Here is a 57,671-nt window from a genome sequence, read left to right as displayed (position 1 = left end):
CACCCTATTTCGGCCTTATCCAACTTTAATATTAAGAATATTTTCGAGCGTATTATCGAACTGCTTCCCGAAGCACCCGCCTATTATCCTAAAGATCAGCTGACCGATAAGCCCGAACGTTTTTTTGTAAACGAGACCATTCGAGAGAAAATCTTGATGCACTACAAAAAAGAAATTCCCTATTCCGTAGAAATCGAGACCGAAGAGTTTTTTGAGGATGAAGATATCATCAGGATGCGCTCGGTTATTATGGTAGAACGAGATTCTCAAAAAGGTATTATTATTGGTCACAAGGGCAGTGCCTTGAAAAGGGTAGGCGTAGAGTCACGTAAAGACCTAGAGAAGTTCTTCGGTAAGCAGGTGCATTTGGAATTGTATGTCAAGGTCAATAAAAACTGGCGTAACGATGCCCGACAGTTGAAACGCTTTGGATACAATAACTAAACCTTCTTAACCCTTTGCTAGCGTTCTTTTAAAGATTGCTTGTTCTTAAGCTAACTTTTAAGTGACCTTGAACCTTCATCTTTGGCGATTAATAACCAAACTTGAAGATGAAAAATTTTAAAAGTATTCCGCTTATTCTTATCGCATTGGGTAGTTTTTCCTGTGAAAAACTGGAAGACCTTGTGGGGCATCCCGATGAAGCCCCCGTAGTAGATACCTCAGAACTTACCTTTACTAAAATTGGTGGCTTCGTGAACGGGTCTGGAGATGAAGGCTTTGCCGAAATCAGTGCCTTCGATGCCAAGACCGGCAAACTGTTCGTTGTAAACCCTGTGGAAAGTGAGGTTTCCGTTTGGGATATTTCCAATCCTTCGGCGCCCTCCAAACAGGCTGCCATTGCCTTAACGGGAACGCCGAATAGCGTTGCGGTCCACAAAGGTCTGTTGGCCATTGCCCTAGAAAACGAGAATAAACAGGCAAACGGAAGCATTGAGGTATATGAAACTTCTACCATGACCTTGGCCAATTCGTATCCTGCAGGTGCTTTGCCCGACATGGTAAGCTTTAGCCCCAATGGTAAATACATTATCTCGGCAAATGAAGGGGAGCCCAATGACGATTATACAGTGGATCCGGAAGGCTCGGTTACTGTAATCGACAGGCTAAAAAACGAGGTGCGTACCTTGTCTTTTACGGGTTTCAATGGTCAGGCTATTGGCAATGATTTTAGGGTTTTCGGCCCCGGTGCCAGTTTGGCCCAAGATGTGGAGCCTGAATACGTGGCCGTTTCCGATGATAATAAATACGCATACATCAGTTTACAGGAAAACAATGGCATGGCGGTAGTGGACCTATCGGCTATGGCGATTACGGATGTTTTTGGTTTAGGGGTAAAGGATCACTCCCTTGTCGAAAATTCTATGGATGCCAGCAATAAAGACGACAAGGCTGGAAACTTTAAAACATGGCCTGTTCTTGGCTTTTATATGCCCGATGCCATAACCTATGCCCAAATAGGAGGGGTGGGCTATATCATTTCGGCCAATGAAGGTGATTCACGAGACTATGATGGCTATTCGGAGGAAGAAAGGGTAAAAGACCTTGATTTAGATGCTACGGCTTTCCCTAATGCGGAAGAACTACAGGCCGATGAAAACCTCGGAAGGTTAAAGATCACTACGGCCAACGGCGATACCGATGGCGATGGCGATTATGACAAAATTTATTCTTATGGTGCGCGTTCATTTACCATTTGGAGTCCACAAGGACAAATCGTTTACGATAGTGGTGATGAAATCGGCAGGAAAACATTTGAATTGGCTCCTTCTTTGTTCAATAACGATGAGGGTAAGACCGATGGCAGAAGTGATGATAAGGGTGCGGAACCTGAATCGGTGACTACGCTGAAAATCGGGGAGTCTACCCTGTTGTTCGTAGGGCTTGAAAGAACCGGAGGCGCTATGGTATATGATATTACCCAGCCTTCTGCTCCCGAGTTTTTACAGTGGGTTTTCAATACACAGGATATTGCGCCCGAAGGCCTCTTGGCCATACCTGCGCAAGAATCGCCAAACGGTGAAAATTTATTGGTCATTACCAATGAGGTGTCTAATACCGTTTCGATCTATGAAATAAAATAAAGGCTTTAACCGGCTAAAACATAGTAGAATCCCCGAACTTCATTTTGAGATTTGGGGATTCTGTTTTTAATTTACTTACGATTAGTTGATTAGAATTACGATACCATCGGGATTAATACTATTTTTGCAGCAAATTTGAGGAAGTATGAGTGCTATTGTAGCCATTGTAGGAAGACCGAATGTAGGGAAGTCTACGTTTTTTAATCGTTTGATCCAACGGAGGGAAGCTATTGTTGATGCCGTAAGCGGAGTTACCCGTGACCGCCATTATGGAAAAAGTGATTGGAACGGTAAAGAGTTTTCTATTATAGATACCGGTGGTTATGTTCAGGGTAGTGACGATGTTTTTGAGCAAGAAATTGATAAGCAGGTAGAATTGGCCATTGATGAAGCTGATGCCATTATTTTTATGGTAGATGTGGAAAGTGGTATAACGGGCATGGATGAAGACGTTGCCAAGCTACTCCGTAGGGTGAAAAAACCCGTTTTTTTGGCGGTCAATAAAGTAGACAATGCCAAACGGGCCGAAGATGCAGTAGAGTTTTATGCCTTGGGCCTAGGGGATTATTTTACCCTTTCCAGCGTTAACGGTAGTGGTACGGGAGATTTGCTCGATGCCTTGGTTGAAGTACTTCCTGAAAAGGAAAAAGAGGAAGCCGACCTTCCGAGGTTTGCCGTGGTAGGAAGACCTAATGCAGGGAAATCTTCCTTCATAAACGCCTTGATCGGTGAAGACCGTTATATCGTTACCAATATTGCCGGTACTACTAGGGATAGTATCGATACCAGGTACAACCGTTTCGGGTTTGAGTTCAATCTTGTCGATACGGCGGGTATACGAAGAAAATCAAAGGTAAAGGAAGATTTGGAATTCTATTCCGTGATGCGTTCGGTACGGGCCATTGAACACTGTGATGTTTGTTTGGTAATGTTCGATGCCACTCGTGGTTTTGATGGCCAGGTCGAAAATATCTTCTGGTTGGCCCAACGGAACAACAAGGGTATCGTGATTTTGGTAAATAAGTGGGACCTGATCGAGGAGAAGGAAACCAATACCATGAAACAGTATACGGAGCGGATCAAAAAAGCGATGGAGCCTTTTGTAGATGTACCTATTCTCTTTATATCCGCGCTAACCAAGCAACGTATTTACAAGGCTATAGAAACGGCCGTAGAGGTGTATAAGAACCGCTCTAAGAAGATAAAGACCAGAAAGCTTAACGATGTCATGTTGCCGATTATAGAGCGTACTCCGCCACCGGCCTACAAAGACAAATATGTAAAGATCAAGTACATCACCCAGTTGCCGACGAACTATCCCCAATTTGCCTTTTTCTGTAATCTTCCGCAATACGTGAGGGAACCCTATAAGCGGTTTTTGGAAAACAAATTAAGGGAGAACTTTGATTTTAACGGGGTACCCGTAACTATCTACATGAGGAAAAAGTAAGGGTTAAGGGGCGTGCTGTAGGGGATTGTGTTGTTGTTTACGTAAAATCCTATAAAACCCAAGCATAAACTTATGTTAAATTGTAACTAATTTTTTAGTTCAATGATTAGATTTGGAGCAAGCCATTTGCCAATCCAATAACTAATCCGTTTATGCAGAAAGTGTTACCAGCTTTTCTTGTGTTCGCATTTTTCTGTGTGAGTACCTATTCCCAAGAATTCAAAATCACCGGTAAAGTAGTTGACGCTGTTTCTGAACAGCCCTTGGAAGCTACCACCATCTATGCCGAGTCGCCAAAGGATAGTGCCTTGGTCGCTTATACCATTTCGGACGAAATCGGAAGTTTTACGCTCGAAGATCGCTCGGGGGTAAAGGAAGTGAATCTGTTCTTTTCCTATAATGGGTACAAGACCAAGGTTATGAAGGTTGAACTGAAAGATCATGTAAAGCTTGGGACCTTACTGTTGGAAGAACAGGCCGAAGAACTCAAAGGGGTGTCCGTTGTGGGCGATAGGGTGCCTATCACCATTAAAAAGGATACCTTGGAGTTTAATGCCGATTCGTTTAAGACCCGGCCCGACGCCACCGTAGAGGAACTATTGAAAAAGCTGCCGGGCGTGGAAGTCGATGGTGACGGAAAGATTATGGTAAACGGAAAAGAGGTGAGCCAAGTGCTGGTAAACGGTCAGGTCTTCTTTAGCAACGACCCGAAAATGGCGACCAAGAGCCTGCCCAAGGATATTATTAGCAAAATACAGATAACCGATACCAAAACGAAAGCCCAAGAGTTTACCGGCGAAAGTGGTGACGGGTCTTCTAAGACCATAAACCTGATGATCAAGGAAGATATGAACAAGGGGATCTTGAGCCGGTTGACGGCAGGTTATGGTACTGACGAAAGGTATCAGGCCAACGCGCTATTCAATTATTTTAACGGTGATGAACGCTTTAGTTTGGTGGCGGCCTCCAATAATATAAATTCGGCAGGTTTTTCGTTTGACGAGATTTATGATATGATCGGTCGTACACGGGGTGGGGGTTTTAGTGTGAATAGAGATGGCGGATTTTCTATAGCTGGATTAAATTTTGGTTTCGGGGAAGGAATCACAACTTCGAACACCTTGGGCGCCAGTTACGCCAATTCTAAAAAAGGAGAGTACGAGATTACCGGAAATTACTTTTTTGCATCGTCCGATAGTTACAATGATGAGCGTATGTCACGTGAAAATATTCTGCCTAGCGGAAGTTTTTTTACGGATCGTGAGTCGAGTTTTGAGGGGAATACGGTGTCGAATAGAGGAGGAGCGAACCTTATTTTTGACATCGATAAAACACTTCGTGTAACTTTATCCCCTTCTATGAGCGTAAACCGGACTAGTTCAGTTAACGCATCCAGTACGCGATCATCTACCGAAAATAATGGGCTCTTGAATGAAAATGAAAACCTGACCAGTGAAGACGGGGTAAACAGGAATTTTTCGAACCGCTTCGATATTACCAAAAAGTTAGATACCCTTGGTACCTACGTACGTCTGTTTTTCAATAACGGTAATGAACAAAACAACAACGAATCTAGATTGAATACGGTCAGTCGTATTTTTGGGGAGAATGCCAGAACCGATGAACGCAATCAGAATACGGAATTCGAGGCTAAAAATGATAGTTATGAAGTTGGGTTTGATTACAGACAGGCCCTAGCCAAAAAATTATTTCTTGAATTGGGCTATGAGCAGAAGGAAGATAAGAACAGCAACATACGTTCGGTATTCGATTTAAATGAGGTTGCGGGTACGTATTCAGATTTTAATTCGGCACTTAGCTCCGATTTTCTATTCAAGACTTCACGCAAGACGCCATCCATAGGAATCAAGAAGGATACTGAGAAATTACGGTTGGGTCTTGATATGGAATACCAATTTTCCGATTTGGATAATACTGAAGTTTTGCGCTCAACATCTTTTTCTAAATCATACAAGAATATTTTGTTTAGGGGCTATGTCAACTATAACCTTGATAAAAGCAAGCGAATAGGGGTTCATTATAATTCTGGTGTCGACCTACCCAGAATAAATCAATTGCAACCTGTTGCCAATGTAAGCAACCCTTTGAATGTGGTGACCGGTAATCCTGATTTGGAGCCCTCCATTTCACGAAACTTGTATTTTAATTATAACAATTTTAATTGGAAAGAACGAACGGGCTTGTTCGTGTATGTTGGACTGAATTATCAAGATAACCTCATATCGTCCGTAACAGAAACCGATGAAGATTTACTTCGTCGTACGACCTATACCAATGTAGATGGTAACTACAATCACTACGGAGGGCTAGGCTATTCAAAGGAAATTAAGAAAGACAGCACCTTTAAGGTAAAGTTTAATTTTAGGCCTTATTTCAACCTTCAAAAGAACGTCGGTTTTGTTAACGGCCAGCGCCTAGAGGCCAAAAGAAATAGTTTTAGTCCACGCATCACCACCACCCTTAATTTTAAGGAGTTCTTGGAGATAGAGCCTGGGTATTCCATCAACCTAAATTCAACCAAATATAATCTTGATAGCTATGATGATATCAACTTTACATCTCATAACGCCGAGCTGAAAACTACCTTATATTGGCCTAAGAACGTAATTTGGGGGAATGATATCCGATATAATTACAATGGTAGTGTGGGCAATAATTTTGATAAGGACGCCGTCTTTTGGAATATGAGCTTAGGTGTGCAAATGTTTAAAAAGAGTGCAACCTTAAAGTTGTTGGCCTATGACCTTTTAAATCAAAATATAAATACAAAACGGATTACGGGACAAGACTTTATTCAAGATGAACAGGGTACGGTCTTGACCCGTTATTTCATGATGAGCCTAACCTATAAATTTGACCAGTTTGGGGGTAAAAAATCAAAAGAGGGCAATAGGTTTATGTTTTAAGGCCTCCAACTACCATTAGCACTGCCACCACCAAAACGGCCACCGCCAAAACCACCTGTAAATCCAGGGCGTCGGTCCATTTTGGCGTATTCACGCTCCAATTCCCCATCGACGTCTTCTAGCTTCGATTTTAATTCGTTTCTTTCCTTTTTGCAGATTTCATACTGTGCGAGAGTGGCCTTGTGTATGGCCTTCGTAGCTATGTTGACGTATTTGGAAGATAGGTTGGCGGCAAGAATGACTACGTCTTTTCCGGTAGTTACAAGGTTGGTTACATCGCTTTTCTTAAAATTTATTGCCCAAGCCTTTTCTTCTTCGTCGTAATAAACAATAAAATTTTTGACGTAATTTTTGACGGCACGTTCTAATTTCTCTTTATTGTTGACCAACTCCAATTGTTGTTCTTCTGAAAGTGTTTTGAATTTTTGAATAATATTTAAGACCAATCCCTTTATGGCTTCGTTACGGGTAAGGTTCATCGCCAAATTGGTTCGTCTATTTAAATTTCTTAATTCTTCCTCTTTCGTTTTTAACTGAAACTCAAGGGCCGATTTCTTTTGTTTCAGTCTTTCGATTTCAGGGTTTGTGGGGTGTAACTGGCCAATGAACATTTGGTCCGGGTCAATTGCAAATTCCGTGTCGAAATTTACCGTTTGCGCTATTTTGTTGCCGTCTTCAAATTTTTTGATGGTGCTTTTGATAGCGACTTTAAGCTTCGACTCGAGTTGGTCGAAATTTTTGTTTCGTAACGAAGCCTTGAAACATTTGGAAATATCGGCAACTACTTTCTTTTTAAAGGCACTTTCCTTTTGAAGCGTTCGGAACTTTAAACTTTTGTTCATAGATGAATCTTTTAGCTGCCATCGATTTAAAGTACGCTTTAAGGAATAGCGGTCTATGGAATTTCCTACTAATATAATATATTCGGGCCAATCGTGAAGGCTAAAAAGAAATAGATTGTTACCAACCGCCCGAGGCGCCGCCGCCGCCGCCCATGCCACCGCCGAAGCCGCCGCTGAAACCACCGCCTCCACCAAAGCCTCCGCCAAAACCGCCTCCGAAGCCTCCTGAGCCTCCGCTACGGCCCATATTGCTTAAGATGATAATGTCCCAAAGGTCTAGGCCCTTATTGCGTTTGCCGCCGTCACCTCCGTTGCTGCCGCCACCTTTGTTGCGACGGGAGAGTATGATAAGAATGATGATAAAGATGATAAAGGGAAAAAACGGGGCTAGGGGAGATGCCACGCCATCGTTAAATGAGCGCTCTTCGTTAAACTCGCCCTGAAGTACCTGAAAAATGGCATCGCAGCCACTGTTCAGGCCTTCGTAATAATTGTTTTGCTTAAAATGGGGTATAATAACGGTTTCAATAATGCGTCTTGACATCGCATCGGTCAAGGTGGCTTCGACGCCATAACCGGTATTAATACTGATTTTACGGTCATTTTTGGCTAAGACAATTAAAATTCCATTGTCTTTTCCCTTTTGGCCAATCCCCCATTCGGTGAGCCAATTTGCTCCAAGGTAGTTGATCTGTTCCCCTTTCGTAGAATTGATAATGGCCACTACGATTTGGGTGGAAGTACTATCGGAATAGCGAATGAGCTTTTCTTCCAGATTTTTTTTCTGGCTTGTGCTTAAAAGATCAATGTAGTCGTACACACTGGTTTCCTTTTCTGGTTTTTCGGGAATTTCGAACTGGGCGAAAGAACCTAGGCCCCAGAAAAGAAAGAGTACAAGTAAACTAGTTTTTAGATATTTCATTGCTCAGCTCATTTACATCGCCATGTTGCCATGGGAAATGACTTTCCAATTCCTTTCCGGCTTTCAATATCCCCTCGATAAGGCCTTGTTTGAACCTTCCTTTTTTAAAATGCGATGCAATGGTGTCTCTAGTGGAATCCCAGAAATTTTCAGGGACCACTTTATCGATGCCTCGATCGCCATAAATAGCAAACTTCCTATCGTTTACGGCCACATAGATCAGAACCCCATTTTCTTCTTTGGTGTTGTCCATTTTTAGTAAATGAAATACTTCTTTGGCTCGGTCGAGTAGGTCGATTTTTGTATGTGCCTCTAAATGTACCCGTATTTCACCAGACGTATTTTTTTCGGCATTGACAATGGCCTGAACAATTTCTTGCTCTTCTTCGGCCGTTAAAAAGTTTTCTACTCGAGACATAATCCGCGGCTATTTGAAATCAAAACTTGTGTCAGGTGCCTTTTCCGCCCCGGCCTCAGATCGAAAATAGGAAAGCTCTTCAAAATTGAACAATTTTGCCAAAATAGAATTTGGGAAGGTTTTTACATGCAGGTTATAGGGCTCGACCGAAGCATTAAAGCGATCGCGCGCTACATTGATGCGGTTTTCCGTACCTTCCAATTGGGACTGTAGTTCCAGAAAGTTTTTGTTGGCTTTTAGATCAGGATATCGTTCTACGGTAACCAATAGGCTTTTTAGTGCCCCGCTTAGGCCTCCTTGCACCTTGTTGAACTCCGCCAATTGTTCTGGAGTGATATTGCTAGGGTCTATGGAAATTGAAGTGGCTTTTGAGCGGGCCTCGATCACGTCTTTTAATGTGCCCCTCTCAAAATCGGCCGCGCCTTGTACTGTTTTTACCAAGTTACCGATAAGATCATTTCTGCGTTGATAGGCACTTTCTACATTCGCCCAAGTTTTGGTCGACGCTTCCTTGAGTTCTATGGCTGTATTGTTGAAACTTACGCCCCATCCATAGAGTGCGATTGCGATCACTCCCAATACAATAAGTGCTATTAATCCTTTTTTCATTTTTAAAAATATTAGGTTATAGTTAATGTGCTGTAAAAAGAAAAACAGTTCGTTTAAGATGTTAGACCCCTAATTTGTAAAAAAGTTACAATTGGTCTTTGATCTTCGTCAATTCGGTCTTGATACGCTCGAGCTTATCTATGATATCAAAGTTGTTGAGCGTTTTTTGGCGATTTTCCTTAAGGTGGGTTTTGGCGCCTTCAAGGGTAAATCCGCGCTCTTTTACCAAGTGGTAAATGAGTTTGAGGTTGTTGATGTCCTGTGGGGTGAACTTACGGTTGCCCTTCGCGTTCTTTTTAGGTTTGAGGGCGTCGAATTCCTTTTCCCAAAAACGGATAAGGGAAGTGTTCACGCCAAAGGCCTTGGCGACTTCACCAATGCCATAGTACCTTTTTTCGGGGAGATCTACTTGCATTAGTCCAAAGATTGGTTTTCTTGTGCTGCGTATTTTAGCATATTCTCGAATTCTTCTGCGGTCAGACTACCGTAATAGAAGTTAATGGGGTTGATGCGTTCTTCATCTTTCCAGACTTCATAGTGCAAATGCGGGGCTTCCGAGCGGCCTGTATTTCCTACAAAACCAATGAGGTCGCCTCTTTTTACTTTTTGCCCTTTTTTAACGTTGTATTCGCTAAGGTGCCCATACAGGGTTTTGTATCCGTAGCCATGGTCTATGCGAATGTGTTTGCCGTAACCTGACGAGCCGTTATCGGCGCGGATGACCCTACCGTCTCCCGGAGCGTAAACCGGAGTGCCTTTTGGGGCCGAAAAATCCATGCCGCGATGCATTTTTCGAGCTTTTGTAAAGGGGTCCGAACGCCAGCCGTAACCCGAGGCCATTCGTTTAAGGTCTTCGTTTTTCACCGGTTGAATGGCCGGTATGGCCATCAAGAATTTTTCTTTTTCTTCGGCCAATTTGGTTATCTCATCCAAAGATTTTGATTGTATGGCCATTTGCTTTTTGATAATATCAAGTCGTTTCGTCGTGGCAATGACCATTTCCGAATTGTTGAAGCCTTCAAGCGATTTGTAACGGTTGACACCACCGAAACCGGCCCTTCGCTGTTCTTCGGGTATGGGGTTGGCCTCAAAATAGAGACGGTAGATATTGTTGTCGCGTTCTTCTATATTGGCCAAGACTTCCTCTATCTGACCCATTTTTCGATTTAAAAGCTCAAACTGGAGTTCGTAATTCTTTACTTCCCGCTGTAGTGAAAGCTCGCGCGGGGTGTTGATCAAATTGGTGTTCATCAAGAAAACCAAGCACAGCAGGCCAAAAAGAAAAGAGCCAATAAAGAACAGGGCGATATTACGATAACGCCTAGACTTTTTGGGCTCTATCTTGCGATATGAAAGCGTATCGGGATCGTAATAATACTTTACCTTAGACATGTACCTATTTTATCCTATTTTTGTGACGTTTTAGCGGGATAAACAAATATAGAAATACTTTCCTTTAAAACGTCAAATTTTGTAAAACCTTATAATTTTCTATGACTTCCAAGGAAATCCGATCGCAATTCTTAAACTTTTTTAAAGAAAAAGGACATAAAATAGTTCCGTCTGCCCCGATGGTCATCAAAGACGACCCTACACTCATGTTCACCAATGCGGGCATGAACCAGTTCAAAGAGTTCTTTTTGGGGAATAGCGTGGCCAAAAATCCAAGGGCGGTCGATTCCCAAAAGTGCTTACGTGTAAGCGGAAAACACAATGACCTTGAGGAAGTGGGTAAGGATACCTATCACCATACCATGTTCGAAATGTTGGGTAACTGGAGCTTTGGCGACTATTTCAAGAAGGAAGCTATCGAATGGGCATGGGAGTTGCTTACCGAGGTATTGAAAATAGATAAAGATTGTCTCTATGTTTCGGTCTTTGAGGGAAGCAAGGATGCCGATAGACTCGATTTGGATACGGAGGCATTCGATCTTTGGAAGGCCATAGTACCAGAAGACCGCATTATTCTAGGCAATAAAAAAGATAACTTTTGGGAGATGGGGGATCAAGGGCCATGTGGACCTTGTTCCGAAATTCACGTAGATATCCGCTCGGCCGAAGAAAAGGCCAAAATTTCCGGGGCTTCGTTGGTAAACGCCGATCACCCGCAAGTCGTAGAAATATGGAATTTGGTGTTCATGCAGTACAACCGAAAGGCCGATGGTTCATTGGAGCCCTTGCCGGCAAAACATGTCGATACCGGAATGGGATTCGAACGCTTGTGTATGGTCATGCAAGGTGTTCAGTCTAACTACGATACCGATGTCTTTAAACCGATCATTCGTGAGATAGAAACCATTACCCATAGCAAATATGGCAAAGACGAGGAAATCGATATCGCTGTCCGGGTTATTGCAGATCATATTCGTGCCGTGTCCTTCTCTATCGCTGACGGACAGTTGCCAAGCAATACCGGTGCCGGTTATGTGATAAGACGTATTTTAAGAAGGGCCGTTCGCTACGGATTTACCTTTTTGAATACCAAGGAACCCTTTATGTACCGTTTGGTCAATGTACTGACGGAAAATATGGGCGAGGCTTTTCCTGAATTGAAAGAGCAACGCCAACTGATAGAAAACGTTATCAAGGAAGAAGAGTATTCTTTCTTAAAGACCCTAGAACAAGGGCTTGTGCTTTTGGATCAGGTTATTTTGAATGTCAAGGGCAAGGAAGTTGACGGAAGAAAGGCTTTTGAACTCTATGATACCTACGGTTTTCCAATCGATTTGACCGCCCTGATCCTTTCTGAAAAAGGTTTGACCTTAGATGAAAAGGGTTTTGAACTCGCTATGCAAGAGCAGAAAAACCGTTCAAAATCCGCCTCGGAAATCTCCAAGGATGATTGGGAAGTGCTCTCCGCTGATTTAGAGCAGGAATTTGTGGGTTACGATATGCTTGAAGCCAACGTAAAGCTGGTGAAGTACAGAAAGGTGACCTCTAAAAAAGCGGGCGAGCAATATCAATTGGTATTCAACCTAACCCCCTTCTACCCTGAAGGCGGCGGACAAGTTGGCGATAAAGGCTACTTGGAGATGCCGAATGGGGATGTGGTCTACATTCTAGATACCAAAAAAGAGAACAACGAGATTATCCATTTTACCAAAAACCTTCCTGCCGACCTAAACGGAACCTTTAGGGCCGTCGTCGATAAGAAGCAGCGCGAGCGCACGCAGGCCAACCACACGGCTACACATTTATTGCACCAGGCCTTGCGTGAGGTTCTCGGTAAACATGTCGAGCAAAAAGGGTCTGCGGTGCATTCAAAATACCTTCGTTTTGATTTTTCGCATTTTTCAAAGGTAACACCTGAGGAACTGCGTGAAGTAGAGAGTTTTGTAAACGCCCGTATTGCCGGACAATTGCCTTTTGAGGAGCAACGTAACATTCCGGTCGAAAAAGCGCTCGAAGAAGGGGCGATGGCCCTTTTTGGGGAAAAGTACGGCGATACCGTTCGCACGGTCCGCTTTGGTCGGTCTATAGAACTTTGTGGAGGGACCCATGTAAAGAATACCGGCGATATCTGGCATTTTAAAATAAAGTCAGAGGGCGCGGTGGCTTCGGGAATCAGAAGAATTGAGGCCATTACCTCCGATGCCGTAAAAGATTTCTATGCCGAGAACGATAGGGTTCTTTTAGATATCAAAGGCTTGTTGAACAATGCCCAAGACCCTGTTAAGGCTGTGTCAACCTTGCAGGAAGAAAATGCAAAGTTGAAAAAAGAAGTGGAGGCACTTTTAAAAGATAAGGCGAAAAACCTAAAAGTAGAGCTGAAAAATGAACTCCAAGAAGTGAACGGGGTTCAGTTTTTAGCCAAGAAAATAGATTTGGATGCTGCGGGAATTAAAGACCTTTCTTTTGAAATGGGACAGAACCAAGATAACCTCTTCCTTCTTTTTGCTACGGAACAAAATGGAAAAGCATTATTGTCTTGTTACATTTCTAAAGAGCTGGTAGGGGCAAAAGATTTGAATGCCGGAACCATTGTGAGGGAATTGGGGAAATTCATTCAAGGTGGCGGCGGTGGCCAACCCTTCTTTGCTACCGCAGGGGGTAAAAAGCCCGAAGGAATCGATGAGGCCTTGGCCAAGGCTGAAGATTATATAAAGTAAATTATAACAACGCTTCGCTTATTTAGGCGAGGCGTTTTTCTTTTTATTTGGTGTTGGAACGGAAACTTAAGTGTATCGAATGGGGATGTGGCTTATGGCGAAAATGAAGTAACTTACAGGGGATTTTAAGTTTAAACAGTCATAAATAATATAGATAAGATTAGCCGTCCGACTACCATACCTGAAGTGCTCCGTCAATTGGATATTATAATTGATACCGCCATTGCGGCCAACAGCCACATGGGCTTATTCGCCTATGTCTACAGAAGGACTACGGCCCAAATACTAAAAGAGGTCGAGCTCGGAAATTTCGAGGATAATGACCGAATGGTGAAATTCGATGTCGAATTCGCCAATTTCTATCTCGACGCCTACCACGCTTATTCAAATGGCCTCGAGGTAAGCAGGTCGTGGGATTTTGCCTTTAAAAACGCAAAAGAGCCCTTGACCATTCTACAGCACGTTATGCTCGGAATCAATACCCATATCAATCTTGATCTGGCCATGGCGGTAAGTACCGTTATGAGGGAAAGGGAGTTGGCGGAAATAGAAAACGACTATAACACCGTAAACCGTATTCTTTCCGATATTGTCAATGAAATGCAAGATAGGCTTGGCCGTGTGTCCCCTTTACTTTTTATGTTGGATTGGGCAGGGAAAAATTCAGACGAGAAGATTATCGATTTTAGTATGGCCAAGGCCAGGGAGGTATCGTGGGGCAATGCGAATTTACTCTGGGGCTTGGGAGTGGAACATCAAGGGGAAGCGATTAAAAATATTGATGGGGTAGTGCTGAAATTGAGTGAATTCATTAAGACGCCCCGATCTAAGATTATCGATTTTTTGCTCAGTCTCATAGGCCGGTTCGAAGAAAGGAATATCGCTAAGGTCATCGCAACATTACGGGAAGACTGAATCGATACGGCCCTTATTTATTTAAAAAAGACAGATAAAAAACAAACAACACGTATATCCCTTATCCCGAAAGAAGCCATCGAAGCCTTACAACACATACTAAACCAGATATTGCCTTTTGAAGAGCACGATTGGAAGGCGATAGAGCCTTATCTGTCGACAGTTGGCTTTGATGAAGGGGAGCGGTTGCTCCACCCTCCGCAAATATGTGGTTTCATTGCTTTTATCAAGTCGGGTTCCATACGGTCTTACCACACCAATGACCAATTGGTGGAGACCAATCTTTTGCTAAGGTCCGATAACGAATTCATTACGGATTACGAGAGTTTTATACGCGAAGAACCAGCGACCTTGTCTATTCAGGGCCTTGAAAAAGGTGAGGCCATTTTTTTGGATAGGACAGGGCTCAATGCCCTCTACGAAACTTCTTTTTATTGGAATAAATTCGGGAGGATCATAAGTGAGCAAATATTCGTCAACAGTAAACGTAGAACCGAACAACTGTTGTTTTTAAATCCAAGGGAGCGATACCTGCTTTTGATGAAAGAACATCCTGATTACTTTCAAAAGTATTCCCTAAAGCATATCGCGAGTTATTTGGGCATTACCCCACAGTCATTGAGTAGGATCAGAAATCAGCTTTCAAGGCATTAATTACCCAAAGTTAAGTCTTGCTTCCATTGTTTTATAGGAAATTTGCCCGATCAATAAAACAAAGAAACGAGTATTTAAAAGCGTAAACGTATGGTTGTTATGGTGTTGTCATTAATTCTATTCTTGATTTTTATCGTACTTGGAGGCTTACATTTCTATTGGCTTTTTGGAGGCGATTGGGCGGTAGGGAAAGTAATCCCTACAAAAGGCAATGGGGAATGCCTGCCTAAGATTCCCCCAATAGCGACCCTAGTCGTCGGGGTCGTCTTGGTTTCGTTTGCTTCGGTTTATCTGATGAAATCAGGGCTCGTAACTATTCAAGGGTTGAATGGGGTGATAAATTATGGATATTGGTTTATTCCTTCTATTTTTATTTTACGGGCCATAGGTGATTTTAATTATGTGGGCTTTTTTAAGAAAGTAAAACATACCACCTTCGCGAAGGCGGACTCAAAAGTTTTTATTCCATTATGTTTGGCCATTGGTATAATGGGAATACTGATTCAATTAATGGATTGAAAACAATAGGGAGGCGTAGAAATAAGGTGAGCTGCTATTTTTGGATGCAAGCCGGAAAATAAATGATAATGAAACTCCAAACACAAATACCTTTACAAAAGGCCGAAAAGCAAATCGATTATGAAAGTCGCTTGGTTTTTCTGGGTTCTTGTTTTTCGGAAAATATCGGGGAAAAGTTCACCTACTTTAAGTTTCGGTCGCTCAGGAATCCCTTCGGCATTTTATTTCATCCCTTGGCTATTGAAAATTTGGTGTCCCGGGCCCTTCGGAGGAAGCGGTATACCCAAGAGGATGTATTTTACCATAACGAACGTTGGCAGTGTTACGACGCCCATTCCGATTTGAGCGCCCTTTCCCAAGAAACCCTATTGGGGTTGCTCAATGATGGGCTGGAAAAAACGGCCGAACACCTGGCGACCGCTACCCATATCGGTATTACCCTGGGAACGGCATGGGTGTATCGCCACTTAGAAACCGATACGGTAGTGGCCAACTGCCATAAAGTCCCACAGAAGCAATTCTCAAAGGAGCTGTTGGGCATTGCAGAGATGAAGGCGGCACTGAATGCCATTATGGCCTCCGTTCGTTCGATAAACCCGAAGGTGCAGTTTGTTTTAACCGTATCGCCCGTACGGCATCTAAAGGACGGTTTTGTGGAGAATCAAAGAAGTAAGGCACATTTGATTTCGGTGGTCCACGCGGTTTTGCAAGAAGGGGCGTCTTACTTTCCTTCGTACGAAATCCAGATGGATGAGCTTAGGGATTACCGCTTCTATAAAGAAGATATGGTGCATCCCAACCCATTGGCGGTTGATTATATTTGGGAGAGGTTTAAATCGGTGTGGATTTCGGAGGAAGCTCAAGAATCAATGCAGCAGGTCGATGCCATTCAAAAGGGATTGCGCCACAGGCCCTTTCATCCGGAATCGGAACAGCATAAAAAGTTTTTAAAATCCTTGGGACTTAAAATCAACGACATTCAAAAGCAGTTTCCTTTCATGGATTTTTCCGGTCAAGGTTCTGGGGGTTAGAATGCTTTTTCCGTTTCGTTAATTTCAATTTGTATTGTAACTTCAACTTATGAAAAAAGTATTTGTAGGGGTTATTGTCACCTTGGCGGTAGTTTTGGTGTTCCGTTCATGTGCCGATGAAAGGGAGGAGAAAAGCATCCTTCAAGAAAATAGCATGCTCATCCAAACACAAATAGACAACGTCAGTAAATTGATCGTTACCGAAGGCCATTTTGCCGAAGTCTACAATTACAAAGATTCCAAGATGCTTTTCGGTCCCTTTATCTCCGCGGAAAAGAAAGCCTTGGTAGTGGTCAATGCCGATGTTACCATAGCTTATGACCTGAATCAAATAGACTTTGAAGTCGATGAGGACAATAAGGTGTTGCGTATCAAAAGCATACCTGAGCCCGAGGTAAAGATCAATCCCGACTTTGAATATTATGATGTGAGCTCAGACTACTTGAATATGTTCGAGGCCAGCGATTATAATAAGATCAAGAAAAACGTAAAGGCTTCGTTGATGAAAAAAGTGGAAGCCTCATCATTAAAAACGAATGCCCAGAATCGCCTGATTAGCGAACTTCAGAAGTTTTACATCCTAACCAATTCCATGGGGTGGCAGTTGGTCTACAAAGATGAGGTCGTAGACCAAGACCTAAGCGATTTTTTTCTTAAGGATTGATACCTCTTCGGCTATTTTACAAAATTTTGTGCCCAACTAATGTATTGGTCCCAATCGTAATCGGTAACATCGTGTTTTCCCGATCGTATATGGTAGGCTAGGGTTTCTTGAATAGGCCGGTCTACAAGGGGGCTATCGCTTTTAGATATCCCTTTTTTGCCATATAGGGCGTATACTGACGTGGCGTACTGTGCCGAAAGGAATTCGCCCTTGGGGTCGGCCCATTCGTCCTCGGCGGCACTTGCCACATATAAAGGCCTTGGGGCGATCAATGCCAATAATTGGTGCTGGTCTACGGGCAATATTTCTTCTTTGTTACTGTATTTCTTGAAGCTTTCCGAAAACCAATGCGGAAAGGAATTGTTAATGTGGCCTATGGTTTCCCCATATTTGCGTTTAGATAAGGCGGCGCCACCGCATCCGGAATTGTTACTGATCACTCCGTCAAAGCGAGGATCCGATGCCCCGGCCCATAGAGCGGCCTTGCCCAGTCTTGAATGGCCAAAAACAATAACTTTGGAAATGTTGGTGTCGTTTTCGAGGTAATCCATGGCACGGCTAAGGCCAAAGGCCCATGCGGCAATGCTTCCCCATTCGTTTGTTTTAGGTCTGTTTTGCCCTTCCCTATAGAAGAGGCTGTGCAATCCATCGGAAAAATCGTTTTTATCAGGGTCGATTTCACCGTAGTAGACCGTCGCTAATCCAAATCCGTTGTCGAGTATTTTGTCAACGGCCCATCGGTCCTTTCTTGAGCCCCTAGAGGCTTCGGTGGCCTTGTTGTTCTTGATGTTCAAGGCAATGTCGTTCGCGTTCCAAGCTTCGGTTATGAAGACCTTGGGGTCGTCGGTCACCGTGTGGTTGCCGTGAAAATTATAGCCCAAAAATACGGGGGCGTTTTCGTTTCCCTTAGGGAGATAAAGGAGTATGTTGAAATTGAGCGAACGGTTGTTCTTTTTTAGACCAACGGCAATTTGTTTGCGCTGGGCTTTGCCGCCCAAGGCGTTGTTGTCTTCCTCTATGACTTCGAACGAATACTCATCGAGCATGGTGGGCACCTTGCCATAAATCTGTTTTTCGAAAAATTGATAGATCTCCAGTTTTCGTTTTTTCTCCCATTGGTCCCTATCGGTAATGGCTTCGCCACTAAAGGTCATTAACGGGTCCGGTACGGTAAACTTGGGAACCTTGGTTTCGTCATAATTTGCTTCGGGTTGTGCCACGAATATCGATGGAATTAATGCAAAAAATAGAATGATGAATGGTTTCACAGTGGTTTGGTTTGGGGTCGATCGGCAAATGCGCCAATCGTTATTTTAATTTTTCGGTTTCAAATTTATGATTTACCAAATTAAGTCCATCATCTATCAGATGGCCTGCCTTCGGATTGTTCAATTTAACTGTTTCTAGGTGTGCGGCTATTTCTTGGGCAAAATCATTGTCGCCGTTCTCTTTGGCGAGTTCATATAGCTCCACGGGTAGCAGCCAATCGTTAGGGTAATCGTCCCTGATGGCTTCAAAAACCTTATGTCTTGAGATGGTGGTGTTCTTACCTTCCCTAAAATGACGTATCTGTTCGTAATACTGCCCTAATTTGCTTTGGGCGGAATCGGCCTTGACCTTTATGGTGCTCGATGATATTTTGTGGGTAACCAGATCAAAGCTGTTGAGGTCGGCCGGGCCGTTAAAGGCGGAAACAATTTCTCGACCTACGGCCATATTGTACAGTTCGTCATTGCTTTCGAACAGTACTTTGTCCTTATGGCTTACTCGGCAGTTTTTAAAGGTAACCAGAATAATTTCGCCCTGTAGGTTTCGGGTACCTGTAATGATTTCTCCCGCTACCTTAATGTGTCCTTCGAATTCTAGGGAAACTTGCTGGCCTTCAAAAATGTTATAGGCCTTTAAATCTAAGGGGCTCATGTCTTCAATGGCCAGGTTGATGCCTTTGAGTTTGCCTATGGGCGATCCAAAACCGGTGGCGTGCTGTTTGGTGCTGTGTCCGACCAACTCTTTTTCCCGGAAGGAAAGGGCGGTAGGTCCTAAGGTCTGAAAGAATGCCGGCTTGCCTTCGTGTTCAATTACCCTATCGAAATTTCCCGATATCTGCAATCCGGTGCTGAGTTCAATAGTGCCCAGTTCTTTCGATTCAATAAGTTTTTGTATCCCTTTTAATCCTCCACGTCTTAGGGCCATGGTGTTGGCGAACTCTTCCAATACCTGGCTCAGGTAAGCGAAATCAGGTGTAACGAAAAGTTGTGGTTGAGGTTGCGTAATATCGAAGGAAGTATATGCCGCATCTATGGAATAGGGTATTTTCTTTACTTTGTCGGTCATGCACCAAGCACTTTCCCCAATCGAGGAAAGAAGTCCGGCACCGTATATTTTCGGGTTTTCGGGTGTTCCAATAAGGCCGTATTCCACGGTCCACCAGTGCAGATTGCGAATAAGTGCGATTTCGCTGGGTTCGCCCATGTTATTTTGCAGGTCTTCAATATGTTTTTCGGCCTTGTCGATCTCTTCCTGGGGTGTGCCGGGTGCTTCCTTAATGATGGAAAGGTGGCGTACCGCTTCGTAGAGTTCGTAATCTTTTGCATTGGAAATCGCCTTGCAGCCAATTTCGCCAAATCGACGAAGGTATTCGGCGTACTCGGGGTTGGCGATAATGGGGGCGTGGCCTGCACCCTCGTGAATAATGTCGGGGGCGGGAGTGTACTCTATATGGTCTAGTTGGCGTATATCGGAGGCAATGACCAAAACGTTATAGGCTTGAAATTCCATAAAGGCCGAAGGGGGAATAAACCCGTCAACGGCTACGGCCGCCCAACCGATTTCCTTTAAGATACGGTTCATGCCGTACATGTTAGGAATATGGTCTATGGAAATCCCGGTTTTTTTTAGTCCCTCAAGATAGGAAGCATGGGCCACCTTACTGAGGTAATCCACGTTTTTGCGCATTACGTACCTCCAAACGGCTTGGTCTATAGCCGAATATTCATTGTAATCCTGTGGTTTGATATACTGCTGCAAATGTGCAGGTAGCTTGTCGAGAACAGGGTTGCTGATATACTTCATACTAGACGGTTTTCTGTTATAAAGATACAAAAAAGGGAGGCTTTCGATTGCATGGGGTGGGCCAGCGTATAAAAAAAGCCCTTTAAGAATAAAAGAGCTTTTACTTGGTCAAAATAGGTTTATTTAGCAGCCACTGCGTTCGGTGGGTATTGCATCAATATTTCCGAAACAAATTCGCGAATGCGCTCCTCTTTCTTTTCTATGTTGCTTACGTTCACTAGGTTGCCAACTCCTTTGCCTTGCCATACCAGCTCCTTGCTTTTGGCATCGATGAGGTCAATGTACAATGAGCCTTCGGTGCGGGTGCTTACATTGTTGCCGCCCCATCCCGGGCCCCAGTAATACGGGTTCCATCCCCAGCCATAATAGCCGCCCCAGTAGTTGTTGTAGATGTCTACCTGTTCCTTTTCTTTGGTGAATATGCTCACTAAAATATCTGGATTCTCAGATTTTGAGAAGCCTCGTTTGCCCATTTCGGCCTCAATGGCGCGAAGGATACGTTTTTTGTCCAAATCCGAAATTTGGGCCTTGTCTATGCCTGTTTTGTAGAAAGCATAGGTTTTGTAGCTGTCAAAATTCGCCTCTTTGTCGTAATCCGAAAGTACGCGCACCGAAGTACATGAGCTTAAGAACAGCAACACAAGCATGGGAATTGCAAGGATTTTAATTTTTTTCATAACAAATAATTGTATTTGGTGTTAATACATCTTTTTTCTGATTAAGGTAACCTCAAAAATCATGCCGAACAACCATGTTCATTGGCGGTTCGTTTTGGGGTCAAAACCATAGGGGCAGTGCCTGCAACCACTTTCACAACAGTACCCTCTCTTTAAATGATACTGCTGGGTAAATACCCGATATCCTTCTTTTGATAGGTAAAAATCGCCCTCCTCGGGCGGAATTATTTTTTTCATCACCTCCTTCAGCCTTGCTTTTGATTGGTATAAAATTACTTCATTTTGTTGATAAACAACAAAAAACGATTTGAAAACCGTACATTTTAGGGGTGTTTAGGAGTATTTTAACGAATCATTGTAATTGTTGGCAAGAAAGTTCAGTTATCGAATATAAGGGCTGAATAACAATTAACTTTATGATGCTCCGTTTAAACTTTTGATTATGATCTTAGTCTTTAAACATTTTTTTTATAAGAACTATGTTGGTCTATCACTTTGGCCCTTCATCATTTTAAAGCATGATGGACTCAAAGAAGATATCGTTTTGATCAACCATGAGAAAATACATCTGAAGCAGCAGCAAGAATTGTTGATTGTTTTTTTCTACATTCTATACATCTCGGAATGGCTTATAAGAACCGCGATATATCTCGATAGTTACAAGGCATATCAGAATATCAGTTTTGAACGTGAGGCCTATTCGAACGAGAAGAACCTTAACTATACGAGTGAGCGCAAGCCTTTTGGTTTTATAAAATACCTTTCCCAATAAGGGCCGTCGCGCTTAATCGATACTTCACTTTACTCCTTCTTTTTTTCGCCCTACTTTTGCTACGTATGGGTGAAATGACCGAAAATCAAGAAATAGACCTGGCAATATTGGCCGAGAAAGGGATTTCCCTTGTTCTTAAGAGGGAGGATCGGATTCATCCTTTGATTTCCGGAAACAAATACAGAAAACTCAAGTACAACCTAGAAGAGGCCCGGACCAAGGGTTTCGATACCCTATTGACGTTTGGGGGAGCCTTCTCGAACCATATTGCGGCCACGGCCTATGCGGGACAACTCCATGGTTTTAAGACCATCGGGGTGATTCGGGGGGAAGAGATCGCGGAAAAATGGCAGGGGAACGGTACGCTGAAATTGGCACATTCCCATGGTATGGAATTCAACTTTATCTCTAGGGAAGCCTACCGTAACAAAGACAGTAAGACGCTTTTGGCCGGTCTGAAACAACGCTTCGGTAAATTTTATCTCTTGCCCGAAGGAGGAACGAATGCCTTGGCCATAAAGGGATGTGAGGAAATTTTGACTCCCGATGATGCTGTTTTCGATGTGGTCTGTTGTGCCGTGGGAACAGGGGGGACCATTGCCGGAATCAGTAATGCGGCCCATGCTTCACAAAAAGTTTTGGGGTTTCCGGCGCTTAAAGGAGATTTTTTACAAGAAGATATTTGTAAATTTGCTCCAAGGGGAAATTGGAAGCTGATAACCGACTATCATTTTGGGGGTTACGCAAAGCTCACCGAAGCATTGGTGCAGTTTATTAACGATTTTAATCTAAAGACCCAAATACCACTCGACCCTGTTTATACGGGTAAGATGGTCTACGGTATTTTAGATTTGGTCAAGAATGGGTATTTCCCCCCAAAAACCAAAATCTTGGCCATCCACACAGGGGGGCTACAAGGTATAGAGGGAATGAACCAGAGTTTGAAAAAGAAAAATCTACCATTGATAAACATATGATACGCAGACTTTTCATAATGTCTCTTTTGAGCATATTTTTTATAGGATGTAAAGCCAAACGGACCGTTGCTTCGAGAAGCGAATCGCCACAGCAAAAGAAGGAAGTGGTGGTCGCAAAAAAGGAAAGCAAGAAGTCTGATGACGGACTGTATCCAATGCCCGAAGACACCGGGGAATTCGTCCGTTTTAATATAGATTCGCCCGAAGAATACGTAGAGACTTTCGCCGAAATCGCCCAAATGGAAATGAAGGCTTTTGGAATTCCCGCAAGTATTACCCTGGCCCAAGGTCTTTTGGAAAGCGGATTGGGAAAAGGGGCCTTGGCCCTAAAGACCAATAATCATTTTGGGATCAAATGCCATACGGGCTGGGAAGGCGATTACGACTTTCACGATGACGATGAAAAAGGGGAGTGTTTTAGAAAATACAACCACCCTATGTACTCGTACCGCGATCATAGCCTTTTCCTGAAACACCGTTCCCGCTACGCCTTTCTCTTCGACTACAGAAGTGACGATTACAAACGATGGGCCAAAGGCTTGCGACAGGCCGGTTACGCTACCGATAGGCATTATCCGCAAAAGCTGATATCACTTATAGAACGATACGAATTGCACAAGTACGACACTGAAATTGCCAAGCAAGGCTTCCATAGGCCCAAAAAGGAAGAGCCGGTGATTGCGTCTCGTGCACAGAGTCGGGTACATGTGGTTCAAAAGGGAGATACCCTATATTCGATTTCGAGGGCGTATTCCGTTTCCGTTGATGATCTAAAGCGATGGAACTACATGTACGACAACAATTTGGCCATTGGGCAAAAACTTACCGTTAAGACACAAAATTTCAATAAATAGATGTTATACCAAAGAAGTAGTGCCTTGTTTGCAGAGGCACAAAAATATATTCCAGGAGGTGTTAACTCGCCGGTCCGTGCCTTTAAGGCCGTAGGCGGTGATCCCATTTTTGTAAAGAGGGCAAAAGGTGCCTATCTCTATGATGAAGATGACAATCGATTGATCGATTATATCGCCTCTTGGGGCCCGTTAATTTTGGGCCACGCCCATGAACCCGTTATCAATGCCGTTATCGAAAAGGCCAAACAGGGTACATCTTTTGGTATGCCTACGGAAATTGAAACACAGCTTGCCCAATTGGCGGTATCCATGGTGCCGAATATCGATAAGATCCGTTTCGTGAACAGTGGTACGGAAGCTTGTATGAGTGCCGTGCGCTTGGCTCGAGGCTATACGGGAAAAGATAAGATCATCAAATTTGCGGGTTGCTACCATGGGCATTCCGATTCGTTTTTGATACAAGCCGGAAGCGGGGCCGTAACCTTTGGTAGTCCCAATAGTCCGGGGGTCACCCAAGGTACGGCTAAAGACACCTTGTTGGCCAAATACAACGACCTGGAAAGTGTTCGGGCACTGGTAGAGGCGAACAAAGGGGAAATAGCCACTATAATTATTGAGCCTATAGCGGGTAATATGGGGTGTATTGTTCCTTCTGACGAATTTATAAAGGGACTTAGGGAATTATGTACCCAAGAAGGTATCTTGTTGTTGTTCGATGAGGTCATGACCGGTTTCCGTTTAGGAAAAGGGGGAGCTCAAGAAGCACTTGGCATCGATGCCGATATCGTTTGTTTTGGAAAGGTTATCGGAGGAGGTTTGCCAGTAGGCGCATTTGCCGCAAAAGCTGAAATTATGGCCCATTTGGCACCTGAAGGCCCTGTATACCAAGCAGGGACCTTAAGTGGTAATCCCTTGGCCATGGCTGCAGGTTTGGCTATGCTTACCGAACTGGACGGGCACCCTGAGGTTTTTGAAAGTCTTGCCAAAAAGACGGCTTACCTTCATGAAGGCTTGGATACCGTTTTAAAAGATAAAGGTGTGCCTTACCAAATCAACCGTTTTGGTAGTATGATTTCGGTACATTTTACAGAAGAACCGGTTATCGATTTCGATAGCTCGGCAAAAGGGAACAATGAAACCTTTAAAAAGTACTTCCATGGTATGCTTCAAAATGGGGTATACTTGCCACCAAGTGCATTTGAAAGCTACTTTTTGAACGATGCCTTGAGCTATGCCGATATCGATGAAACCGTAGAGGCCTTAAAGAAAGTGGAGTTGTAAGGACTTGTTTTTATGTTTGGCTTACTTGGGATAAGGCATTGGGAACCTTTGTTTTAGTCCCATCCAGTATCTCGCCCATGGTCTTTAAATGGGCGGGGTTTCTTTACCCCTACCTTTGACCTATGCTTCAGATCGCGCCAAAGAGCGATTGTACTTTGTTGTAATTTGTTTTATCGTGGATCTCAAAAAAGTAGCGAAGCTGCCAGTTTTGGGTGTTCTGGGCTTGCTTACTTGTTGCCACGTCCCAAATGGGATATACGCGAAAACCTCGTTTCCCCTCTTTTTTTGGGGTAGTGACTATTCCTTTTGATATCAATACTTGCTTTGGAAAAACAAATTGTCCGAGCAAATCGTCTTTGCTCACGTTGATGACGAAGCAGTCGAAATCATCACTGTCATCGAATGGACAAATAGGGCCATTGTCGGCCCGTTTCCAAAAAGTAACGAACTGCCCGACTTTCTTAGGGGTGATTTTGGCATTTCTAAAGATGACCTTATGGGAGTCCAATAGAAATCTACAGGCCCCGTACTCTTGACTTTCTTGCTCCGATTTAAAACCCCCTAGGGTAAGTCCACTCGGGGAATACACATTCGATACGAGATGTTGGAGGTCTTCGGTCATGTGTTCTTTTTGGTCTAGAATAATAAATATAGTGATCTTAAGTATCGAATATCCTGTAAAAATAATGAAATAAGTAGAGGCTGAAAACAAAAAAGGGCCACAGATACTGCGGCCCTTTTTTGTAATAGCTGAGGTTCTTACCTTCTTGCTTTGTGTCCTTCTTTTCGTCCTTTAGAACCCTTCTTTTTTCTATGCTGTTGCATTTTTTTCCATTTCTCGTACTGCTCTGCAGAAAGAATATCTTTCATTTCGGCTTTAAGGGCGATCATCTTGTCCAATTTGGCATTTTCCATAGCGAATCGCTCTTCTGAAGTCGGTCTTTTACGTTCGCCTTCCTCTTTTTTTGCCTTGCGTTCTTCATGCTTGGCTTTACGTGCTTTGGCTTCCTCTAAGTGAATGGCCTTTATTTTTTCTTGCTGGGCCGATGTTAGGTCTAAGGCCAAGGTCATTTTCTTTGTGTGGAGCGTTGCTATCTGCTCTGCGGTCAAATCTTTCATTTGATCTCTATTGTGACCTTTTTCCCTTTGGGCCATTGCGGTAAGCCCGATCATACATACTAATGCTACAATTATCTTTTTCATCTTTCTAAATTTTAATGATTATACATCTTAGAGTGGAATGAAGGAACAAGGTTTAACGGGCCTCTGTAATTTATGGATTAATTAACAGGTTGATAGGCTTGATTTTAGGGTGTAAAAAAGGGCGAAGAATAGTTTCCTCGCCCTCACATAGTAGGTTTGTCGAATGTCAGTATATTTTAGTCCACTGCCTCGGGAGCAATAACTTGTTCGATATCTGCCGAAGCCATCTCGACCGTCTGGAGAGACTGATCGGCATTGGTTTGATTGTAATAGATTACTGATGCGATCACGAATCCGGCTAGGTATAACGAACTTTTAAGTTTTTGAGACATGGCGTATGTTTTTTTGATTCTAATACTAAGTTAGTTAAAAGAAGACGCCGATAATGAAGCTTGTTGCAAAGCGGTACTAAGCTGTGGTCAGTTAAGCCAAAATTGTGGTTTAAATGTATGGTTTGTCGATGTTTTGTGCATTTCATCGATAGGTTTGTAGATAAAAGCGGGGGGTGAAGAATAGAAAAGGTATGAAACCCTAGCTGTTAATGTTGCCCTAAGGGCGCTTTGTACAACGAGGTTTCATACCTGTCTTACCAAGATAATTGGGCTATTCTTGGCCCTTAAACCTGTCAACGGGAACCGGCCTATTTCTAATTTTGGTCAGTTATTTCCATAGTCCTGGTGTATTTGCCGCAAAATCCATTGCTTATTTGGGATCAAGAATTTGTTCTATTCGTTCGTTTACGTCTTGTAAATGATACTTGCTCATGCTATCGGAAGTCCGTATACTCGCTTTTTCAATACTTCTTTGCAGTATTTGCAGTTCGGCACGGGCTACGGAACGGATATCGGATTGGCTGGCATGAACCACGGTCGACTTTTGATAGCCGCCAAATTCCGGCAGCTTCTTTTGGTCTTTTGCGGTCATTAAATAATTCAATCGCTCTACATGTGCCTTTTGAAGGTTTCTTCTATAGGTGTCAATGCTTTTTCCGCTCTTGAGTTCTGACCAGATACCGTTGCGGAGTTCGTTCATCATATCGGTCAATCGATAAGCTTCCACTCCGTTGGCAGTTTCATTTTCGATCAAACGTTGAAGTTTTCCTAAACTGAGTATGTTGTTTAAAGTTCGGGTCTGCATCGCTCTAATCTCTTCCACAAAACCTGAATATTGGATCTTGTTAAAGATATTCTGGTCAATAAGCCATTGTGGGGTATCAAAAAGTTCTTCCTGTAGAAAGGCCATACAGTTTTGCTGATGTGATTTCGTTACGGGTATGTAGACGGCACCATCTTGGTCATAGGTCTTTTGATATTCGTAAACACCACCGATATTATTCGATACATGGCCCATATAGCGATTGAATTGGGCAATCACCTGACCGTAGAGTTTTTTTAGGTCTTCATAGGTTTTTCCATCCTCCTTGGTCCAAGTTATTAGGTTGGGAACAATGCGCTTCAAATTCTTAATACCATATAGACTGGCCTTAACGGCATCGTCTCCCAAATCTTCGGTCTGAGCACTTGGGTCTACTATATCGCCTACCTGTTGGTGGCCGAAACGGTATAAGGGATCACCGGCATGTTCGAGTATCCAGCTGTCTAGAATTTTATTTTCTTCTTCGGTAGATACCCCTAAAATAGGTTTATAACCCCATTTAATGGCATATTTATCGTAGATGCCTATGTTCGGCATAAGGGCGACATCACCATCTTCGGGCTGGGCAATATAATTGAAACGGGCGTAATCCATTATCGATGGGGCCGTTCCATATTTTTGGGTGAAGGATGCCGAGCGCAAAGAATCGACCGGATAGGCGACACTGCTTCCCATATTGTGGGGCAAGCCAAGGGTATGGCCTACTTCATGGGCCGAAACAAAACGGATCAGGCGTCCCATGATTTCATCTTTGAACTGTGTTCCCCGGGCATCGGGGTTTATGGCCGCGGTCTGTACAAAATACCAATTGCGCAATAGGGTCATTACATTGTGGTACCAATTGATATCCGATTCCAGAATTTCACCGCTTCGGGGATCACTTACGTGGGGTCCGTTCGCATTTGGAATGGGAGAGGCCAAATATCGTACCACCGAGTAACGAACATCTTCGGGAGACCAATCGGGGTCTTCGAGAACGGAAGGGGGGTCTTTGGCGATAATGGCATTTTTAAACCCTGCTTCTTCAAAAGCTACCTGCCAATCTTCTATTCCTTGTTTTATATAAGGGATCCATTTTTTTGGGGTGGCCCTATCTACATAATATACGATCTGTTTTTTGGGCTCTACCAATTCGCCCCTCTTGAATTTTTCCAAATCTTCTTCTTTGACTTCTAGGCGCCATCGGTCTAAGAACTTTACGGTCTTACTTTCTTGCACGTCTAATCCGTAATCGGTCTGGGCCCTGGCGAACCATCCGACACGTTCGTCGAAATAGCGACGTTTCATAGGTTCGGCGGGCAAGAGTATCATGGAGTTGTTAATTTCAATGGATATGGAGCCGAGACTGCCGTTGCTGGGCGGTTTTTTTGCCAAGTAGGTCTTGACATGGCGCGCTTCAACGTTTAAGGGAAAGCTTTTAATGGATTCGATGTAACTCCTGCTTTCATCCAAACGCGACACCTTGTACTTTTCCCTATACGAATCGGGCATACCCAAGGCCTGGACATCTTTTTCGAAGAAGTCGTTCACTTGTATGACGGTCGTAGGGTTGGCCGAGTCTTTTTTGACGGCCTTAACGTCAAAGGCGTACAAGACGGGTTCGAAGTTGGAGTTTACCACGGCTTCATGTACAGGCAAGGAATCGGCGGCCACGATACCGTGGGAAACAACGCGAAGGAGGACTTTCGTCGGCTTTTTTTCCCAGCGGAGTACCTTCGTGTTTATTTTGCCGCCCCCGAAACCGATACCTGTGGCGGTTTTGGAAATACGGCTTACCATCAACATCTCTTTGTTGAACAAAGAGTCGGGTATTTCATAGTAGTGGTTTTGATCGACAATATGTGTGGTAAACAAGCCTTCATCTGACTTGGCCGCTTTGGTAATGACCTTGTTGTAAGGTTTTATCTTTTCCTTTTTACCATCGCCCTTGCTGTCGGGGCTTTCGGTGTTCTCTTTCTTTTTCTTGAAAATTTGGGCTTCCGTAGTTGCAGCACTCAGTACCATTAAAGCAAAAACGAACCTAACAATAGTTGTTTTGTTCATATAAAATGTTGATTTGAAAATTTGTTGGAGTGAATTGCGGTAAAATATCGGTGTATTCGATTCGACCTCTATAATGTTCGTAGAAAAATAACCTCTTACTGCTCATCGGGTAAATATAACATTTTTTGAATGTTTAAGTCTTTGCATAGTAGGGGGGAAAGGATCCTTTTCTAAAGGTTTTTCTTCCTTTAACTTCTTAAGCCTATGTTTTTTGTTCGGACGAACGACCTATAAAACCGATGATTTTCACCAGCCCTTATGGATGCTTCCGGAAACGGAAAAAAATATTCAAAATTTCCGACATAAAAATTCCTGACAAATACTGTCGGGAAATCAAAAGTGCAAACCCTTAAATAGCAAGTTGACTCATTTTTGAGCCATAAATTGCGAATATGGTGATTTCAAGGTAATTAAGAAATGTCCCACAAAAATAAAAAAGCAATAAAGGCACAATTAGACGTTATATAAGCTCGGAAATAAACGTACAACGTTATGAACAAGAAGAGTTTAAAAATAAGTATAGTATTGGGTCTTATATTTGCAAACGGAGTTTTTGCCGCTGACCCCACCACAGAAAAAGATGAATCTATCATTCAATCTATAGACTATATCGATGAGGATGTAGATTTTGAATTGGGCTTTGATACGTCCGATTATCTTCCAGAAGATTTTAATGCGAACGATATCTATGTAGATTTAGATGCCATTGCCTATATAGAGGAAGATGCGAACGATACCGGTGACCTGACCAAGTATCTTCCGGTAGACTTCGACGCCTATGCGTATCCTACACATGTGGAAGACTTCAACTATATTGATGCTAATGATGAAATATCTTTAAATTTCAATACAAAAGAACATCTACCGGAAGGATTTAATCCGTATATAAAATACAATTGACCATTGAAAATTTTAATGGATTAGCTAAATAAAACCCTCGCTTTTTAAGCAGGGTTTTGTTTTATACGGAATATTCATTTTTCGACTAGAACAATAGGGGTACTACAAATTGGAACATTAAGACCAATAGCATTACGGCAATGATGTTCAATATAATGCCGACCCTGGCCATTTCGTTCACCTTTACATAGCCGCTGGCAAAAACAATGGCGTTGGGAGGTGTAGCCATAGGAAGCATAAAGGCACAGCTACTGGCTATGGTAACGGGGATCAATAAATATAGTATAGGGATATCCAAGCCGATGGCAATACCGGCTACTACCGGGGCCAGTACGGCGATCAAGGCCACGTTGCTCATCAGTTCGGTCATAAAGAGCATAAGGGTAATCAAAAGAATGGCCGTAAACAAAATACTGATGTGGCTATCGCCTATTGCTCCCGATACCACGTCAACGATACCGCTTATCGACATACCTTTGGCCAAGGCCAATCCGCCACCAAAAAGGATCAAGATGCCCCAAGCTAGTTTTTGGGTGTCTTTCCATACGATGATAAAGTCGCCCTTTTTTATGTTGTAGGGGATGGCGAACATTGCAATTGCCGCCATGATGCTGATCATGGTATCGTTCAATTTCAATGCAGGGAATATGCCGTTGATGACCGTTCTGAAAATCCATAGGAAAACGGTAACCCCAAAAATAGCGAGCACCATTTTTTCTTTCCCTCCCATGGGGCCCAGTTTTTTGAGCTCATCGTTGATTACATTCTTTGAAGCGGAAAAGACGAGGTCGCGATTCGGGTACATCCATTTCACCAAGACCAAGTAACTGATCCAGATCATCAAGGCGGAAAAGGGCACGCCTATGACCATCCATTTTAAAAAGGAAATCTCAATATTGTATTCGTTTTCCAGAAGTCCTATCATCACCGAATTGGGCGGTGTTCCGATGACCGTGGCCACCCCACCTGCATTGGCCGAAAAAGCAATGCCCAACATGACGGACAGGGCAAAATTCCTGTCGTTTTTGGTAAAGCCGTCGGCATCGTTGACCAAAAGACCAATGACCGACATGGCAATAGGAAGCATTACAACGGTAGTGGCCGTATTGCTGATCCACATACTCAATGATGCCGTAGCGATCATAAAACCAAGTACTACCTTATTGGGGGTGGTACCGGTAATTTTAATAATGTTCAGGGCTATCCGTTTGTGAAGATTCACTTTCTCGAGGGCCAGGGCCAGAACGAAGCCCCCGAAAAACAAGAAAATTATCGGACTGCCATAATTTGCGCCCACTTCACCGATGTCCATTATTTTTAGAAAGGGAAAAAGAAGTAGGGGGAGTAGGGCGGTTACCGATATTGATACGGCTTCGGTAATCCACCAAACGACCATCCAGATGGCAACGGCAATTACGGCATCTCCTTTTTCGGAGACCAGGTCAAACGGTAAAAAGCGAATAATAAAAAAAAGAATGGGCCCTAAAAAGAGTCCCGCTTTTTTACTGGATTCCATAGTTTTGAATTGGTGGTCCTAAGCTATGTTTTTTCTTTTGTTTATGAAAATTAATATACAATGGTGTCCGAGGGTATCGGTGGAAGCTGGTAGTTGCCGTAATCGATACTGATTTTCGGGTTGTTCAGTTTTACGCTTTCGGGCGTGGCTTCGGTTCCGAACAAATAGAGCCGTTGTAAATTTTTGAATTCGTTTAAGGCCTCTAAATGTTCCGGTTTTAAGGCAGTGCCTGTTAAGTTGATCGATTTTAAATGTTTAAGTGGGGCCAAAAGGTGCAAGTCCTTTCCGGTAATAGCGGTATGGTCCAATAACAATATGGTCAGGTTCGGTAGCTCGGCTAATTTAGAAAAAGCGGCATCGGTAATTTTGGTGTGGCCCAGGTCGAGTCTTGAAACCTGTTCCTTGATAGGAAGTAGGGCTTCAAAGTCGGTATCGGAAAAAGCAGCTTGGTTGATGCACGATACACTAAGGAAGTTCGACGACTTGCTGATGGGGTCGACATGAACTCCTGTTTTTTCTATAGTCTTGATGTGTTCTTCCGATGCAGCGGGTATCTCTATATCCGGATAGTCAAAATCAGCCTTTTGGGGAAAGAAGGAAAGAAAAAGCGCTTTATCAAGACTTGATTCGGCAATGGTTTTTTCAAAGGGGCTTCCGGCATCGATCCATGCGCGTACCAGTTGTATTTCTTCCTTTGATGGTTGGGACTTTCCTTCGGGAGGCATATGGTCGTCATTGTCCATAGGGAGTACGAGCCTTGTAAACAGTTCGCTTTCCGAAGCTTTTGAGGCTTCGATTACGGCCCCGCTCTCGCCTCCTTTCAAAATACCTTCCTCTGAGTTCAACAGGAGTTCGCCCTTGGCTTTTTTCGGGTTGTGGCAACTCACGCATTTGTTGTTCAATATGGGTTTGATGACATCTTCATAGATGAGGGCCTCTTGCCAATTCGTTTCGTTGAGACTGATTTCTTTCTCTTCAAATGTGTCAAAGCCTAAGGCCGATTTTATGGAATTTGGTAGGGGTTTGATCAAATAATCTTCTCCATGGGTTATGTTCCCCCCTTGGTGGCCAGTAAAGGAAACCAAAATAAAGAAGAAAACGGACCATCCCACCATGGGGAGCTTCGACAAAAAATCAACCGCTTGGATCCCTTTTAATTGGGCATACATCAAAAACGAAAACAAGGCCGTAGCAATGCCCGACCACAAATGCCATTTTACCGTGTCAAAGGCATAGCCTTCCCCCAGGTATTGTAAGTAACCGGTAAGGCAGGCAAGGCTGGCGCTAATGCCGGCCCAAAGATAGATGAGCGATAATACCGCGTTGTATTCTTTCTTTTTACGGTCGTACGCTTGCAAAAGGAGACCTAGCATAATGAAGCCTATCGGTAGATGGACCACAAGGGGGTGTAACCTTCCAAGAAGTTGTTTCAGAACATCCATGCCTAATGGTTTAATCGATGTTGAATCGTTCCTTTAACAGCTTCATCATATATACATTGGCCTTCCATTGGTCGGCTACGGGTAATTGGGTGTAGGGTAAAGTGGGCATATAGTCTGCTGGACCGAATTCGGTAGTAATCGTAAAAACATCTTTGTCTTCCCATCGTTTACGGATCACTTTTTCCCAAATGTCCATATGGCGTTCTACCGCTTTCTTCCATTCAGGGGCTTCGGGGTCGTTTACTTGTGGGCCTTCGGCATGACCTACACGGGCATGAATGTGATGGGATCGGTTTACGATTTCTTCGAGCTCTTTATCTTGATCCTGTAAAAGCGACTCGTGAACGACCATCCAATGGCTGATATCTAAGTTCAGTTTTAATTCAGGAATGGCAGAAAGGTATTTTTTGGTGTCAGGAAGGTTGAAGCTAAATCGTCCACGGTGGGTTTCATGATAAATAGGAATGTTGCTTTCTTTGGCTATTTTGTTGGCAGCGTCAATAAAGGCCTTATTCTGTTCAAAAGTGAAAAAATCACTTCCCGTATGGCAATTGATGTACACAGGCTTCCATGAGACCAGGGTTTTAAAATTCGCGGTGTATTGCTTTAAACTTTCCTTAAAAGGAAGGGATTTATTGGTGCCGTTCAAGAAACCGACTTTTAAATCGTATTTCTCAAGGGCCGTTTTTAGTTCGTTCTGGCTTTTTTCGTCCCTAGGAAACCATGTCTCTATACCGTCGTAACCGGCCGCCTTTGTTTTTTCGCAAAAGGCATCCCAAGAAATCTGTCGTCCCCAATCGGTCTGGAAGAACTGTATTTGTTTTTTTTGGGAAAGTCCTATAAAAGAAAAAAGGAGTACAACAAGGGTCAGTGGCATTCTCATAAATGGTAGGGTTGATATTATAATTGTTATTTAAGATAAGATTTCTTTGATGATATTGCCTTCTACATCGGTCAAGCGAAACGGTCTGCCCTGAAATTCATAGGTGAATTCTTCGTGGTCAAAACCGAGTAAGTGTAAAATAGTGGCATGTACGTCGTGAACCGATACACGGCCTTCGATTCCGGAAAACCCAATATCGTCGGTCTGACCATGTGAGGCCCCTTTTTTGATACCTCCGCCGGCCATCCACATGGTAAAGGCATCACCATGATGATCTCTTCCTTTAAAGGGCATTTTTTTATTCCCCCTATTTTCTTGCATAGGCGTTCGGCCGAATTCCCCACCCCATACGATTAGGGTATCGTCTAGGAGTCCACGTTGTTTTAAATCCATGATCAAGGCGGTAATGGGCCGGTCTATTTGGGTACATTTATTTCGGAGGCCCTTATCGATAGACCCCGAACGTACCACGCCATGGCTGTCCCAGCCCCAATCGAACAATTGAACGAAGCGCACCCCGTCCTCTACCAGTTTTCTGGCGAGCAGACAATTGTTGGCAAACGATTCTTTGCCGGGTTCTACCCCGTACATCTCCTTAATATGTTCAGGCTCATTATTGATATTCATGACCTCGGGAACCGCTATTTGCATGCGGTAGGCCATTTCGTATTGGTTGATCCGCGCCAGAATTTCAGGGTCGGCATACTTGGCGTATTCCTCCTTGTTAATTTTGGTAATGGCGTCTATGGTGCTTTTCTTTAAATCCCTGGAAATACCCTCTGGGTCTTCAAGATAAAGTACGGGGTCGCCCTTTGAGCGGCATTGTACTCCTTGGTAGACGGAAGGTAAAAAACCGCTTCCCCAGACACTTTTTCCGGCATCGGGCGTGTTTCCGCCAGAGGTCAGAACAACAAAGCCGGGTAGGTTCTGGTTCTCGGAGCCCAGGCCGTATGTGGCCCACGCACCAATGCTTGGGCGACCTAAACGGGCACTACCCGTATGCATAAAAAGTTGTGCCGGGCCGTGGTTGAATTGATCGGTATGCACTGCTTTTAAAAAGGCGACATCGTCTACTACCTTTTTAAAATGGGGCATAAAGTTCGAGACCCAATTGCCTGAATCGCCTTCCTGTTTGAATTCGGCCTGTGGGCCCATTAACTTTGGGGTACCTTTTATAAAGGCGAATTTTTTTCCGGCCAATAAAGATTGCGGACAATCTTGGCCATCTAGGCTGTGAAGTTTTGGTTTGTAATCGAACATTTCGAGCTGAGACGGGGCTCCGGCCATATGCAGGTAAATGACCGATTTGACCTTTGGGCCATAGTGCGGGGGCAAGGTGGCCAAAGGATTAAGGTCGCGTTCCGAAAATGTGGTCGTTGATTTTTTAGGCTGTTTTGTGAGCGGGTCGCATCCCATGAAAATGGAACTCAGGGCCAGTCCGCCAAGTCCTTGTGCGCAACTTTTTATAAAGTGCCTTCGGGTCTTTTCCTGTGCTTCACGGGCCAGTTGCTCTTGAATGAGTCTTTCGATTTGGTCTTTCACGGCTTATACTTTCGTTAAAAATTCATCTAAGTTCATAATGGCATTGGCCACAAGGGTAAGCGCACTGAGTTCGGCCGTAGGCTTCTCTTCAAATGAAAGTAATAGTTTTGAAGCTTCGCTGTTTTTGTGAAATTCAGCCAAGGAAGTTTGGTATAGGGCTTTTAAGGCTTCTAGTCTATTAGGACTGATTTCCTTAAAAGTTGCTTTTTTATAACTCAGGGCAATACTTTGTTCAATGTCGTCTGGCCGGTAGTTGTTTTTTGCTAAATGGTAGGCGGTTTCCAAGTAAACGGGGTCGTTTAAGGTAACCAAGGCCTGTAAGGGGGTGTTGGTCACGGTTCTTCTGATCGTGGCAACCTCGCGGCTTCCCGCGTCGAATGTCAAGAACGAAGGGTAGGGGCTCGTCCGCTTTAAAAATGTATATATGCCCCTGCGGTATCGGTCTTCCCCTTTACTTTCGACCCATTGGGCATCGCTATATACGGTTTGCCAAACACCATCGGGCTGGGGCGGCATAACGCCTGGTCCGTACATTTTCGGACTTAGGAGTCCCGATACCGCCAAGGCTTGGTCCCTGATCTGTTCCGCGCCCAAACGCATTCTCGGGCCACGGGCGTAAAGTTCGTTTTCAGGGTCTATTTCATACATTTCGGGAGTACTTTCGGAACTCTGGCGGTAAGTGCCCGACATCACAATTTCCCTCACCAATTTCTTTATACTCCAGTTGTGTTCGTTCATAAACCGTAGGGAAAGCCAATCGAGCATGGCCGGGTGCGAAGGGGCATCCGATTGCGAGCCGATATCCTCTACGGTAGAGACAAGGCCTCTGCCATAGATTTGGTGCCATACCCGGTTTACCAAGGTTCTTGCGGTCAAGGGGTTTTTTTTATCTACGATCCATTGGGCCAGTCCGAGTCGGTTGGCGGGCCAATCGGGGTTCCATGCGTTTAAGCTCTCTGGGGTGCCTGGTTCTACGGTATCGGTTTTCGACATCCAACTGCCGCGATCGAACAGTTGGGAAGTACGCTTCATGTAATCGGGATTTTCGACCATTATAGGTACGGTCGGGGTTTTCGTGTTAAGGGCCTCCATGAGGTTAACGCCCATTTCTTTATATCCGGCTTGGCCTTCGCCCGGTAAATCGGGAATAAAGGTCACCCAATAAAGATTCATCAGGTTGGCTTCCTTTTTGGCATTGGCGTTATGGGTTTCGATATAAATATCGCCCTGACGGTCCAATTTTTTTATAGGAAAGCGGGCCGTAATATTCTGTTTTTGTTTGTTGATGGTGAACTCGCCTATAATCGGGCCCTCGGCATCCTTTTCACGGATAATGAATTTTGTGCCGTCGTAGTGCGAACGATAGTTGAGGTACACATAGCTGGCATTGTTGGTGTATCCGTTTTCTATAATGCAATTTCCCTTATCCCATAAAACCACGGAGGCGTGGTCATCGTAGGAGCCATTGTTAATTTCCTTAAAAAAGTGCGATTTATAGACGGGCTCGGTAAACTGTAAAAAGTCCTTGTAGGTTTTGGCCGAGGCCTCGTCTCCATATTTTGTGGCCCATTCGATGACCTTATCTACCTTTTCCTGTTGATCGGGCGTATAGAATTTGAGAACGGGCGACTCACCGGGCGTATCTTCGTCACGGGAGTTGTTGAAGAAGGCCATCAGCTTGTAAAATTCCTCGTATTTAAAAGGGTCATACGGATGGCTGTGGCACTGAACACAACCGATAGTGGTGCTCTGCCATACCTCAAAAGTAGTGTTTACACGATCGATTACGGTAGCAACGCGATATTCCTCGTCATCGGTGCCGCCTTCATCGTTGTTCATGGTATTTCTATGGAAGGCCGTGGCGATCAATTGGTCGGGAGAAGGCTCGAGTAGAAGGTCGCCCGCTAATTGCTCAATTGTAAACTGGTCATAGGGAAGGTCGCGATTAAAGGCATCGATGACCCAATCGCGATAGCGCCAAATACTACGGGCCATATCTTTTTCGTATCCTTTGGAGTCGGCATATCGGGCCAGGTCTAACCACCAGGTGGCCCATTTTTCACCATAGGCCTTTTGATTTAATAAAGTATCTACCAAATCTTCATAAGACAGCTCTTCGGATTTAAAACGGTCGAGGAGTTCTTGGCTAGGCGGTAGGCCAATAATATCTAAGGATAACCTTCTGGCGATTATGTTTTTTTCCGCGGAAGGATTGGGCCGTAGGTTTTTCTCGTCGAGCCGGGCAAGAATAAAATGGTCAATATCGTTTTGTACAAAGTCTGAAGCACTGGTAGGGGCCAAACTGGCCTCGATATTAATTTGGGGGACCGCTACTTTTTCAGGAAGCGAGTAGGCCCAGTGTTGGCCCCATTTCGCACCTTCATCTATCCAGCGGGTCAATAGGTCTATCTCTTCGTCGGTCAGCTTAGGTTTTTCATAAGGCATACGAAGCTCGGGGTCTTCTTCGTGCAGTCTTTTGATCATTTCACTGCCGGCGGCATTTCCGGGAATGATAGCCGCTACTCCCGATTCTGTTTTGGCGAAAGCTTCATCTTCGAACAAGAGACTAAAGCCCCCACTTTTTTTTACACCCCCATGGCAGGTAATACATTTGTTGTTGAGAATAGGTTTTATCTGCGTGCTAAAGTCAACAGGGGGAGTAGATTGGCAGCTACCTAATAACATTAGCCCTACTGAATTTAAAAGATACCAAAAACCATGATGTATTGTCCTCTTTTTCATACTTAGGTCTTATTTTTTCTTATAAATCACCCTTCAATATAGAAAACTTGAAAAGTTAAGAACTCAAAAATTACGCAACTTGTGCAACAGCGTTCATTAGTTATAGGCTATTTTGGAGAAAAACCCCTAAAGACAAGGCTGTTAAAATTATAAGGGCTTTCGTACTAAAGATAGTGGTTGTTGTTTTAAAATATCTGATAGTCAGTATTTTGTGTAATTGAAGGGGTGGTGTGGCGGTTGGGATGGTAACTTCCTTTTGTGGTCAATGTGATGATGGTCCTAGGGTTTGATGGGAAATTCGCTGTATAGGAGTATGGCTTCGGGGAAGCTTTCTTTTTTAAGGTAAAAGAGCCGATTCATAAGAAAATGAATCGGCTCTTTATATTTAAGGCTGTTCTGTCTTTTTATTTCAAGACTACGGTTTTGTGGTTGCCCTCGACATTTACGCTAACCAATCCGTGTTTGTTCAAGGCCTTCATCGACTTGTCCCATTTTTTACCGCTAAGTCCGGCTTTCGATTTTAAGTCGGACAGTTCCATTTCCCCTTCCGGTTTCAACAATTCTACAATGGTCTTTTCTTCATCGGTCAGTGCTATCGCTTTTTTCTCCGGTCTCATTTGTGGGAAGAACAATACTTCTTGAATCGATGAATTATTGGTCAAGAGCATTACCAGACGGTCAATACCGATACCGATACCCGATGTTGGGGGCATACCGTATTCAAGGGCACGTAAGAAATCTTGGTCAATGAACATAGCCTCGTCGTCCCCTTTCTCGGAAAGCTTCAATTGCTCTTCAAAACGTTCGCGCTGATCTATGGGGTCGTTCAACTCAGAATAGGCATTGGCCAGCTCCTTACCGTTGACCATTAGTTCAAAGCGCTCGGTCAGGGCAGGGTTGTCTCGGTGCTCTTTCGTTAAGGGACTCATCTCTTTTGGATAGTCGGTAATAAAGGTAGGCTGAATATAGTGGTGCTCACATTTTTCGCCGAAAATTTCATCTATCAATTTGCCGACACCCATGGTCTCGTCAACTTCAATACCTAATTCTTTTGCGGTTTGGCGGAGTTCCTCTTCGCCCATGCCGGCCACATCTTTGCCCGTATGGATTTTTATGGCTTCTAGAATAGGCACGCGCGCATAGGGGGCCTTAAACTCGATTTCGTTTTCACCTACCGTAACTTTTGACGATCCGTTGGCATCGATGGCCACTTTTTCCAATAGTTTTTCGGTGGTGTCCATCATCCAATTGTAATCCTTATAGGCTACATAGAGTTCCATTACGGTAAACTCGGGGTTATGGGTACGGTCCATTCCCTCATTACGGAAATCTTTGGAAAACTCGTAGACCCCATCAAAACCTCCAACGATCAATCTTTTAAGGTATAACTCGTTGGCGATACGTAGGTACAAGGGAATGTTCAAGGCATTGTGATGCGTTAAAAACGGCCTTGCGGCAGCACCGCCGGGTATGGGTTGAAGAATAGGGGTTTCAACTTCCAAGTATCCCGCATTGTTGTAAAACTCCCTGATACTGTTGGTAATCTTGGTCCTTTTGATAAAGGTTTCCTTGACCTTTGGGTTGACCACCAAATCAACATAGCGTTGTCGGTATCTCATTTCGGGATCGTTGAATTCGTCAAAAACATTGCCTTCGGCATCTTTTTTAGGCAAGGGCAGCGGACGCAAAGACTTGCTCAAGAGCGAAAAGTTCTTTACCATAACGGTTTTTTCGCCCACTTGGGTGGTAAAAAGTTCACCTTCAATACCAATGATGTCGCCTATATCCAATAGTTTTTTATAAACGTCGTTATAAAGGCTTTTATCCTCACCGGTACAAATTTCGTCACGGTTAAAATAGACCTGGATCCGGCCTTCACTGTCTTGCAACTCGGCAAAAGAAGCCTTGCCCTGAATTCTACGCGACATCAATCGCCCTGAAATGACTACCTTTTTACCTTCTTCAAACTCCGATTTAATGCGCTTTGAAGTAGCGTCTACAGGGTATAGGGCAGCGGGGTAGGGGTTGATGCCCAGTTCGCGCAATTTGGTCAGTTTTTCTCGTCTAATGATTTCTTGTTCCGAAAGTTGCATTTTTTAATATTTAAGGCTGCAAATATACGCTATCGACGGTATACTCTATGCATCATGTAATACGAAATTATAATGAAGCGGTCTGGTTTGCGTTAATGTATAAAGCCGGACTGCTTGAAATACCCAAAAAATGACCTTGTTTTTTCCTTTTATGGATGTAACAAAAATGACGTTTTTACGTCTTATGGGTACATCATCAATCAAAAAATCAGTTTAAAATGAGCTTTTTACGTGTTTTATTGGCTATTATCTTTCCTCCCCTGTCGGTTATCGGAAAAGGTTGTGGGTCTTTTTTTATTGTCCTACTTTTGACTTTCTGTGGCTGGGTTCCGGGAGTCATTGCCGCATTGATCATATTGAACAATCCTAATTAGAATCGATTTTAGATGAAATTATTGAAAGTAGTGGTAACGGTTTGTATTGCCGTTTTTTTTGTAGCCTGTAATTTTACGGAAGAAATTTATTTTGACGAAGATGGAACAGGTAAGATGAACATCGGTTTTGACGGGAGTGAAATGATGCAAATGATGCCTTCTTCCGACTCTACCAAATTGGGGGAGGTTATTGACTCAACCCTAGTGTTCAAGGATTTACTACGTGAGAAAAAAGATAGTATAGCACAATTGTCGCCCGAACAACAGGCCGAGCTGAAGAGATTGGAGCCTTTTAGCCTGCACATGAGGGTAGATGCCGACAATGGAATCATGAACTTTAATATGTTTACCGATTTTAAGGATGTATCTGAAGTGAACGATGCCTTTAATGCTTTTCAAAGTGCAAGTTCGGTCGGGCCGGCAGCAGGTAGCAAGCCTATGCCCCAAAATCCGGCTAATGGGGCTACGAAAGTAAATTATACCTTTAATAAGAATAAGTTCAAACGTGAAGCGGCCATTGTAGACCAAGAATTGTTCCAGCAAAGCGTCGATAGCTTGGTAAGTGCGGAAATGTTTCTTTCATCTTCTACGTACACTTTTAAATATCACTTTCCAAAAAGGATAAAATCTACGAATATCGAAGCGGCCACTTTTTCTATGGACGGAAAGACCATGATCTATGAGGTCAACTTTTTGGATATCTTGAAAGATCCCGAATCTGTTCTCATTGAGGTAGAGTTAGAGAAATAGGCCGTCTGTTTTCGTATCTTTGTGCCATGAACAAAAAGGTACTTTTTCAAGATCTCGGACAGAAAGACTACAAGGAAACTTGGGACTATCAAGAATTACTGTTTAAGCAAACGGTAGACTTAAAGATCAAGAACCGAAGGGAAGAGGCCGATGAGCCGACCCCCAATCACTTTTTATTTGTAGAACACCCCCATGTGTATACTTTGGGCAAGAGTGGTGATTTGGCCAATCTTTTGGTGGGCGAAGAAGAGCTTGCCGCTAAAAATGCCAAATTCTATAAAATAAATAGGGGTGGCGATATCACTTACCATGGCCCCGGGCAGATAGTAGGATACCCTATTTTGGATCTGGACAATTTTTTTACCGATATCCATAGGTACCTTAGGTTTTTAGAGGAAATGGTAATTTTGACCTTGGCCGAATATGGGGTGAAGGCAGAGCGCTCGGAAGGTGAGACGGGAGTTTGGCTCGATGTAGGAACGCCATTTGCCCGAAAAATATGTGCCATGGGCGTTCGGGCCAGCCGTTGGGTGACCATGCATGGGTTTGCCTTGAACGTCAATGCCGACTTAGGGTATTTCGATTTGATGATTCCCTGTGGCATAAAGGATAAGGCCGTTACTTCTTTAAATGTAGAATTAGGAAAGCAAGAAGTTGACCTGAACGAAGTAAAAGGAAAGTTGCTGAAACATTTTGAAGCCCTTTTCGAAGCGGAAATAATTGAACAAGAAAAAACCTCGGCGTGAGCCGAGGTTTTTTTCTTTGTTTAAAAAGTACCCTAGTGTTCCAAACCAAAATACTGCATAACTTCTTCGTAAGTCATTTTTTTAATGTTTTCCCTTCCTGTTTTTCCAGATAGATGGCCTTCTACAAGAATGAATCTAAAGTCTATCGTTTGGCTAAAATCGGATTTTACCAAGATAGACCCAACTTTGATTTCATCAATATCCATTAGAACCTCTTTGGAAATAACTAAGGGAAGGCTTTTCCATAGGTCATGCTTAACATCGGCGCATAAAAAAACCGAGGTGTAGGCCTCGGTTTTTCATTTTGTAAATGATTTTTTAATAGTCAAGTCCAAAATAGTCCATAACTTCATGGTAGGTCATTTTGTTGAAATCTGGCCTATTCCCTTTTGAAGAGATGAGAATGTTCGGGGGAATGATAAGGTAACGGAACCTATTCCCTCGTTCAGGGCTTATAGCGTACTCGCTCAGTGGGTTGGTGCTTATTGATCTTGCGTTTATGATGATATCCTTTGAAGTACTACTACCAGAACCATAGCCAAAGGTAAATTGGGCTCCTCTAAAATTGAGTATGGGTAGTTGGTAAACGTTGCCGTCGCCATAACCGGTGAAATAGACCAAAACAATATGGGTGTTTTTAATTCTAAAGGCAGATTCCATAGATGCTGGAAAATCGATTCTCATATATTGTATAGTTTCCGAGGTACCCGTAAAATCTGCAGGAATCCAATCGCTGTAATATACTTCGGCGTTACCGTCTTCCCCATCTTCCCCGTTTTCACCGGCCGGTCCTTGTGGGCCCTGTTCGCCTTGGAGTCCTTGTTCACCTTGCTCTCCTTGGGGGCCAATAGGGCCTTCCTCCCCTTGTGGCCCAATAGGACCGACATCCCCGTCCTTTGAACAGGAAGTAATCAGTGCGGTAATGCTCAAAAATGTCATGAATAGAATTTTCATTGTGGTTTTCATAATACTTGTTATTTATACGTTTGCCTTTTTATGGTGCAGGCTATAGCAAGGTTAACATCGGGTATAAAAAAAACCGAGGTGTAGGCCTCGGTTTTTCATTTTGTAAATGATTTTATCAATAATCAAGTCCAAAATGGTCCATAACTTCACGATAGGTCATTTTGTCGAAGTTGGGATTTTGGGATTTTTCCGTAACCGAGTTTGTTGGGATGATAATATACCTATACATATGATATGGGCTTACACCACCATGGATGTCATAGTTTTCGGTAAGGTTGAATTGTATGTTTCCTTCAGAAATAAACGCTTTATAAATGTCGATTTGGGTATTTTCCAAGGCATTGTACATGACCGTAATCGGAAATTGGGCTACTTTGTCGGCCGGCCAAACGTTTTCGGTATAACCGTTTAGTTTGCCGTAAACGATTACTGTTCCTTTTTCAACGATTTCAGAAGTGATTTCGGGAACTGCTTTGTTGCTATTATAATGTGGCAGTTCGTTTACTATGGTTTTTTCAAAAGTTAAGGGAAACCATTCGGAAGCGATGACATTGGCGTTACCATCTTCCCCTGCTGGTCCTTCCGGGCCCTGCACACCTGGTTCCCCTGCCGGTCCTTGTTCGCCTTGGGGGCCTATTGGGCCAGTATCCCCATCCTTTGAACAAGAAGTCGTTAATGCTGCGATACTAAAAAAGCTTAAGAATAAAATTTTGAATGTGGTTTTCATAATGCTTGTTATTTATGCGTTTGGTGTTTTATGCATAACGTAAGTTATGGTTAACATCATAAAGGAATAAAAAATTAAGGGGAGGGTTCGCCGAATCTATTTAGAAAAATACGATTTCCGTATCGTGGTCGTCAATAAGGATGTTTAACGCTGCACTGGAACTGTTCATACTACCGGTATCACCTCCATAGTCTACTAGGTAGAGGGAGATTTCCAAGGAAACAATGTCGCCCTTGGTGTTGAAGGAACCGTCTAACACTGTTCCGGTAAGGGGAGATGAGCGATCGCCGTTCCAATAAATTAAATCTGTAAGGGGCGTTAAGGTGGTCATTTGCCATGGCCCGTATAGATTGGCGTTCATCTCTATGTAATCGGGGGTAAAATACATTTCCAATCGCTTTAACCCGCCTTGGTCGGCTCCGGTCAATATAAAATTATAGGTGGCCCCTCTCTTTAGGTTCAATTGAAAGCTGTTGAAATCGGTGTCTTGGTCAAAGCTTTCGCTAAATCCGTCTCCTGTAATCTGAATACTAAAGTTTGGCGGGTCGTTGTCTTCCAAAGGTATTTCGGTTTCGCAGCTTCCCATAAGAAAAGGTAAGAAGGCTATAGTGGCAAATTTTCTTAAAGTTGAATAGAGGTGTTTTGTCGTGTACATAATTGAAGCTTTTAAGTGGTTAATGGGCAAGCATTGCGAAGTATAGGGTCGAGTCGGGCTTTAGGCCACAAGTGTGATCAGGGTCGATATCGTTATCATAAAGGCAAGGATGAGTATCCTTTTAAGGAATTCTAATTTTTCATAAGTGTCCATGTTCTTTCATTTTAGGGTTCTTTATTCTATGTAAGGAAAGCACATAGGTTAACATCGGAATGAAAAAACCGAGTTAGACTCGGTTTTTTTGTTTATATGAAGGTATTTTTTTCGGATTTTGGTTCTTCGTTTACAAAGCCACTTTGAAATTTATTACCTCTTCCAAGAATTAATAAAGACGCTTATTAATATAAAAGTGTCTTCATGGTGTATAGTCACATAGCTTCGAGCGTTACGATTTCCCCGATGGGTTCACGATTGTCATGACCGCCAAAGATCCAAATGGCCCCGTCATAGTTAAGGGTGGCAAATTTGTTCAGGGGAGTAGGCGATGGGCCTAAATCGGTATATTGGGTCCAATCTTCCATATTGTCGGAATAATATATATCTGCATAGGGTCCTGTAAGAAGCCCCATTCCTCCAAGAATCCATACTTTACCATCATATACGACTACACCATGATGATACCTATCGGAAAATATATCGCCAGAAAGGGTTAAGCGAGTCCATGTTGAACCGTTGTCGCTTTCCCAGATTTCATTGTAGGCAATACCTTCGGCTTGTCCTCCTATAACATATAGTTTGTCGTTAAACACAACGGTTTGGTGTGCTTCCCTCGGAGGAAAAGGATCAGAGCTTTCCAAGGTCCAAGAAATACCATCAGTGGTGGACCATACTTCTGTCTTTAAAGAAGATGTTCGATTTGCCCCGATAAGGAACATCTTATCGTGAAAGACGGTTAAACTAGGGTAGAACATATGTCCGAATGGGGCGTGTTCCAGTTCTTGTGTCCATGTTTCCCCATCGGTTGAAGACCATATATCGTCGTATTCCACATAAGGGGAAGCATCTGTGTTTATTCCACTTATGACCCAGATCTTGTCCTTAAAAACTGCGGTCGCATGTCCCCTTCTGGCACCAAATTGGTTAGAGGTTACACTACGCCAATTCATACCGTTATCGCTGCTCCAGATATCACTATTGCAATTTGGTAAGCTATAGCTGTTATAACCACCAACGGACCAAATTTTACCCTGAAACTCTACCATTCCATTGTCGTAAAAACTGCCCATTTGGTCTTCATGGGTTACGGTGGTGATCTCAAGCCTGAGACTGTCGCCTTCGGGAAGCCCTTTGGTCGGTCCTTCTTCAAGGTCTTTGGCCTCGCCGACCAAGTCTTTATCACAAGAAGAAAGGAAGCTTAGAAAGAGGCTACATATCGTTATATATTTTATAATTTTCATAATGTTTGATATTTATTTGTTTGCCATTTTATGAAACACGTCCGTCAAGGTTAACATCCAGACATAAAAAAATAGAAATGAAGTCTATTGAGCGCTTCTATAATTTTTCGGTGTGCTTTTTATAATCTTGATTTTTAGGTTTCTAATACTTTAGGTTAGGAAGGGGATTTGGATAGCAACCCTATATAGTTGAAGCGAAATACTGTAATAAGAATACTACAAATGTGAATTTATAGGGAGTTATGCCGGCAATAAGCAAGAAGCGCATACAAAAAATGTTAAATTAGCGGCCGTTGATGTTAACCTTTTCAATTCCTGTTTATTAAAGTGCAAGAGACAGATAAAAATATTACACTGGAAGAACTTCAAGCAGGTTCTGAAGAAACACTCCGGAAGGTCTATGAAGATAACCGGTCTAAGTTTTTGAATTTTGCGAGGCGCTATAAGCTTACGGAAGAAGAGAACATCGATATCTACCAAGATGCCTATATCGTTTTTTATGAAAACATAATGAACGGAAAATTAGAAAACTTGACCAGCAGTATCTCCACCTATCTGTTCTCTATTGGCAAGTATTTAATTTTCGATAGGATGAGGAAGAACAAAAAAACAGTCTCGGGAAGCTATGACCTTACTAGGGTAGGCGAGCCTGATGAACAACTAAGTACTCTTGACCTGGAGCGGTCAGACCTGACAAGGGAGCAGAAGCTACTCCAGAAGCACTTTAAAGACCTCGGGGCGAAATGCCAAGAATTATTGACCTTCTTTTATTATCGTGGTTACACCATTCAAGAAATCATGAAAGCGGGCAATTACAATAGTGAAAATGTGGTCAAGTCGGCCAAATCGAGGTGTATGAAAACATTAAAGGAACGCATCCAAGAAAATACCTACTAGTCATGGATAAAGAGCAATTACTCAACGATTACTTTTCGAATCGGCTAACGCCCGAGCAAGAAAGACTATTTACCGAACTCTTGGAGACCGATGGTGAATTTAAGCGGCAATTCGATTTTGAAAATGATCTTAAGCAGGTTATTCGTGAAAAGGAGGCCAAGCAACTTAAGTCTAAACTTATAGGCTTCGAAGAAGGTATCCAAAAAGAAGTGCCCGCAACAGCACCGTTTACCGTTTACCGCAAATGGGCCATGGCGGCCTCTATAGCTTTATTGGTCGGTTTGGGCTGGTTGGGGTACAACAATTTTTCAGGGTCGGGTTATATAGATATGTACGAACGGCATTTTCAAGAGTATCCGAATACGGTATATGCCATTACCCGTGGAGAGGAAGCCGATACTTCGTTGGAGCGAAAAGCCTTTGTGGCCTATGAGACCAACGATAATGTTCAGGCGATAGCCCTATTTACCCAGTTGAAAGAAACAAAGAACACCGAAGCGGTCAATTTCTACCTGGCGCAATCTTATCTTAAAAATGGGCAGGCCGAGAAGGCTATTGTCCTTTTTGATGAGACCATAAACGAAAAGGGCGAGTTTAGGCCTCAGGCCCTTTGGTATGCGGCACTGGCCTATTTGAAAATAAATGAAAAGGAAAATGCCATCCGTATGTTTACTGATTTGGTTGCCGATGGCCGATATAAAAAAGAGGAAGCCTTTAAACTTTTAAAGGACTTGGAATAAATTCAGGAAAGGTGTTTCCTTCTTTTGACAAGAAGATAAAGCACTAAGGCCAATAGAATTCCTAGAACTATATATAAGATATAAGGCCATTGCTTATGGGCAGGCCTGATCGGTAGGTTATCCCCGATAATGATCAAAGCGCTCCAATAGGCCGGAGAAATACTGCTGCCCCGATACTTGTTGATATAATCGGTTTTGGCCTTCCGCAGTGCGGCCGATTTGGTGAGCCCCTCATCAAGACCTTGGTAAAAAGCTGCCATAAGTTCCTTACTGCTCTTGTCATTGGTAGACCATAGGGAAGATACCACACTTTTCGCCCCGGAATGAAAGAAGCCCCGGGCCAAACTCATGGCGCCCTCGCCCTTTTTTAATTCCCCGATAGAGGTATTACAGGCGCTCAAAACCACCATATCGGCCCGGTTTTTTATGGCGTACACTTCGTTTAGGAACATTTTTTCGTCACTAAAGGCGATCCAAGGGTCGTTCTCCTCGCCAATATCGGCATGGGTAGAAAGATGTACAATGTTATAGTCGTTTACCTGTTCTAAAAACCTTGCTTTTGTTGCTTCTTGGTTCATCAGCCTTTTTCCGGAAAAGATTCTTTCCGCTTCTTCCACTTCAGATTTACTAAACACAAGTTCTGGAAGTCCCAAAGTGTTAAATGTTACAGGGGCTATGGCCAAGAGGTCGTTTTCGGCCACGTCGTCGACCTGTTTTTTGGCGTTTAGGTACGACATCGAATAGGCATACCGGATCTCGGCATCCTCGATAAGGTAGGTGGGGCCATTGAGGTCCGTGACAAAGGCTTCAAAAGGAATTTGTTGTAAGATGTAATCGGTAATAAGGGTCAGTTTTTTTCCTTTAATTGTCTCGTGCACCGTTTCGGGTACCAATTGGTTAAAAATTTGGTGGGATAAGGTATTGAAACGCGCCAGCTCGTCTCGGCTGGTGGTCAGGTCGGTCAACCGGCCGTAGAGGGCTATCAGTTGTTCGTTCAGGTTATTTACGTCTTCAAGTTTGAAGAAAGTGATTTGTTCGCTTGATGTCAACAGACCGTACCCTTGTTCTTCGTTAAGGATATATTGGAGTACGGCTTCGTCTTCCGAAATGTAATCGGACATAAAATCGGTATGCGAGAGCAAACGGACTTGTTTTTTGATGTTGGCATAGTCGGGAAAGGCTGCAGCCAGTGAATCTGAGAAAGCATTATAGACCCGCTTGCTTTCATAGACCCGTTGCCTGACCGAATCGAGGGAGCTTTCGGAAGTAGGTTCAAGATTCCTCAATTCGTTTTCCGATAAATAAATATTTTGTTTGAGCCTGAACTCGCGTTCTATGGTTTTTTGGGGCAATTGTGCCAATTCCTTTGCCTGTTCCACTGACACATCCTCCAAAAGCAATAAGGCCTTGTTGCGTTCCATATAATAATAGGCTTCCTTAGGCTTGTCGAGCAAGTAACAGGCCTGTACGGCCTTCGCGTACAACGAAGCCCCTTTTTCGCGCCAAAAGAGCTTTGATTGGTATTCCGTACTTTCCGATCGTATGATATCGACCAGTTGATCCGCAAGTGCAAAGGTTTTTAAAGCATGGTCGAGGTGGTCTTTGTTTTTGACGTATTCGTAAAACTTCAACCAGGCGTTGGCCTTGGCGATTATATGGCCAAGCAAAACAACTTTTTCGCTGGCAAGTTCAAGGTCCTCAACGGACGGAAGCTCATCGAAACGTATTCCCTTTCTGCCGTCGGTTGACACTACAATGGCTTTTTGGTAATGATAGAGGGCTTTTTCGTAATTATTTTGGTCAAGGTAAAAATCGCCCAGGTTTTCATAAGGAAGGGAAAAATCTTCAACCAAGGAATTTGCCCTTTTTAAATGGATGAGGGCCTCGTTGTAGTTTTTTAATTTCAAATGGGAGTATCCGATGCTGCTGTGTATGTTCGCTATATCTCTGGGTCCTAGGTCCATGGAGTCTTTTAGTACTTGCTTGTGTTTGGCGATGGCCTGTTCGTAGCTGCCGTTTTCGATAAGTCGGTTGCCCTCCAAATGGTCGATACGCCTTCGGTATTGTTTGTCGGGTTCTTTGTGAAGACCAATGAGGGAGTCCGCTTTTTTGAGGTTCAAACGTATCTCGTTCGAAAATTCCTTAAGGTCCATTTCGGCGTAGGTCTCCGCCACTAAGATTTGGGCGTCGATATCGATAATGTATGGCGATGTGCTTGGGGAGGTTGGCACCCCGGCATCCAATAAGGTGACCTCTGAAAATTGATTCAGGGCCTTGTAGAAATCGCCTGTGGTCAAATAATTGTAGCCTAGTTCAAGTCGGGCCTTTTGTATCCATTCCACGTCACTTCCCTTGTTCGAAATATGCAAGAAAGTGTTTCGAGCCTTATAGATTTCCCCTTTAAGACTGTAAAATACACCGAGGTTAAAACGGGTGTTGTCCAAAGATCCCTTTTTCAGGTCTTTTAGCCCCGACTTGATTTCCAAGGCCTTTTGGGTGTAATAAATGGCCTTTTCGATATCGCTTTCCCCGCCTGTGTCCCACCACTGTTCGTGATACCATTTATTGCCCACATCGTGGTAGCAATCGGCCAATTCCCTTGGGGACATATCTTTTGTGTGGGAGGCGAAGAAAGCATCGATTTTTTGTTCGATCACTTCCTTTTTCGCGTCCGTATGGATAATCTCGGTCAAGATTTCTTGTTGTGCCATGCACAAATGGCCCAAAAGAAAAAAAAGGATACAGTTGAATCGCAGGTTCACCATAGGGGATATTCGGGTTAGGGAGGATCGATCGGCGGATAAGGAATCTGTCGGTCCAAAACCAATTCTTAAATATAGGAAGAAATTTAATGGTAAATCGCACTTTCTTAAAGTACCGTCGGCCATAAAAAAAAACCGCCCATGGCCATTCATGGGCGGTTCCTTCCCTAGGGAGGTTTAGATTATTCTTCCCGGATAAGGGCCCTTCCATCGACTATTTTGCCGTTGAGCTGGGGCGCGTGTTCCGTCAAGCTGAAAATACTGTTCTTTAGATCTTCGATCGGACGACTGCCTAAGCTGTCGATCAGGGTTCCGACCTTGCCCGACAAGGCGGCCGCGGCGTACGATGTGCCATGTAGGGTTACCCTTTGTTTTCGGAGTGAGTCGCTGGTATCGTAGATGATCTCATAGTTGTTGAAGGCCAATGCGATATCGACGCTTCCTTTGCTTCCATAATTAGAAAAGTCGTGCAGAGTGATCGGCCGGGCACTGGGATTGACCGTATCGTACTTGTAACCCCCGACCGATATGATGTTGGGAGCCTCAAAAGAGGACAGGAAATCTCCTTCGGTGCCCGTATCGTTATCCTCGCCTTCGTTACCGGCCGAGGTAATGACCAATGTACCTTGGTCGTTAAGGGCTTCCAGCATCCCGGAAAAGATGTTTTCGGTTTCCCCGGCTTTCGGCTTGTCAAAAAATTCACGTGGGAGCCCACCGCCAAAACTGGCATTTACGATATCGATTACCTTGCGAAAATGGTTGATGTCCTTTATGTAGGCCAAGGAGCAAAGCACGTCCCAATACGATCCCCTTCCATTTGCGTCGAAAACCTTTAAAGGCAGAATTTGATAGTCGACGCCTTTCTTGTCGAGTTCGTCGGTCATGATCTTGGTTACGTAGGTACCGTGCCCGTTATCATCTACAAAGTAGGGGTCTCCTTCACGGATACCGTCGCCATTATTGTCGGCGGTAAAATTCCAGCCAGTACCCGTATCGTAGCAGTAGCTATAGTAGCCGCTGGGAAATAAAAATTTCTCGGGGCTTTCGGTGTTCAGGTATCTTTTAAAATCAAGTCCGGTATCGATGACCGCAATGTTAACTGAAAGACTCGAGGCAGGGCCGACTAGGCCTACTGTATCGGCTAATACATCCTGTCCGGGCTGGGGAAATGGTCCGACGGGGGTAAGTTGAATGTCGAAGGAGCGTTCGCCCCGTGTCCCGCTGCGTCTTGAAAGCCTTTGGACAACACCTTCAATTTCAAGTTCATCGATGCCGGGGTCAAAAACCCACAATTCAATATTGGTATCCCCGCAGTCGCATTTTTGATAATTGAGCAAGGGGAAGTCTTGCCTTACCGAGTCTTGTGAAACCCCCGGGTCGTATTTGACGATTACTTCATTGGGTGAAATAAAGATCTTGGGGTTTCCGCTATCCGCTCCTTCGTCGACCACTATGATGTTTTCGTCGATAATTACATCGTCAGGATCGATTATAAGGCCTTGGGTGTCATCCTCGTCACAAGAGCTTACAATGAACAGTAGTGACAGCAGAAGGAATATTTTTGTTTTCATCGGTTATAAATTTAGTAAGCGTTTTTTGCTTGTATTATTTAGTGAATCGGGTAAGCTCGGTTCGGCTCATTAAGGAGCCATTTTTTTTGTAGCTTTCCTGTCTTACCATGCCTATGCCTTCCGCCAGCCACAGTTTTGTTGAGGTTTCAATGGTCGCGCCCATGGTCTTGGTCATGTGGTTTTCCGTAATCAAATAACAGTCGAAAGTACCGGCAGGTGTAGTCACGCTTTCCCTTTTTTCTACTTTTCTGTTCGTCTGGTCGACCGAAACGTTCATGTTTATGCCGCTCATACTCATGGCCACCGTAACATTGGCATCGTTCAGTTGTTGGCCTACACTCAGGTCGTTGGGTAGTTCGATATCGGTTCCCGAGATGTCCATTTCCAATCCCATTTCCGTGTATTGCTGCATCATTTGCGAGGGGAAAAGTGATTTGTAGTCAATGGTGACCAGACCGTTCTCACAGCTAAAGGAGTAGTTTGATTCAAATAGGTCCTTTCCTTTCTTATCCTTATACTTCATATCAAAAGTGGCTACGGAAGCAGCGCCTTCAGAGCGGACCTCGGTAATGGTGTAGTGCACTGAGCCTTCTACCTTTTCTTTTTTGTCATAATTCGTATATTCAAACGAACTCCCTTCTTCAAGAGGGTAGAATTTGCTACAGCTGTCTTGGGCAAAAGTGAAGGTGGTCACTATAAGGCATAATACGGTTGTTAAAAAAGCGGTCTTCATAAGGTGTGTTATTTATAGTTTAATGAATTCTACACGTCGGTTCATAGATTTGCCGTCGGGGCTTGAGTTGTCTCCAACAGGTTCAGATTCTCCTTTGCCGTCGGTCGATAATCTACTGGAAGATACATCATATATAGATACGAGTACATTTTTTACGGCCTCGGCCCTTTGCTTTGAAAGTTGAAGGTTTTTCTTGTCATCTCCATCGGCGTCCGTATGGCCTACGATCTTGAGGTTGATGGAAGGGTCTTGTTGCAGTACCTGATATATCTGCCGTATAATGCCCATCGACTGGGGCTGTATCTCGGCCGAGCCGCTGTTGAACAGAATGCCATTGGTCGATATTTTTCCATCGGCCAATAGTTTCCTTCGTAAGTCGACACCTCCTTTGGCTACCTTTATATTACTTATTAGTATAGATTCTTTATTGGTATCCGTTCCGCGAAGCATAAATTTTATTCCCTGCATCTGTATATTCGAGGGGAGTAGGCGAGGTACGTCAATATATTTGTTCTCGTTTATCCAAAATCGAAAGCGCTCTTTGTTGACGGCTACCGATATGTGGTGTTTGTTGTTCACAACCTGACGTATATCGGCTTTTACGACGTTTCGAATAACCCTTTTTGAAGCGACCTTGTTTTCTACGATTATCCCTGGGTCTATAAATTGGCAGAGGGAATATTCCACCATGCCCATGTTCGCTCCTTTTTTAAAGGTATTGTTGTCTTCTATAACAATGCCGAAGTACGCTTGTGACGAGGTTTTTTTGTCGAGTCCCAGTGCAATGACGTCAAATTCTAGGGTGAATTCGTCGGGTAAGGGGCTTATATCGGGAATGTAGGCGGTTGTGAAACCTGGTAGAAGTTTGAGCCATTTGCTATTTTCACCTTCTACGGTAACCAGTTCGCCACTTCCGTTCGTATTCCATCGCGAGGGAAAATCACCCACAAAGTCATTTGAAAAATCATCGAAAAAGAGGGGAGTGTCTCCGGGAACAAAATCGAACTTGCTATATATGGCCATGGTAGGCGTACCGTTTTTCGGAACTGTTGAAGAGGAGTTTCCGCTGGTTTCGGCAGGCGCCTTATTGGTTGAGGTCTTGTCTTTTTTTGAACTGGACTTTTTCTTCGTCTTCTTTTTGCTTTCCCCTGGTTCAAAAATGCTATCAAGGGCTTGATCGGTTTTTTCGGAGGTTTCTTTTTCTACACGTCTTTCAACGGTTCTTTCCGCGGCCCGCTCAGCAGCCTTTCCAAGTTTTCTTAGAATTTGTGCGTTGCTCGTATGGCTTGCAAATAAAAGCCCCACTAAAACAAATACTAGTTTTGCCAGATGTGTTCGTCTTTTCATGTCGATCGGTGTTTAATAATAGTATTATCCGTTAAGGCATGAATATGTGCCTTTGTGCTTCTCTTTCATTTATGGGAAACACTTAAAAAGGTTAACACCAAAACTAAAGGAAATCACATTTTGAAAATAGAAGCTTGTATTTCTGGGGCAGAAATAGTGTATAGATGGTAGCAAATACTATATGAATGGTCAAAAATGTAATATTCCTACATGTAAGAAAAACAGAACTAGAGCTTTAGCTCTAACTCTAACTGGTCGGGAAGTAATCTGAAGCTTTTACGGTGGTATTTGGTAATGCCGTATTTGCGAATGGCCTCACGGTGTTCTTTCGTAGGGTAGCCCTTGTTCTTTTTCCAATTGTAAACCGGGTATTCTTTATGAAGTTCCTCCATATAGGCGTCTCGGTAGGTTTTTGCCAAGACCGATGCGGCGGCAATGTTCAGGTATTTTCCATCCCCCTTTATAATACACTCATGGGGGATGTCTTGAAAAGGTTTAAACCTGTTGCCGTCGACCACTATGAACCTTGGAACGGTTTTTAATTGGGCCAGGGCCTTGTGCATGGCCAAAATCGAAGCGTTCAAAATGTTGATATCGTCTATTTCATCAGGAAACACATGTGACACCGCGTAGGCCGCGCAATCCGATTCAATAATAGGGCGAAGCAGGTCGCGTTTCGTATGTGAGAGTTGCTTTGAGTCGGTCAACATCTCGTTTTTGAACCCCTTTGGCAAGATTACGGCCGCGGCGGTTACGGGGCCGGCCAAGCATCCCCTTCCGGCTTCGTCGGTTCCCGCTTCCTTGATAGGGGTGTGGTGGTAAGGCTTTAACATTGTTTGCTTCTTGTTGTAGATCAACTTATTTTCGAAATATCGTCAAATACTTTGAAATGGCAAAAAAGGGCACGGACATTTAAAGAGGGCGTTCCGTGGTTGTGGAAAATCGGGCCAAGGGCAAGGCGGTCTTATAAAGTGACGGTGGCCATCGTTTGTGCGGGAAAGGCTCGACTATTACGGCATATTTAAATTTTCACATTTAATTACGAACTAAAAAAATTAACTTTACCGCTGTAATTAACTTCAATGAAATATTTTTTCCTCATTTTCTTAATTCAGTTGTCATGTGTACAGGTCTTCGCCCAAGAAGATTCCATTCCTCCCCGAAAAGAGGTAGATACTACGGCCATGCGCCGTATGCCAAGAAGGCTCGGGCCTAAGGAAAAAGAGAAAGCACCCGAACCCGAAGAGGTCACTATTAGGGATTATAAGATTATTTCTTATGCCAGGGACACCACGTTTTTAGATACCACCCTTACCATACAAAAGGAGTACAAGTACAATTATTTAAGAAAGGACGATTTTGAGTTGATGCCTTTTTCCAATGTCGGGAAGCCTTACAACAAACTAGGGGTCGATTTCAAGTCGAATACCCTATATCCTGTAATGGGGGCCACCGCGCTTCATAGTAACTATTTCGAAAAGGAAGATATAAAGTACTACAATGTGGCAACGCCCATGTCGGACTTGTTCTTTAAAACGACCTTTGAGCAAGGTCAATTGCTAGATGCCAGTTTGGCATTCAATACATCGAGACGGCTGAATTTTTCAATTGCCTATAAAGGTTTCCGGTCTTTGGGCAAGTACCAGTACAACCAATCCGAATCGGGTAATTTCAGGACGACTACCAATTATGTTACCGAAAATGGACGATACAGCCTTCGAGCCCATATAGCCGCCCAAGATATAGAGAATATAGAAAACGGCGGTATCGTAGATGAAGAGGCACAGTTTGAATCGGGCGATTCGAATTTTAGCAACCGGGTCAAAATTGATGTCCGCTTTAGTGATGCCAATAGTAAGATACTAGGCAAACGCTACTATTTAGACCATCTATATAAACTGATTCGAAAGGAAAAGGATTCGAGCAGCCAAGAGAAGACCTCCTTGGGTATTGGCCATCAGTTCAATTATGAAACCAAGTATTACGCCTTTAACCAAACCTCGGCGAATGCGTACTATGGAAATAACTTTATCTCGTCCATAGAAGACAGGGCCAGCTTGAAGACCATGTACAACCAGGTCAATGCCGAGTTTTACAATGCCACCCTTGGTAGGCTTCAAGGGAATGTATCACTATATAATTACAATTACTTTTTCAATAGCATATTAATCGACGACAATGGAGTTGAGATACCCAGCCGTTTAAAGGGGGAAGAAATCGCTATAGGGGCCGAATATGAAAAACGTATCAAGGGTTTTCAGCTCAAGGCCATGGCAAAATACAATATAACGGGTGACCTGGGCGGTAATCAAATGAATGCATCCGCATCGTATAAGCTTAACGACAAGCATAAGCTGGCGGTATCTGCATACGGATCGTCGAAGATGCCCAACTTTAATTTCTTGCTCTATCAAAGTGATTACGAAAATTACAACTGGTCGAACCTCTCCAATTTTGAAAAGGAACAGGTTTACGGTCTGCGTTTTGATTTTGAATCCCAAATGTGGGGGCACCTTTCCATGAGTTATGAAACGGTAGACAATTATACCTATTTTGGGCAAGACCCTTTGCAGGCCATAGAGGAGGGCATGGAGAATGCCACGATCCGTCCGTTACAGGAGAACAACGTACTCAACCACACCAAGATCAAATACGCCAAGGAATTCAAGTTGGGGGGCTTTGCCCTGAACAATACGGTCATGTACCAAAACGTATCGCAGGCCAATCAAGTGTTGAACCTTCCAGAGCTCGTTACAAGAAATACCTTGTATTTTTCCTCGGAGGTCTTTAAGAAGGCCATGTTCATGCAGACGGGGGTCACCCTTAAGTACTTTTCGGAATATAACATGGATGCCTATAACTCGCTCTTGGGGGAGTTCTATCTTCAGAATGACAAGAAGTTGGGAAGCTTCCCTATGTTGGACTTCTTTATAAACGCCAAGATACAGCAGACCCGGATCTATCTAAAGGCGGAACACTTCAATACCTTGTTCAGTAGTGAACCGAATTATTACTCCGCACCCAACTACCCATATCGCGATTTTGTGATCCGTTTTGGTTTGGTTTGGAATTTCTTTTCATAAAAACGCAGTTTTTTAGGAGGGGCATTAGGGGGAGTAATACCCATATTCCATTAAAATTCTACTTAAAAGAATAAAGATTTGGCCCGTTGGTACATTTCTTTTTACCCTATAGACATGCTTTTTTATCAAGGAGGAAATAATTTTCAGCTTGTATAGACGAAATTGAGCTTTAGTTTGACCAAGGTTAAGAAAGGGTTAATAGTGAAAATTGCAGGTCTGGCCCGGGTAAGGTTTGAAAAGCGGAAAAATGATTTAGATGCTTTTGGCTTCATTATCAAGCAGGTGCAAAATGAGGGCAAAAAAAAATGAAATTTTTTACAAAAAACTCTTTGAGAATTAAAAAAGGGTCTTACATTTGCAGCCCGCAAAACAGGTATGAAGATGTTTGTTAAGCGAGGGTAAACAAAGAGTAAACGTTCCTTTTGAAATATTGTTTTTTACGGCGAAAAAAAAAGATTCAATTTTTTTTCAAAAAAAAGTTGCCGGTTAAAAAAACAGTCGTATATTTGCAGCCGCTTAGACAAACACTGACAGTGTTCATCGGGCGTCACCGGGAGACCGGGGAGGAATATAGAAGTTCATTTGACATATTGTGGAGACAGCGTAATAGGGAAAAAAGGGAAACCT

The 57,671-nt window shown here is 43.5% G+C and carries 50 protein-coding genes (1 of these 50 running past the window's edge); 21 read left to right on the top strand and 29 right to left on the bottom strand.

All coding sequences use genetic code 11. The features are described from left to right. The 4 genes from era to BW980_RS21245 all read left to right on the top strand — a co-directional run. Positions 1-444 carry the 3' portion of a GTPase Era gene (gene era, locus BW980_RS21260; protein ID WP_076457174.1) on the top strand. 441 nt of this gene lie to the left of the window's left edge, so the window shows 444 of its 885 coding nt (coding positions 442-885); its start codon lies off the left edge, out of view; it ends in the stop codon at positions 442-444. Positions 445-551: 107 nt separating this feature from the next. Next, positions 552-2,084, top strand: coding sequence for a choice-of-anchor I family protein (locus BW980_RS21255; protein WP_076457173.1), 1,533 nt, complete (start codon positions 552-554; stop codon positions 2,082-2,084). Between the two features lie 145 nt (positions 2,085-2,229). After that, positions 2,230-3,534: a ribosome biogenesis GTPase Der gene (gene der, locus BW980_RS21250; RefSeq protein WP_076457172.1), complete on the top strand. Its 1,305-nt coding sequence runs from the start codon at positions 2,230-2,232 to the stop codon at positions 3,532-3,534. A gap of 152 nt (positions 3,535-3,686) precedes the next feature. Then, positions 3,687-6,461 carry an outer membrane beta-barrel protein gene (locus BW980_RS21245; RefSeq protein WP_076457171.1) on the top strand — a complete coding sequence of 925 codons (2,775 nt, stop codon included), beginning with the start codon at positions 3,687-3,689 and terminating at the stop codon, positions 6,459-6,461. Here the strand turns inward: BW980_RS21245 and BW980_RS21240 are convergent. The 6 genes from BW980_RS21240 to BW980_RS21215 form a co-directional block, all read right to left on the bottom strand. Beyond that, on the bottom strand, positions 6,458-7,303 hold the full coding sequence (locus BW980_RS21240; RefSeq protein WP_076457170.1) for a hypothetical protein: 846 nt from the start codon (positions 7,301-7,303) through the stop codon (positions 6,458-6,460). The two genes, BW980_RS21245 and BW980_RS21240, sit on opposite strands and share 4 nt — an antisense overlap. 118 nt (positions 7,304-7,421) lie before the next feature. Next, entirely contained in the window at positions 7,422-8,225 is an 804-nt protein-coding gene (locus BW980_RS21235; protein ID WP_076457169.1) for a TPM domain-containing protein, read from the bottom strand. Next, the gene (locus tag BW980_RS21230) at positions 8,206-8,643 is read right to left on the bottom strand and encodes a TPM domain-containing protein (RefSeq protein WP_076457168.1); all 438 of its coding nucleotides are present in this window, start codon (positions 8,641-8,643) and stop codon (positions 8,206-8,208) included. The genes BW980_RS21235 and BW980_RS21230 overlap by 20 nt, the downstream gene beginning before the upstream one ends. A gap of 9 nt (positions 8,644-8,652) precedes the next feature. Next, the gene (locus BW980_RS21225) at positions 8,653-9,252 is read right to left on the bottom strand and encodes a LemA family protein (protein ID WP_076457167.1); all 600 of its coding nucleotides are present in this window, start codon (positions 9,250-9,252) and stop codon (positions 8,653-8,655) included. 85 nt (positions 9,253-9,337) lie between these two features. Beyond that, on the bottom strand, positions 9,338-9,667 hold the full coding sequence (locus BW980_RS21220) for a MerR family transcriptional regulator (protein WP_076457166.1): 330 nt from the start codon (positions 9,665-9,667) through the stop codon (positions 9,338-9,340). Next, positions 9,667-10,644 carry a M23 family metallopeptidase gene (locus BW980_RS21215; protein ID WP_076457165.1) on the bottom strand — a complete coding sequence of 326 codons (978 nt, stop codon included), beginning with the start codon at positions 10,642-10,644 and terminating at the stop codon, positions 9,667-9,669. The genes BW980_RS21220 and BW980_RS21215 overlap by 1 nt, the downstream gene beginning before the upstream one ends. Positions 10,645-10,745: 101 nt before the next feature. Here BW980_RS21215 and alaS point away from each other — a divergent pair, with 101 nt between their 5' ends. The 6 genes from alaS to BW980_RS21185 all read left to right on the top strand — a co-directional run bounded on the left by alaS (position 10,746) and on the right by BW980_RS21185 (position 17,144). Further along, the gene (alaS, locus tag BW980_RS21210; protein ID WP_076457164.1) at positions 10,746-13,361 is read left to right on the top strand and encodes an alanine--tRNA ligase; all 2,616 of its coding nucleotides are present in this window, start codon (positions 10,746-10,748) and stop codon (positions 13,359-13,361) included. 186 nt (positions 13,362-13,547) lie between these two features. Continuing rightward, entirely contained in the window at positions 13,548-14,276 is a 729-nt protein-coding gene (locus tag BW980_RS21205) for a DUF5995 family protein (protein WP_262508159.1), read from the top strand. 111 nt (positions 14,277-14,387) lie between these two features. Next, on the top strand, positions 14,388-14,930 hold the full coding sequence (locus tag BW980_RS21200; protein WP_076457162.1) for a Crp/Fnr family transcriptional regulator: 543 nt from the start codon (positions 14,388-14,390) through the stop codon (positions 14,928-14,930). Positions 14,931-15,029: 99 nt separating this feature from the next. Further along, positions 15,030-15,449, top strand: a complete 420-nt coding sequence (locus BW980_RS21195; protein ID WP_175609937.1) for a DUF3995 domain-containing protein — start codon at positions 15,030-15,032, stop codon at positions 15,447-15,449. Between the two features lie 68 nt (positions 15,450-15,517). Further along, entirely contained in the window at positions 15,518-16,480 is a 963-nt protein-coding gene (locus BW980_RS21190; protein ID WP_076457160.1) for a GSCFA domain-containing protein, read from the top strand. 49 nt (positions 16,481-16,529) lie between these two features. Continuing rightward, on the top strand, positions 16,530-17,144 hold the full coding sequence (locus BW980_RS21185) for a DUF4230 domain-containing protein (protein ID WP_076457159.1): 615 nt from the start codon (positions 16,530-16,532) through the stop codon (positions 17,142-17,144). 11 nt (positions 17,145-17,155) lie between these two features. Here the strand turns inward: BW980_RS21185 and BW980_RS21180 are convergent, their stop codons facing one another. The 4 genes from BW980_RS21180 to BW980_RS22710 form a co-directional block, all read right to left on the bottom strand. Then, positions 17,156-18,412: a glucuronyl esterase domain-containing protein gene (locus tag BW980_RS21180; RefSeq protein WP_083690585.1), complete on the bottom strand. Its 1,257-nt coding sequence runs from the start codon at positions 18,410-18,412 to the stop codon at positions 17,156-17,158. A 40-nt stretch (positions 18,413-18,452) separates the two neighbouring features. Further along, entirely contained in the window at positions 18,453-20,216 is a 1,764-nt protein-coding gene (locus BW980_RS21175) for an aromatic amino acid hydroxylase (RefSeq protein WP_076457157.1), read from the bottom strand. Between the two features lie 119 nt (positions 20,217-20,335). After that, on the bottom strand, positions 20,336-20,893 hold the full coding sequence (locus BW980_RS21170) for a DUF4136 domain-containing protein (RefSeq protein ID WP_076457156.1): 558 nt from the start codon (positions 20,891-20,893) through the stop codon (positions 20,336-20,338). Between the two features lie 78 nt (positions 20,894-20,971). Further along, positions 20,972-21,130 carry a C1orf53 family protein gene (locus BW980_RS22710; protein WP_158499715.1) on the bottom strand — a complete coding sequence of 53 codons (159 nt, stop codon included), beginning with the start codon at positions 21,128-21,130 and terminating at the stop codon, positions 20,972-20,974. 205 nt (positions 21,131-21,335) lie between these two features. Here BW980_RS22710 and BW980_RS21165 point away from each other — a divergent pair, with 205 nt between their 5' ends. The 4 genes from BW980_RS21165 to hemL all read left to right on the top strand — a co-directional run bounded on the left by BW980_RS21165 (position 21,336) and on the right by hemL (position 24,777). Further along, positions 21,336-21,665 (top strand): hypothetical protein, encoded by a 330-nt coding sequence (locus BW980_RS21165; RefSeq protein ID WP_076457155.1) that lies wholly within the window; start codon positions 21,336-21,338, stop codon positions 21,663-21,665. A 74-nt stretch (positions 21,666-21,739) separates the two neighbouring features. Next, positions 21,740-22,642, top strand: a complete 903-nt coding sequence (locus BW980_RS21160) for a 1-aminocyclopropane-1-carboxylate deaminase/D-cysteine desulfhydrase (RefSeq protein WP_076457177.1) — start codon at positions 21,740-21,742, stop codon at positions 22,640-22,642. Positions 22,643-22,659: 17 nt separating this feature from the next. Then, the gene (locus BW980_RS21155; protein ID WP_317042206.1) at positions 22,660-23,496 is read left to right on the top strand and encodes a glucosaminidase domain-containing protein; all 837 of its coding nucleotides are present in this window, start codon (positions 22,660-22,662) and stop codon (positions 23,494-23,496) included. Continuing rightward, complete coding sequence (gene hemL / locus BW980_RS21150; protein ID WP_076457153.1) at positions 23,497-24,777, top strand: glutamate-1-semialdehyde 2,1-aminomutase; 1,281 nt, start codon at positions 23,497-23,499, stop codon at positions 24,775-24,777. Between the two features lie 127 nt (positions 24,778-24,904). Here hemL and BW980_RS21145 read toward each other — a convergent pair whose 3' ends face one another. The 3 genes from BW980_RS21145 to BW980_RS21135 all read right to left on the bottom strand — a co-directional run bounded on the left by BW980_RS21145 (position 24,905) and on the right by BW980_RS21135 (position 29,178). Further along, positions 24,905-25,399 carry a MepB family protein gene (locus BW980_RS21145; protein WP_076457176.1) on the bottom strand — a complete coding sequence of 165 codons (495 nt, stop codon included), beginning with the start codon at positions 25,397-25,399 and terminating at the stop codon, positions 24,905-24,907. Positions 25,400-25,536: 137 nt separating this feature from the next. Beyond that, positions 25,537-25,980: a Spy/CpxP family protein refolding chaperone gene (locus tag BW980_RS21140; RefSeq protein WP_076457152.1), complete on the bottom strand. Its 444-nt coding sequence runs from the start codon at positions 25,978-25,980 to the stop codon at positions 25,537-25,539. 702 nt (positions 25,981-26,682) lie between these two features. Continuing rightward, the gene (locus BW980_RS21135) at positions 26,683-29,178 is read right to left on the bottom strand and encodes a zinc-dependent metalloprotease (RefSeq protein ID WP_076457151.1); all 2,496 of its coding nucleotides are present in this window, start codon (positions 29,176-29,178) and stop codon (positions 26,683-26,685) included. 492 nt (positions 29,179-29,670) lie between these two features. On the opposite strand from BW980_RS21135, the gene BW980_RS21130 reads away from it, so the two are divergent. Continuing rightward, complete coding sequence (locus BW980_RS21130) at positions 29,671-30,078, top strand: hypothetical protein (protein WP_076457150.1); 408 nt, start codon at positions 29,671-29,673, stop codon at positions 30,076-30,078. 85 nt (positions 30,079-30,163) lie between these two features. Here the strand turns inward: BW980_RS21130 and BW980_RS21125 are convergent, their stop codons facing one another. The 6 genes from BW980_RS21125 to lysS form a co-directional block, all read right to left on the bottom strand. Next, positions 30,164-31,594, bottom strand: a complete 1,431-nt coding sequence (locus BW980_RS21125; RefSeq protein WP_076457149.1) for an SLC13 family permease — start codon at positions 31,592-31,594, stop codon at positions 30,164-30,166. Between the two features lie 50 nt (positions 31,595-31,644). Beyond that, positions 31,645-33,036: a c-type cytochrome domain-containing protein gene (locus tag BW980_RS21120; RefSeq protein ID WP_076457148.1), complete on the bottom strand. Its 1,392-nt coding sequence runs from the start codon at positions 33,034-33,036 to the stop codon at positions 31,645-31,647. A gap of 10 nt (positions 33,037-33,046) precedes the next feature. After that, positions 33,047-33,919 carry a sugar phosphate isomerase/epimerase family protein gene (locus BW980_RS21115; protein ID WP_076457147.1) on the bottom strand — a complete coding sequence of 291 codons (873 nt, stop codon included), beginning with the start codon at positions 33,917-33,919 and terminating at the stop codon, positions 33,047-33,049. A 30-nt stretch (positions 33,920-33,949) separates the two neighbouring features. Continuing rightward, positions 33,950-35,461 (bottom strand): DUF1501 domain-containing protein, encoded by a 1,512-nt coding sequence (locus BW980_RS21110; protein WP_076457146.1) that lies wholly within the window; start codon positions 35,459-35,461, stop codon positions 33,950-33,952. A gap of 3 nt (positions 35,462-35,464) precedes the next feature. After that, positions 35,465-38,203, bottom strand: a complete 2,739-nt coding sequence (locus tag BW980_RS21105) for a PSD1 and planctomycete cytochrome C domain-containing protein (protein ID WP_076457145.1) — start codon at positions 38,201-38,203, stop codon at positions 35,465-35,467. A gap of 404 nt (positions 38,204-38,607) precedes the next feature. Continuing rightward, entirely contained in the window at positions 38,608-40,296 is a 1,689-nt protein-coding gene (gene lysS, locus BW980_RS21100) for a lysine--tRNA ligase (protein WP_076457144.1), read from the bottom strand. A 218-nt stretch (positions 40,297-40,514) separates the two neighbouring features. Between lysS and BW980_RS21095 the strand changes: the two genes are divergently transcribed. Genes BW980_RS21095 through lipB form a run of 3 tightly spaced genes read left to right on the top strand, consistent with a single transcriptional unit; the run spans position 40,515 to position 42,166 of the window. After that, positions 40,515-40,670 (top strand): YqaE/Pmp3 family membrane protein, encoded by a 156-nt coding sequence (locus BW980_RS21095; protein WP_076457143.1) that lies wholly within the window; start codon positions 40,515-40,517, stop codon positions 40,668-40,670. Positions 40,671-40,682: 12 nt separating this feature from the next. Next, a complete protein-coding gene (locus BW980_RS21090) occupies positions 40,683-41,420 on the top strand; it encodes a hypothetical protein (protein ID WP_076457142.1) in 738 nt (245 codons plus the stop codon). A 26-nt stretch (positions 41,421-41,446) separates the two neighbouring features. Beyond that, complete coding sequence (gene lipB, locus BW980_RS21085) at positions 41,447-42,166, top strand: lipoyl(octanoyl) transferase LipB (protein WP_076457141.1); 720 nt, start codon at positions 41,447-41,449, stop codon at positions 42,164-42,166. A gap of 32 nt (positions 42,167-42,198) precedes the next feature. Here lipB and BW980_RS22705 read toward each other — a convergent pair whose 3' ends face one another. From BW980_RS22705 to BW980_RS21065, 5 genes are all read right to left on the bottom strand, one after another. After that, complete coding sequence (locus BW980_RS22705; RefSeq protein ID WP_175609936.1) at positions 42,199-42,372, bottom strand: hypothetical protein; 174 nt, start codon at positions 42,370-42,372, stop codon at positions 42,199-42,201. Positions 42,373-42,484: 112 nt separating this feature from the next. Then, positions 42,485-43,132 (bottom strand): collagen-like protein, encoded by a 648-nt coding sequence (locus BW980_RS22700; RefSeq protein WP_083690584.1) that lies wholly within the window; start codon positions 43,130-43,132, stop codon positions 42,485-42,487. A gap of 115 nt (positions 43,133-43,247) precedes the next feature. Further along, complete coding sequence (locus BW980_RS22695) at positions 43,248-43,859, bottom strand: collagen-like triple helix repeat-containing protein (RefSeq protein WP_076457140.1); 612 nt, start codon at positions 43,857-43,859, stop codon at positions 43,248-43,250. Positions 43,860-43,959: 100 nt separating this feature from the next. Beyond that, complete coding sequence (locus tag BW980_RS21070; RefSeq protein WP_139327759.1) at positions 43,960-44,514, bottom strand: hypothetical protein; 555 nt, start codon at positions 44,512-44,514, stop codon at positions 43,960-43,962. 368 nt (positions 44,515-44,882) lie between these two features. Then, the gene (locus BW980_RS21065) at positions 44,883-45,911 is read right to left on the bottom strand and encodes a Kelch repeat-containing protein (protein WP_076457138.1); all 1,029 of its coding nucleotides are present in this window, start codon (positions 45,909-45,911) and stop codon (positions 44,883-44,885) included. Between the two features lie 327 nt (positions 45,912-46,238). On the opposite strand from BW980_RS21065, the gene BW980_RS21060 reads away from it, so the two are divergent. Both BW980_RS21060 and BW980_RS21055 read left to right on the top strand, forming a co-directional pair. Continuing rightward, positions 46,239-46,808, top strand: coding sequence for an RNA polymerase sigma factor (locus tag BW980_RS21060; protein ID WP_076457137.1), 570 nt, complete (start codon positions 46,239-46,241; stop codon positions 46,806-46,808). Positions 46,809-46,810: 2 nt separating this feature from the next. Continuing rightward, positions 46,811-47,548, top strand: a complete 738-nt coding sequence (locus BW980_RS21055; protein ID WP_076457136.1) for a tetratricopeptide repeat protein — start codon at positions 46,811-46,813, stop codon at positions 47,546-47,548. 2 nt (positions 47,549-47,550) lie between these two features. Here the strand turns inward: BW980_RS21055 and BW980_RS21050 are convergent, their stop codons facing one another. The 5 genes from BW980_RS21050 to BW980_RS21025 form a co-directional block, all read right to left on the bottom strand. Next, positions 47,551-50,259, bottom strand: a complete 2,709-nt coding sequence (locus BW980_RS21050; protein ID WP_076457135.1) for a CHAT domain-containing protein — start codon at positions 50,257-50,259, stop codon at positions 47,551-47,553. 233 nt (positions 50,260-50,492) lie between these two features. Beyond that, positions 50,493-51,881, bottom strand: coding sequence for a S8 family serine peptidase (locus BW980_RS21040; RefSeq protein ID WP_076457133.1), 1,389 nt, complete (start codon positions 51,879-51,881; stop codon positions 50,493-50,495). Between the two features lie 34 nt (positions 51,882-51,915). Continuing rightward, on the bottom strand, positions 51,916-52,614 hold the full coding sequence (locus tag BW980_RS21035) for a TapB family protein (RefSeq protein WP_076457132.1): 699 nt from the start codon (positions 52,612-52,614) through the stop codon (positions 51,916-51,918). Positions 52,615-52,626: 12 nt separating this feature from the next. After that, complete coding sequence (locus BW980_RS21030) at positions 52,627-53,961, bottom strand: OmpA family protein (RefSeq protein ID WP_076457131.1); 1,335 nt, start codon at positions 53,959-53,961, stop codon at positions 52,627-52,629. A 227-nt stretch (positions 53,962-54,188) separates the two neighbouring features. Next, positions 54,189-54,794, bottom strand: coding sequence for a ribonuclease HII (locus BW980_RS21025; protein ID WP_076457130.1), 606 nt, complete (start codon positions 54,792-54,794; stop codon positions 54,189-54,191). A 249-nt stretch (positions 54,795-55,043) separates the two neighbouring features. On the opposite strand from BW980_RS21025, the gene BW980_RS21020 reads away from it, so the two are divergent. After that, the gene (locus tag BW980_RS21020; protein WP_076457129.1) at positions 55,044-57,044 is read left to right on the top strand and encodes a putative porin; all 2,001 of its coding nucleotides are present in this window, start codon (positions 55,044-55,046) and stop codon (positions 57,042-57,044) included. The last annotated feature ends 627 nt before the right edge of the window (positions 57,045-57,671 follow it).

The organism is Zobellia uliginosa, assembly GCF_900156625.1.
GTDB classification, from domain to species: Bacteria; Bacteroidota; Bacteroidia; order Flavobacteriales; family Flavobacteriaceae; genus Zobellia; species Zobellia uliginosa.
Note: the sequence above shows the minus strand (reverse complement) of the source record. Positions and strands in the feature narration are given on the sequence as shown.

Coding starts and splice junctions, on each gene's coding strand:
- BW980_RS22705 (WP_175609936.1), bottom strand. CDS start 42,372: ATGGATATTGATGAAATCAAAGTTGGGTCTATCTTGGTAAAATCCGAT.
- BW980_RS21160 (WP_076457177.1), top strand. CDS start 21,740: ATGACCGAAAATCAAGAAATAGACCTGGCAATATTGGCCGAGAAAGGG.
- BW980_RS21055 (WP_076457136.1), top strand. CDS start 46,811: ATGGATAAAGAGCAATTACTCAACGATTACTTTTCGAATCGGCTAACG.
- BW980_RS21115 (WP_076457147.1), bottom strand. CDS start 33,919: ATGAGAATGCCACTGACCCTTGTTGTACTCCTTTTTTCTTTTATAGGA.
- BW980_RS21175 (WP_076457157.1), bottom strand. CDS start 20,216: ATGAAGTATATCAGCAACCCTGTTCTCGACAAGCTACCTGCACATTTG.
- BW980_RS21255 (WP_076457173.1), top strand. CDS start 552: ATGAAAAATTTTAAAAGTATTCCGCTTATTCTTATCGCATTGGGTAGT.
- BW980_RS21125 (WP_076457149.1), bottom strand. CDS start 31,594: ATGGAATCCAGTAAAAAAGCGGGACTCTTTTTAGGGCCCATTCTTTTT.
- BW980_RS22700 (WP_083690584.1), bottom strand. CDS start 43,132: ATGAAAACCACAATGAAAATTCTATTCATGACATTTTTGAGCATTACC.
- hemL (WP_076457153.1), top strand. CDS start 23,497: ATGTTATACCAAAGAAGTAGTGCCTTGTTTGCAGAGGCACAAAAATAT.
- BW980_RS21235 (WP_076457169.1), bottom strand. CDS start 8,225: ATGAAATATCTAAAAACTAGTTTACTTGTACTCTTTCTTTTCTGGGGC.
- BW980_RS21105 (WP_076457145.1), bottom strand. CDS start 38,203: ATGAAAAAGAGGACAATACATCATGGTTTTTGGTATCTTTTAAATTCA.
- BW980_RS21070 (WP_139327759.1), bottom strand. CDS start 44,514: ATGTACACGACAAAACACCTCTATTCAACTTTAAGAAAATTTGCCACT.
- BW980_RS21185 (WP_076457159.1), top strand. CDS start 16,530: ATGAAAAAAGTATTTGTAGGGGTTATTGTCACCTTGGCGGTAGTTTTG.
- BW980_RS21230 (WP_076457168.1), bottom strand. CDS start 8,643: ATGTCTCGAGTAGAAAACTTTTTAACGGCCGAAGAAGAGCAAGAAATT.
- BW980_RS21035 (WP_076457132.1), bottom strand. CDS start 52,614: ATGAAGACCGCTTTTTTAACAACCGTATTATGCCTTATAGTGACCACC.
- BW980_RS21120 (WP_076457148.1), bottom strand. CDS start 33,036: ATGGATGTTCTGAAACAACTTCTTGGAAGGTTACACCCCCTTGTGGTC.
- BW980_RS21135 (WP_076457151.1), bottom strand. CDS start 29,178: ATGAACAAAACAACTATTGTTAGGTTCGTTTTTGCTTTAATGGTACTG.
- BW980_RS21095 (WP_076457143.1), top strand. CDS start 40,515: ATGAGCTTTTTACGTGTTTTATTGGCTATTATCTTTCCTCCCCTGTCG.
- BW980_RS21040 (WP_076457133.1), bottom strand. CDS start 51,881: ATGAAAACAAAAATATTCCTTCTGCTGTCACTACTGTTCATTGTAAGC.
- BW980_RS21155 (WP_317042206.1), top strand. CDS start 22,660: ATGTCTCTTTTGAGCATATTTTTTATAGGATGTAAAGCCAAACGGACC.
- BW980_RS21240 (WP_076457170.1), bottom strand. CDS start 7,303: ATGAACAAAAGTTTAAAGTTCCGAACGCTTCAAAAGGAAAGTGCCTTT.
- lipB (WP_076457141.1), top strand. CDS start 41,447: ATGAACAAAAAGGTACTTTTTCAAGATCTCGGACAGAAAGACTACAAG.
- BW980_RS21130 (WP_076457150.1), top strand. CDS start 29,671: ATGAACAAGAAGAGTTTAAAAATAAGTATAGTATTGGGTCTTATATTT.
- BW980_RS21145 (WP_076457176.1), bottom strand. CDS start 25,399: ATGACCGAAGACCTCCAACATCTCGTATCGAATGTGTATTCCCCGAGT.
- BW980_RS22695 (WP_076457140.1), bottom strand. CDS start 43,859: ATGAAAACCACATTCAAAATTTTATTCTTAAGCTTTTTTAGTATCGCA.
- BW980_RS21025 (WP_076457130.1), bottom strand. CDS start 54,794: ATGTTAAAGCCTTACCACCACACCCCTATCAAGGAAGCGGGAACCGAC.
- BW980_RS22710 (WP_158499715.1), bottom strand. CDS start 21,130: ATGAAAAAAATAATTCCGCCCGAGGAGGGCGATTTTTACCTATCAAAA.
- BW980_RS21030 (WP_076457131.1), bottom strand. CDS start 53,961: ATGAAAAGACGAACACATCTGGCAAAACTAGTATTTGTTTTAGTGGGG.
- BW980_RS21225 (WP_076457167.1), bottom strand. CDS start 9,252: ATGAAAAAAGGATTAATAGCACTTATTGTATTGGGAGTGATCGCAATC.
- BW980_RS21050 (WP_076457135.1), bottom strand. CDS start 50,259: ATGGCACAACAAGAAATCTTGACCGAGATTATCCATACGGACGCGAAA.
- BW980_RS21140 (WP_076457152.1), bottom strand. CDS start 25,980: ATGAAAAAGATAATTGTAGCATTAGTATGTATGATCGGGCTTACCGCA.
- BW980_RS21020 (WP_076457129.1), top strand. CDS start 55,044: ATGAAATATTTTTTCCTCATTTTCTTAATTCAGTTGTCATGTGTACAG.
- BW980_RS21215 (WP_076457165.1), bottom strand. CDS start 10,644: ATGTCTAAGGTAAAGTATTATTACGATCCCGATACGCTTTCATATCGC.
- BW980_RS21165 (WP_076457155.1), top strand. CDS start 21,336: ATGATCTTAGTCTTTAAACATTTTTTTTATAAGAACTATGTTGGTCTA.
- BW980_RS21170 (WP_076457156.1), bottom strand. CDS start 20,893: ATGAAAAAAATTAAAATCCTTGCAATTCCCATGCTTGTGTTGCTGTTC.
- BW980_RS21190 (WP_076457160.1), top strand. CDS start 15,518: ATGAAACTCCAAACACAAATACCTTTACAAAAGGCCGAAAAGCAAATC.
- BW980_RS21090 (WP_076457142.1), top strand. CDS start 40,683: ATGAAATTATTGAAAGTAGTGGTAACGGTTTGTATTGCCGTTTTTTTT.
- BW980_RS21195 (WP_175609937.1), top strand. CDS start 15,030: ATGGTGTTGTCATTAATTCTATTCTTGATTTTTATCGTACTTGGAGGC.
- BW980_RS21245 (WP_076457171.1), top strand. CDS start 3,687: ATGCAGAAAGTGTTACCAGCTTTTCTTGTGTTCGCATTTTTCTGTGTG.
- der (WP_076457172.1), top strand. CDS start 2,230: ATGAGTGCTATTGTAGCCATTGTAGGAAGACCGAATGTAGGGAAGTCT.
- lysS (WP_076457144.1), bottom strand. CDS start 40,296: ATGCAACTTTCGGAACAAGAAATCATTAGACGAGAAAAACTGACCAAA.
- BW980_RS21220 (WP_076457166.1), bottom strand. CDS start 9,667: ATGCAAGTAGATCTCCCCGAAAAAAGGTACTATGGCATTGGTGAAGTC.
- BW980_RS21065 (WP_076457138.1), bottom strand. CDS start 45,911: ATGAAAATTATAAAATATATAACGATATGTAGCCTCTTTCTAAGCTTC.
- alaS (WP_076457164.1), top strand. CDS start 10,746: ATGACTTCCAAGGAAATCCGATCGCAATTCTTAAACTTTTTTAAAGAA.